The following is a 57,671-nucleotide window of genomic DNA, read 5'->3' as shown; positions in this document are numbered from 1 at the left end:
CTAATTTGAATTAATTGATTTTCTCGACCCTCAAACTGATAAAAGTGAAAATACCTGCCTTGGGATTTAAAGTCACCCGGCGCTAAGACACCTAATTGAATGTCTACAAAGTTAATTGATCTGGCGTTAGGTATTTTGCTTCCAGAAACAGGTGAACCACCAGAATTCCTGTTATTGTTTGTACCCTGATTGTTGGTTGGCTTGGGAGTCCTAGAACGTGTAGAATTCGCAGGACGATAATTCGGCTGTGGTGCTGGTTGAGTATTGGTTGGTTTAGGTGTATTCGGTGTAGAAGGACGGTAAGTAGGCTGTGGTGCTGGACGAGTAGTCGGAGGAGAAGGACGGTAAGTAGGCTGTGGTGCTGGTTGAGTACTCGCAGGAGAAGGACGAGAGGTTGGCTGCGGTGCTGGCTGAGTACTCCCAGGAGAAGGACGGTAAGTAGGCTGTGGTGTGGGAGTTGATGCTGGAGTTGGAGTCGGTGTTGGGGAACCAGTACCAGAAGGTTGTGGCGTGGGTGTAGATGCTGGAGTTGGAGTCGGTGTTGGGGAACCAGTGCCAGAAGGTTGTGGCCTGGGAGTTGATGCTGGAGTTGGAGATGATGTGGGTGTGGGGGGAATGGGAGACTCTACTGGTGGATTAGTTTGAGCAGGTGGAGACGGTTGCGTAACAGGAATTTGCTCAATTGCTTGTTTTACTGCTTCTGGCTCTCTCTCATCTGGTGTTTTGGCAATTTTGAATTCTCGCGATTGTTTTGGAATTTCTAAGGCATTGATAGGCAGAGGATAATTTGTAATTAACAAACTGCTACTAAGAGAAATAATTAAAGCCAAATCAAATTTATGCCAAAAAATTTTTTTGCTTTTTCTTTTGAACATATCACTCCTCAAATTTTCGATTCATAATATAGTTAAAAAAACTCAATCTTTTATTTTGAAGCCGCTAAATTTTTACTAAAGTTTATTTATATTTTGAGATTAATTTTAGAAATAATTTGAGTTTCGCATTACTTACTAATAAGTTATGACTTTAAATAAATACCTCCTGTTTTTACTACTTTAGATAGTTGTTTTTATAAAATTTGAAATACGTAAACTCTACATCAGAGCTTGTATTGTTTTTGCATAGTCTTTATCATACCAAAGTGGTATTTAGGAAATTTTTAACAGACTTGTGCCAATGTTCAGTTAAAAATTTCGTTTACGTGCTTCTTTCGCAGTATACAATTTGGGTACACAAGCGCACTTATCGCAGCGGCTGTTCTGCTAGTAACCATGATGATAGAAAAATGTCTATACTTTAATTTTAGATTGCTTAGTTACCAGTAGATTTCTTTCTAAGTCAGAAAGTTTATTTTGGTAACTTAATAGCAAAATGATACGACATGAATTAATATATACTCAAGCTGCAAATTTATTTTTAGTATGATTTGCTGCCTGAATCCCGAGTGCCAACATCCTTTAAATCCTGATGGTAGCCAATATTGTCAGAATTGTAAAACACCACTAGTACCTCTGCTGAGAGGTCACTATCGTGTTATCGAAAGATTGTCTGTAGAAGGTGGATTTAGTATCACCTATCTAGCGGAGGATATCGACAAACTAAATGAAAAATGTGTTGTTAAGCAATTAGCGCCAAAAGTCAAAGATACGGGGGCGCTAAAAAAAGCGGTTCAGCTTTTTGAACAAGAAGCCAAACGATTGCAAGAGTTAGGAGAACACCCACAAATTCCTCATCTGCTAGCTTACTTTGAGCAAGATAACTACTTATATTTAGTACAGCAATATATTGATGGACAAAATTTACTCAAAGAATTGCAGCAGCGAGGTAGATTTAGCGAAAGAGAAATTCGAGAACTTTTATTAGATTTACTGCCAGTTCTTAAATTTATCCATGATCGCGGAGTAGTTCACCGAGATATCAAGCCTCAAAACATTATTCGTCGTAAATCTTTGCATCCTTCTTTAGAAAGAGATTCAAAGGGAGAGCTAGTGTTAATTGATTTTGGAGCCTCGAAGCTGCTGACAACAACAGTGCAGCCAAAAATGGGAACAACTATCGGTTCACACGGCTATACTCCCATTGAACAAATGCAGGATGGAGAAGCTTATCCAGCGAGTGATTTATTTAGTTTGGGGGCTACTTGTTTTTACCTGCTAACTGGAACTTCTCCATCCAAATTGTGGATGCAACAAGGTTATGGTTGGGTATCATCTTGGTGGCAATATTTCAGTACTCCTAGTAGAGGTGGACTTGCCCTTTCTATGGAGTTGGGTAGGGTTTTAGATAAGCTGCTAAAGATAGAGATTCAAGAACGCTATCAATTAGCCGATGATGTGATTAAAGATTTATCACGTCAACCACCGCTATTACCAGAACTTGATGAAACCATACTGTCAGGTTCGCCAGAAAATAGAGGCGGATTTTTTGCAAAATCAAGTAAGAAACTGAAAAATCGCCTGTTAGTTAATGCTGTGATTGTCATATTGGCATTAGCAGGGGTTTGGTATTTTCAGTCTCGCCAACAGGCAACTCAGTCTTCTGATTTTGTTCCACCTCAAGATATTATTGTCCAAAACTCTGACGAACCTAGCACTTTAAAAGGACATGCTAGTGATGTTAATTCTGTGGCTTTTGACTCGGATGGGCAAAAGCTGGCTAGTGGTAGTGATGACAAAACTATTAAAATATGGGATTTAGCAACCCAAAAAGAAATTCAAACCTTGAAAGGACATTCCGGCTGGATTTGGGGTGTGGTATTTAGTCCAGATGGGCAAACTCTTGCTAGTGCGAGTGCAGATCAAACAGTCAAATTGTGGGATCTGGCAACTGGCAGGGAAATTCGCACTTTTAAGGGACATCAAGCTGGGGTTACTTCTGTAGCCTTTAGTCCAGATGGGCAAACTCTTGCTACTGCTGGCTTAGACAAGACAATCAAACTGTGGAATGTGGGAAGTGGAAAAGAAATTTGCACTCTTGTTGGACATTCTAGGGCGATCGCTTCTGTAGCTTTTAGTCCCGATGGGCAAACTGTTGCCAGTGGCAGTTGGGACAAGACAATTAAACTATGGAATGTCAATACTGCTAAGAATATCCGCACCTTGAAAGGACACTCTGATTTGATTATTTCTGTAGCTTTTAGTCCCGATGGTACTAGCCTAGCTAGTGGCAGTAAAGACAAAACTATTAAACTGTGGGACTTGGCAACAGGAAAAGCAACTCTGACTTTAAAAGAGCATACTGATAAAGTCAATTCCGTTGCCTTTGTACCTAACACTGCTAAAAATAAGTCTTTAGATACAGTCAGACTTGTAAGTGGTAGTAGTGACAATACGATTAAACTGTGGGATCTAAAAACAGGAAAAGAAATTCGTACCCTCAAAAGAGATTCTGGTTATATCTATTCTGTTGCTATCAGTCCAGATGGGCAGAATGTTGTTAGTGGCGGTAGTGCGGACAATATTATTAAGATTTGGCGAGTGCAGAATTGAGTTTGGGGATTGGGGATTGGAAAGGGACAAGGGAGATGGGGGAGTGTGGGGAGACAAGGGAGAAAACAAACAACTAACCACTAACTACTAAAGAACAACCAACAACCAACAACTAACAACTAACAACTAACAACTAACAACTAATTCCAGTCTTAAATTTTGTCTGGATCAATTCCTAATTCCCGCAACTTTTGCGCTAAATGTTCTGCACGTTGTCGTTCTTGTTGTGCTAATTCCTCTGGTGTGGGTAATTTTCGTCCCTCTTGGTCATACCAGTATAACCACTCTCGTGTGCGTCCTTGATAGGTTCCCTGTTCTCGCCCAATTGCCAAACCAATTTCTGGCATCCAGACACGCGCACCTGGTTGTAATACATAATTTCCCTCAACTAAGCGATAAACTTCTAGAGGTTCTCGCTTGCGTCGATAGCGGCGAGTTGGTACGTAAATCGCGTAATATAAAATTCCTAATTGCGCATAATCAAGCTTTTTCTGTTCGTACTCGCCACCGTAGGTTTTGGAAACAACCTCTAATGCAAAAACTGGGACAATACCATCCTCTTCCCACAGCACATAACTTAAACGCCCATCTTCGTCAACAAACCTTTCTACCCCCAAGCTGAGAAACCCATCTGGTACTAAGGGCGATTGACTGGGGGCATAGTAGATAGCCATATCTACACCGAAAAACCAATCAGTGCGCTGACTCCATGCTAAAGCCAAAATTGCTGCTAATAAGTTTGGAATCAGATTTTGTAGTTCGTTATCCACTGGGGTGTCATCAGAATCGGGAAGTTCTGCCGAGGATGGCAGACAGTCTAAGGGATTGTACTGGAGCATGACAGCCCTCGTCTAGCTTGCTAGGTCTATTTTAGGTTAGTCGAATGAGTGTTGAGGGCGATCGCTCAAATCTTGCACCTGCCCTATTTCCCGCCAGAGAATAAATTTTCTGGCTAATAGCCCAAGTCTACTTAAAGTAGACTGAATAAATCAGCCCTTCAACCTACTTGGAGTGGGTTTTAACTATTAGCCCCAAATTTATTTGAGGGCGGGATGTTGGGCTAATGAAATCTATCGAACTCACATTAATTGAGTAAAACTTGCACTTCTTCTCCTGAAGGAATCAATGTTTGCCCCACAGCCATCACAGCTAAAGCGTTAGTTTGGGCGAGATTAATTAAATTACCAGAACTTTGACTGCCACCAGCAAGCTGAAATTCGTAAATTCCGTTTTGTAAATGTAATTTGCCCCAAAAATAAGTTTCCCACTTACCATTAGATCGCAATTCCTGATGATTTAATGCTTTAATAAACTTTGGTTGCCAACCATCTACCAACCCAGAAACTTTTTTGATAGTTGGTTGTACGAATCGCCAAAATGTCACCAATGCTGATGCTGGATTTCCTGGTAAACCAAAGTAAATTACTTGATCTCTAAATGTTGCAACTGTGAGGGGTTTACCGGGTTTCATTGCCACTGCTTGAATCTGAATTTTCCCCTCTAAAGACTTGATAATTTGCTCAACATAGTCATAATCTCCCACAGAAACACCACCAGAAGAAATCACTATGTCGGCGTTGGATACTGCATAGGCGATCGCTTTTTCTAAGGCAGCTGGTTCATCTGGGACTATGCCTAACATTAATGGTTCTGCCCCACTCTGCCTAACTAAAGCTGCTAAAGCATACTGGTTAGAATCGACGATTTGTCCTGGTTGCAGGGGGTTTTCTGGGGGGACGAGTTCATTTCCTGTAGAAAAAATTGCTACTCGTGGACGGCGATAAACACTGACTTGTGTACACTGGGCAGTCGCTAAAACAGCAATTTCTGACCCATGTAACATAATGCCTGGTGGTAATAATTGTGTCCCGGCTTCATAGCAAGCTGCACGTTGTCTAACAAATTCTTGTGGTTTTTGAGGTGCTGTCAGGATTAATACACGCTTTTCCTGTCGCTGCGTATTTTCCTGCATGACCACAGTATCCGCACCTGCTGGCATGACTGCACCAGTAAAAATCCGCGCTGCCTGCCCTGGCCGAATTGTAGATTGGGGTTGATACCCGGCTGGAATTTCTTCAACAATTTCTAAAATTACAGGCTGTTGTTGAGTCGCCTGCTGTACATCAGCGTAACGTACTGCGTAACCATCCATCGCGGAATTATCCCAATAGGGAAAGTCCAACTGACTCGCAACCGCAGAAGCAAGAATGCGACTATCTGCTGCTAACAAATCGACAATTTCCATATCCTGCTGGTTATCCAGAGGTGATACTAAATTGAAAATAGTTGCTTCTGCTTCACTAACTGAAAGCATTAGAGATAGCTCCAACTAAAAAGAGTACACCAACTTCAGACTAAAACCAAACGAAATAATCTATCCGTGTACATCTGTGTGCATCTGTGGTCGATTTCTTATACATAAATTTTGCCGTGATATGAAATTACGACTCAAGCATTAATAGAAGTAGGATTAGTTCGGCTGTGAATTATGAAAAGTCGTCCATTGGTTTACGACCTAACGTAAAAAATATAGTTATATCGTTCCAGATTCCTTTTCCTGTAACTAGTGCCTCTAGTTGTGCATCATACTCAGTTTTAGCTTGTGCTTCATCGTAATGATGACTTCTAAGGCTATATAAATCAGCAGTTTTGTGCTTGTATTCGTTTAGCATTAACCATTCACATCTATTTCTGGCCAAAGTCTTTCCAACTGGCGTCGCCAAGCAGCTAGAGTTTCTTCTCTTGCTTGCGAAGTTTGGTTTTCATCTCCCATTAATCCTTCGGCGTAGAAACGTTCCAGGTTTTGCATCGTCGATTCTAGGGACTGACCTTGGAGTTTCGCTGCTATAATCACCTGGCGGATGCGACTTTCTACTAGCCGATTAAAGGCATCATCTAAACCAGCAGCATGTAAAGTAATGAGTCTGGCGATCGCATCTCGAAAATCTTCTACAACCAAGCTGTTGCAGCCATGTTGAAATACTCCCCAAACTACACCTTGCTGTAAGGCATAACGTACTTGCTGAGTATCATCAAAATTTGCTTCTAAAAACTGTTCTAAAAAAGGTTGGGCTTGTTGTGCTGGTACTATCGGTATCAAAAGTCGCAACCAACTTTCATCATCTGAAAGTAGTACCAGTAGACGAAAGGTAGAAGTTTCTACTTGCCAAGAACCGGGTGCGATCGCCTTGACATCTGCTTCACCAAATAATTCTGCTAGCGTACTTGCAATTTCTGAAGGCGTCATAGTGTTTTTTTTGATCCACCCTCTAGCCTAGCGCAGCTTTGGTATTAGTTGGTTGTTGGGTGTTGGTTGTTGATTGTTGGTTGTTGATTGTTGATTGTTGGTTGTTGATGGTTGGTTGTTGGGTGTTGATTGTTGATTGTTGGGTGTTGATGGTTGATTGTTGGGTGTTGATGGTTGATTGTTGGGTGTTGATGGTTGGTTGTTGGTTGTTCAAATAACTAACAACTAACCACTAACAACTAACAACTAACCACTAACTAATCTTTTTTATAAATCAAAAAATAAATTTTCTTGTCATAGTACAATCTAGGAGACTGACCACCATCAAATAAGATACCTTCTTGAATATTCCCTAAGCAGTTATTGTTAGCAATTCCCGTTAATACATCATCGAACATATTTGGTAAAAGCTCTTGATTTAAATCCGATACTTCTATATCTGAATTTGCTTTTAAGTCATTTACTAAAAGAATTACATATCCTTGGTTGGTAATAGCTGCTATTGAACGATTTGTGGCTTGCTTACAAGCAAATTCACCTAAATCTTTACAAATATCTTTAAAGCGACCGTTACGATAAAATCTGCCATTTCCACCTACAATATTATAGTTGAGAATATTATTACTTCTTCTACCTGCTTGGATGGTAGCTAATCTTTGTTGTGGTTTTCCTCCTGAAATTCCAAAAGAAGAACGCTTATTTTTAAATTCTCCTGAATATTCTACACCTCTGGAAATATTTAAACCTTGTGGTTTATTATTAATATCTATATAATCGGCGTTGATTGCTGCTAGTGGTTCTAGCCCATTTAATTTAGAATTATTATCGCTAATTAATTCATGAAACATTTTTGGGACATATTCTTTACGTAGTTTACCTCTGGCATCTTTCGCATAAAGTTGGTGAGCTAAACCAACATTGACCTTAAAATCTAATACTGCTGATTTAGGATTAAAGATAATCACATGATTAATTCCTCTTTTATCTTCCTTACCTCGATTATTGGCTTTCAAAAAAGTAATACTAAAATTTTTATCCTTGCCAGGGCATTTTGTAACTACTTTGGTATCAGCTTGAGATTCAAGTTGTTTGCAACCAGATAAACTAACAACAGTAATTGTCAAGATAGAAATTAAGAATAAATATTTGGTGTACATAAAAAAATTGTTGTGAGCGTGAATTCTCTCAAAAAATAACTCAAAATTTGAACGAACACTGTCTTGGAAAGCTCGATCGGAGGAAACCTCCGCACCCTAACGGGAAGCCGCAAAACGTCTACAGACTTTCCGCAGATGCACACAGATAAACACCAATAGATCATGAGATTGCTGCTAAGTTAATCCCCAATCCCTGTTAAGACTTCCCTATTTTCAAGATAGATTTCAGTTAATTGAAAATTTATTGTTTTAATTGTGTTTATGAATAAACCTGTGATCTGGGTACACGGAGACTGCTTGAGTCCGCATAACCCCGCTTTGCAAGAATATCCAGATGCACCTGCTATCTGGGTTTGGGATGATGCATTACTAGAGGAATGGCAACTTAGCCTCAAACGCATCGCTTTTATCTACGAATGTTTGCTAGAGTTACCTGTAATTATCCGGCGTGGCGATGTAGCAGAAGAAATTTTAGCTTTTGCGAAAGAAAATAATGCTACCAAAGTAGCGACAGCAGAAAGTCCTAGTCCCCGATTTGAAAGTATTTGTCAGCAAATAGAACGTTCTATAGATTTGGAAATTTTTGAATTAGAACCATTTTTTGATTATGACGGTTATATAGACCTGAAGCGCTTTTCTCGTTACTGGAAAGTGGCAGAAAAATATGTTTTTGATTAAGCTAACTGCAAAGGCAATCCATCTTGAAATGTTAGTAATTCACCTGGTTTGATGATTGTCCAGACTTCGTTGTCGGTAAGGGGTGTGGTAGCAATAACGGCGACGCGATCGCTTGGTTTTGTCAATTCGCTAAAATCTACTGTTAAGTCTTGATCAATCAGGTGGGCAGCAGCAAAGGGCGCTTGCCTGATGATGTAGCAAAGTTTGGTGGAACAGTGACTAAAAAAGTATTCTCCGTCTGACAATAAGTAATTAAAAATACCTAATTCAGAAATTTTATCAGTAATTTCTCTAAGAACAGGATATAGTTTTTCCAAAGAAGGTCTACCTTCAGGAAAACTTTGACGTATCGTTTCTAAAATCAAGCAAAAAGCTTTCTCACTGTCAGTATTGCCCACAGGTTGATAATATTGCATAGCAGTAGGATGAAATTCTGGTAGATCACCGTTGTGGGCAAATACCCAATACCTTCCCCACAATTCCCGACGAAAGGGATGGCAGTTTTCTAGGGCAATTTCACCTTGGGTAGCTTTGCGGATATGGGCTATCACATGGGTGGAATGAATTGGATAGTATCGCACTAACTCTGCAATGGGAGAACTAATCGAGGGTTTAGCATCGATAAACATTCGGCATCCCTTACCCTCAAAAAAAGCAATACCCCAACCATCACGGTGATCATCTGTTTTTCCCCCCCGTGCCGCAAAGCCTTCAAAAGAAAAGCAAATATCCGTCGGGGTATTGCAATTCATTCCTAGCAGTTGACACATGGCGTATTTCTGGGCTAAAGAGTAATGGTTATGGGTTTAACCTTTTTTATATCATTGACTGTCCGCCCAGAGAGTACTCAAAATTGCGATCGCAATAAAGTTATTAGTTATTGTCTAACTGAAAGTGAGCTAAAAATATCTTTTCCTTCCCAGTGTGCCTACTGTGTATATACAATTTGAATTTACCCCCCTTAATCCCCCTAAGATTCGGGGAGAAAACGGAAATTCAGCTCCCTCCCCTTTGCAAGGGGAGGGTTAGGGTGGGGTAAAACCCTGATTAATTAGCTATTTCCGACTTGTGTGTACACCTTAGCCCAGGTGCGGGGGGTGTTAGGGCGGGGTTCAACCTTAAAGTTGCTTCACCTCAGAAACTAGCTTTGACACCATGTCTTTGGCACTACCAAAAAGCATCGTGGTTTTATCTTTGTAGAACAACTCATTATCTACGCCAGCAAAACCTGCACTCATTCCACGCTTAATTACAATCGTGTGCTTTGCCCTATCTACTTCCAAAATTGGCATTCCGTAAATTGGACTGTTGCTATCACTGCGTGCGGCTGGATTGACTACATCATTTGCCCCAATTACCAGCGCTACATCTGTTTGTTCAAACTGGGGATTGATATCATCCATATCGTGCAGTTGTTCATAGGGAACGTTTGCTTCTGCTAGCAATACGTTCATGTGTCCGGGCATTCTGCCAGCTACGGGGTGGATGGCATACTTAACATCAACACCCATGCGTTCCAGTTGATCTGCCAATTCACGTACACTATGCTGTGCTTGCGCTACTGCCATTCCGTAACCGGGAACAATCACTACAGAACGAGCATAACCCAGCATCATTGCGCCTTCTTCTGGATCGATGCTGCGGACAGTTTGATCGGTTGTACCACCACTAGCAGTACCCGCGACTGCACCGCCACTGCTGCCAAAAGCATCAAACAGTACGCTGATCAAAGAACGGTTCATCGCTTTACACATAATTTCGGTGAGGATGATACCAGATGCTCCCACCAATGCACCAGCGATGATTAGCATGTTGTTCATCACCACAAAACCAGCAGCCGCCGCAGCTAAACCAGAAAATGAGTTTAATAGCGAAATTACTACTGGCATATCGCCGCCGCCAATGGGGATGACAAACATCACACCCAAGACTAGAGAAACTGCGACAATTCCCAAAAATACTGGTAGGTTATGTGGTTCCATAAGTAAAAAACCACTACCTACTACATAGGAACCCAACAACAAGGCGTTGAATGGTTGCTGCAAGGGAAATGTAATTGGGGAACCGCTGATAATTCCTTGTAATTTGGCAAATGCCAGCATACTACCTGTAAAGGTGACACCACCAATTAACACATCCAACAACATGGAAATGTTGGCATCTAAGGGTACTGTTTCAGCGTGTTGCAACAACCGCCAAAACTCAGCAACGGCAACCAAAGCAGAAGCAGCACCACCTAAACCGTTGAGTAAACCCACCATTTGGGGCATTTCCGTCATCTGGACTTTATAGGCAGCGATCGCACCTAGTACCGATCCAATTGCCAATCCCAACAAAATCATCTCGTAGTTCAACACATGCTGATCCAACAGTGTTGCCACAATTGCCAACAGCATTCCCACAGCCGCAATCACATTGCCTTGTCGTGCTGTGGCGGGTGAACCCAGTTTTTTCAATCCCAGAATAAATAAAGATGCAGCGACCAAATATGTCAACTGAATGCCAGTCGGAAGAAAATCAGTCATAAGATAAGCACAGTAATTTGTTGATTGTTGATAGTTGATTGTTGGAGGTTGATTGTTGGTGGTTGATTGTTGATAGTTGATTGTTGGTGGTGAGTCCAGCCCCCCAAAAAGGCGGTTCCCGTCACGATGGGGGACTGGCGAACCCGAAGGATTGATTGTTGATAGTAGATTGTTGGTTGTTAACTATTCCAAAGAACAAACACCAAACATCAAACAACAGGTGCTAACTTGCCTTCTTTTTAAACATCTGCAACATCCGATCTGTGACTAGGAAACCACCCACCACGTTGATGGTTGCTAGTACCACGGCGATCAAACCGAGAATAACTGAGATATTCCACTCTTTCGCACCGGAAGCTACAATTGCCCCTAATACGGCGATGCCAGAAATCGCGTTTGAGCCTGACATCAAGGGCGTATGCAAAGTAGGCGGTACTTTGTTGATCACTTCAAATCCGGTAAACGATGCCAAAACAAATACGAACAAAGCCGCAATTAATGCTTCTGTCATGTTGACAAATCCTTATGTATTGGGGAGAGGAGGATGATGGGGAGGTGGGGATAGGGGTGATGGGGTGATGGGGAGATGGGGTGATGGGGTGATGGGGAGGTGGGGGAGTGTAGGTAGACAAAGAAGAAAGACTACTTCCTTGTCCTCCTTGTCTCCCTGATCCCTGATCCCCGATTCCTTTTAACTCACTGCTGAAGTTACGGTTTGTAACGCCTCTTTTATTCGTGTGGAGCGAATTTCACCGGCGTGGGTAATGCAGGCTGCATCTATAATGTCGTCGGCAAAGTTAACATCTACAGTTTTGTCTTTAATCAGCAGTTGCATTAAAGATGTCAAGTTCTTGGCATATAACTGGCTAGCATGGACTGGGAGGGATGATGGTAGATTAATCGGCCCAATAATGGTAACGCCGTGGGCAACAATATCTCTACCGGGATCAGTACAAGCGCAGTTACCACCTTGTTCGGCGGCGATGTCTACAATTACTGAACCTGGTTTCATTTGCTTTACCATGTCTTCTGTGACAAGAAGAGGTGCTTTTTTACCAGGAACTTGAGCTGTGGTAATGACGACATCAGCATTTTTGATGTGTTCGGTGACTACTTCTTGAGTGCGCTTTTTGCTGGCTTCGGAAATTTCTTTGGCGTAACCACCGGCGGCGGTTGTTTCTTCATCCAATTTGATTTCTACAAATTTCGCTCCTAGACTTTGTACTTCTTCTTTGACGGCGGGGCGAATATCAAAAGCTTCTACCACTGCTCCCAGACGTCTGGCGGTGGCGATCGCTTGTAAACCTGCAACGCCAGCACCCATGATAAATATTTTGGCGGGGGCGATCGTACCAGCAGCAGTTGTCAGCATGGGGAAATATTTTGGCAGTGAGGCAGCGGCGATGAGTACGGCTTTGTAACCTGCGATCGATGCTTGTGATGATAAAGCATCCATGCTTTGCGCCCTAGTGGTACGGGGAATCATTTCCATACTCAAGGCTGTGACTTTGCGTGCTGCCAGTTTCTGGGCTATGACTGGATTCCCCAAAGGATTGAGGAAGCTAATCAGTACAGATCCTTCTTTGAGTAAGTCTATTTCTGAGCGTCCGTCTTCTCGCTCTTGTGGAGGGCTAACTTTGAGGAGAATGTCTGCTTCTGACCATAATCTATCACTATCGGCAATGATTGTGGCTCCAGCGGCTTCGTAGGCAGCATCATTAAAAAATGCTCGTTCACCCGCACCAGCTTCTACCCAAATCTCTAAACCTTGTTTAACCAACCGCGCTACGATGTCGGGAACTAATGCCACACGACGTTCACACACTTCGATTTCTTTAGCAACTGCTATTCTCATGTAATCTCCTTGAGATTAAATACTTAATTTCTGGTGCAAGTTGTGAAATTTTTCCCATGAGTATTTCGACGCACTCCTGGTCTACGGGTGGGGCTATCAGCTATTGGCTTTTCCTGTTAGTTATTCCTACGCTTTCCCACTCTACCTACCTAGACAAACCCTAATTGTGCCGCTCATGGATGTTGCAATACATATACTTGCATTTATAGGTTATTTATTGCACATCCTATGCTGATCCCCGGAATTTACATCTATGTCTTCAAATTCTTTTAGGTATTGCAAAATATTGTTGTGTCTTGTTTACATAGTGCAATATCGATTAATTTCTCACCAACTAATTCCCCTAATTATTAGAATTTTTGCTGCTGTGAGTAATGCTTACTGCCACCAATCTAGCTTAAGTTTGCTAGCGATCGCCTGTTCAAGTCGCTTAATTTTTATAACAAAATTCTTAATTTTAGATAAACTTGTACATATTTAGAAATACAACTCAATTTCTAGGGCGTTTTATATCTGGTAAAAATATCAATAAGTTAGTAAGCATGAGAACTTTCTACCCCTCCACTGTTCGCTAGCTCATAAGTAGGCTTGATGTCAAATAAAATACCAAATTTTCAGTAAAAAATTACATACACCTAGACAGTATGGCACTTTTGTTGAGGTTTTGACGTCTAGATTGAATAAAGTCAGTAGTAAAGTTTAGTTACGAACCTTTACTTCCAGTTACTGAAACAACACATTTATTTCTGCCACAGGAGCTTGACTATGCGACGTTTATTTTCTGCCTTAGCGGTGACTGGCTTTTTACTGACAAGCCTCCCAGCCGTTAGCTGGGCGCAGAGTTTGCCAGGGTTTACGCTGTTCAGTGGTGTTAAAAGTGAAAATCAACTGCCTTTCCGATTGGATTTTGGTGGACAAACCAATGCTTGGGATAGATATCGTTTAAGAATTCCTGCCAAAAAAATGAAAGTCGCTGCTTCTGAATTTGTTGTCAGCTACCCCAACTATTACAAAGGAAAATTCGATCCTAAAAAGATTGAGGTACGGGTAAGAGACAAAAAAGTAGCACTGACAGAAGCGAAATGGGATAGAGAAAATGGTGTAATTATGATTTATCCCCAAGAGCCTGTGCCAGCAGGTAGTAATGTGGAAATTGTGCTTTCTAATGTCAAGAATCCAGCTTTCGGAGGCATTTATTATTTCAACTGCTACACTGTCAGCCCTGGTGATGCAGCTGCGTTGCGTAGTTACATGGGAACTTGGATTCTTAGTGTTAGTTAGTAGTGTAGAGACGTGCCATGGCACGTCTGTACATTGGTTAGTGGTGTTGGTAGGATTGCACAAGTGTGCGTCTGTACATTTAGTTAATGACAAATAACTAATGACTTCTTTTGGCTAAAAAGTGATATAATTATAGATTGTGGCTTTTTATAAAAAATTGCTGAAGAGGACAAAAATATGCGGAGAACTCTAGAGGGAACAAACCGAAAGAGGAAGAGAACATCTGGTTTCCGTGCCAGGATGCAAACACCAGATGGTAGAAATGTGATTCGAGCCAGAAGAAAAAAAGGACGTTATCGCCTAAGCGTATAGGGTAAGGAAACTTAGACAGCAGTTGTGGCTTTGCCCAAAGCAAATCGGCTAAAATCCCGAAAAGATTTTCAGGCAGTTTTCCGGGAAGGTACTCGCCGTCATGGTTCTTATTTCACTTTGAGAGCCTTACGGCCATCATCTATGAAAAAACCTTCTCTTGATACTGCCCACGATAATGTACAATCAACAAACTCGGTACTTTTTCCAATCAAAATTGGTATTTCGATTAGCACTAAAGTCAGTAAACGGGCAGTAGTTCGTAACCGCCTCAAGCGGCAAGTATCAGCAGCTTTGCATCAATTGTTGCCTAACTTGTCTCCAGGATGGCGGCTAGTGGTAGTTGTAAAACCAGCGGCGGCAGAATCTAAGTGCGTAACCCAACAATTTCTGCAAGAATTAGAGCAGTTGTTGGCACAAGCTGAGGTATTAAATGGGCATTCGTGAAGAAGTTTATTTTGAAGGCGGCCCCCACATTGGGGATTTAATAATAAACATACTAATTGGCTTAACGATTGTGGGTATACCACTAACGGTAGGAGCAATTGTTAGGGCATTGTGGCTGCGTTTTCGGATTACTGATCGCCGAGTTTCTGTGACAGGGGGTTGGATGGGACGCGATCGCAGTGACGTTATTTACTCAGAAATTGTCAAAATCGTCAAAGTTCCCCGTGGTATTGGCTTATGGGGAGATATGGTGTTGACTCTCAGAGATGGTAGTCGCCTGGAACTGCGGGCTGTTCCTAAGTTCCGCGAAGTCTATGATTACATCACTGAACGAGTCACTGCCAAAAATCCCAATTTTAATGCTGCTGCGAAGAAGTGATGGGGTGATGGGGTGATGGGGTGATGGGGTGAAAGTATCTCCCCAACTCCCTACCTCCCCACCTCCCCATCTTCAATAAATGTGCGGCTATCCGTAGTTGAATTACAGTCGCAGACAGATCCTGATTTCGATAAATTATATTCAGTCAGCCGATTTTTAAATTCTGGTTGGTAGTTGCTGGTTAGTTGTTGTAGAGACGTGCCATGGCACGTCTGTACATTGGTTAGTGGTTGGTTGTCAATAATTCTTCCAAACAACAACCAACAAACAACAAACAACAAACAACAACCAACAAAAAACCAACCTAAAATCGCTAGTTAATTTACATTACCTCAGGTTGAATTCAGAATAATGGATTTTGGTATCGGGTTTTTTTCCAACAACGTCATGTTGCCAATCATAGACTTGTTCTATAGCATTGTGCCAAGTTATGGTTTGGCGATTGTTGCTTTGACGTTGATTATTCGTTTTGCACTATACCCTCTAAGTGCTGGCTCAATTCGCAATATGCGACGGATGCGAATCGTCCAACCTTTGATGCAAAAACGAATGCAAGAAATCAAAGAACGCTATAAGGACGATCCGCAAAAGCAGCAAGAAGAAATGCTCAACGTCCAGAAGGAATTTGGTAATCCTTTAGCTGGATGTTTGCCATTACTGTTGCAAATGCCAGTGTTATTAGCGCTATTTGCGACATTGCGAGGTTCACCTTTTGCCAGTGTTAACTACACAGTTAACTTACAAATCTTTCCCGCCGAACAAATCGAACGAATTCAACCCCAAGCTTTTCTCACTGCCCCCCAAAACATCTATGTTGCGGATGGGGAACATGTTAAGGTAACTGCGATTTTACCGGGAGGTAACAAATTAGCAGTAGGAGAACATACCAAGATTCAATATCAGACTGTTGACGGTAAGCCATTTCAAGAAGTATTGGCAGAACACCCAGATAGTAAGTTAGTTCCCCAATGGAAAATTACAAAAGGGGAAGACAGGATCAAAATTGATGCTGAAGGTAATATTGAAGCCCTCCAGCCAGGAGACGTTACTATAACTGGAACAATTCCAGGATTAGCAGCAGACAAAGGATTTTTGTTTATTGATGCCTTGGGCAGAGTCGGGGCAATTGATCCTGATGGCACTATTCATTGGGATATTGTCACAATGGTAGTGTTGTTTGGCGTTACCCTTTACGTCAGCCAAGTTCTTTCTGGGCAAAATTCCAGTGGTGGCAACCCACAACAGGATACAGTCAACAAAATCACTCCCGTAATCTTTTCCGGGATGTTTTTGTTCTTCCCCTTACCGGCTGGGGTGTTGATGTATATGGTGATTGGTAATATTTTCCAAACTCTACAAACTTACATCCTTTCTCGTGAACCTCTACCAGAGGAATTACAAAAAATTGTAGACACCCAAGAGAAGCAGGCGGAAGCACAACAAAAAACATTGCCGTTTGAGCCAAAAAGTTCTAAGAAAGTTGAACCAAAGAGTTCTAATGAACCAAAGAGTTCTAATGAGCCAAAAAGTTCTAAGAAAGTTGAACCAAAGAGTTCTAAGAAAAAGGCTACAGGTTGATGATGACCGATTCTCGGATGGCAAGAGGGCAGCAGTGGTTAAAAACATTGCTGCAACTTACTGGGATAAATACTGAAATTAAAGGCGATTTAGAAGTAGCTGCGATCGCTGAGGGTGATTCTCAAGAACCAGATAATTACTGGTTGACTATTGATCATACAAATTTGACACCAGAACAAATGCAGGTTTTGATTGGGCCTGATGGTGTAGTGCTAGATGCTATTCAGTATCTGGCAAATTCTACTCTCAACTTAAATCAACCTCATGAGGAGCAAGCCTCATACACGGTGGAATTAAACGGCTATCGTGTCAGGAGACAAGCAGAAATTCGAGCGATCGCTGAAGCTGCTGCTGAACAAGTCCGGGCTACCGCAACAGAAGTGGAAATAAAATCCCTCAGTTCGGCTGAACGTCGCCTAGTCCATACCTTTTTAAAAGAGTTTAGTGATTTAGAAACCTTCAGCCGGGGTAAAGAACCCCATCGTAATTTAGTTGTACGCCTGGCATTGCCTGAATAGTGAAATTGTTGGTAGTTAGTTCATTGTTGGTGGTTGGGTGTTGATTGTTGATTGTTGATTGTTGGTTGTTGATTGTTGGTTGTTGTATGTTGGTTGTTGGTATTCACCACTAACCAATGTACAGACGTGCCATGGCACGTCTGGTACAACAACTAACCACTCCTAAACTTGCACATTTTATAAGCCTTATATAACAAAGCTTTTAGCCCTCCTTTGAAAAATGTGCTAGTTTCATTTGTTGCTAGCGGCAAAAAAACGCAGCTAGTCGGGCGCTCACAACTAACAACTAAGAACTAACAACTAACAACTAACAACTAACTACCCAAAAAAGTTAAAATAAAGAAATATTATCGGCAAAATAGCTGATATATAAAGATCATTTTTCGTGAGAATGTCTCACAAATCCTATGGACGCAATTTATATTCCGCAGCTAACCAAAGCACCGGAGCGGACAGAGGAGATTCAGGTTAAAGAGTTTCTGTCTGGTTTGGATACCTTAACACCAGTTCGCGGCCGTGTTCGTGTACAACATTGCGGTAATTATTTAGAAGTATCTGGTCAAGCAGAAACTATCATTACTTGTACCTGCAACCGCTGCTTGCAAAATTACAATCATCGCCTTGTAGTTGATACCTCCGAAATAATTTGGTTAGACGAAACCGTAGAGCAAGAAGTTTCTTTGCCTCTAGAACGGGAAATAGCTGTGGAAGATTTAGTAGAAACTTTGTCACCCCACGGATATTTTGACCCTGGTGAATGGCTATATGAACAAGTCTGCTTAGAAATTCCTCAGCGCCAACTTTGTGATACCAATTGTCCAGGGATTCAACCAAGTCATGATCCAGCCTCTACTCGGACTGTAGATCGTCGCTGGGCTTCTTTAGAAGCTTTGAAAAAGCAACTTCCATCTTAGTCATTTGTCATTGGTCATTTGGCTATTTCTTCGTTCCCAGTCTCCGGCTGGGAATAGTTTTTGGAAGGCTATATTCCACTTTCAGGTGGAATAGAGCCACTTGTTGCAGAAGTCGGGAAAAGGTAAATTGACTACATAAGTTATAAGGGGTTGCGAAGGGCCAGATCCCCGACTTTTCTAAAAAGTCGGGGATCTAGCAGCCCATTAACATCAATGTGGTGGACTAGTAAGTACTGAATTGCTGACTCTCGCTTTTGATGTATTCACTTCTCCAGAGAAAAAATATAAAACAGTTGTGAAGAGCAGTACAAACCTTAAAAATGAAATAAAGGACTACGTAAAATAACAACTCGTCAATAACATCTAAATATTATGAGCTTCCGTGAAGAGTTCAAACTGCTGCTGCGCGCCCGCTATCCCCTGATCTACATTCCCACTTACGAGGAAGAACGCTTAGAAGCCGCGATACGGGAAGAAGCAGCAAATCAGGGAAATCGCCCAGTGTATACTTGGGATTTTGTGGATGGCTATCAGGGAAACCCTAACGATGAAGGCTTTGGGCGACGTAACCCTTTGCAAGCTTTAGAATTTGTCGAAAAAATTCCCGCTACAGCACCAGGAGTATTTATACTGCGCGACTATCATCGCTTTTTAGATGATGTGGCCATTGCTCGCAAACTCCGTAATTTAGCTAAACTCCTCAAGTCTCAACCAAAAAATATTGTCCTGTTGTCACCGAGAATAGCGATTCCTGATGATTTAACGGAAGTGTTGACAGTTGTAGAGTTTCCTTTACCCAATGCTGCCGAAATTCGCTCAGAAGTAGAACGGTTGTTAATTGCTACTGGTCATTCTCCTTCCAGTAGATTTCTAGATGATTTGGTGCGCTCTTGTCAAGGGCTATCAATGGAAAGGATACGCCGGGTGTTAGCAAGAGCGATCGCGACTCATGGTGAATTACAACCAGAAGATGTGGATTTGGTGCTAGAAGAAAAACGCCAAACTATCCGCCAAACCCAGATTCTCGATTTTATCCCTGCTACCGAGCAAATCTCAGACATCGGCGGATTGGACAACCTCAAAGATTGGTTACTCCGTCGGGGAGGCGCATTTACCGAACGGGCGAGACAGTACGGATTACCGCACCCACGCGGTTTACTGTTAGTGGGTATCCAAGGAACTGGTAAATCATTAACTGCCAAAGCGATCGCTCATCATTGGCACTTACCCCTACTGCGATTAGACGTAGGACGATTATTTGCGGGTTTGGTAGGCGAATCAGAATCCCGCACACGTCAAATGATCCAAGTAGCCGAAGCCCTCGCCCCTTGTGTATTGTGGATAGACGAGATAGACAAAGCCTTTTCGGGACTTGGTAGCAAAGGAGATGCGGGAACAACAAGTCGTGTTTTTGGTACATTTATTACCTGGTTAGCCGAGAAAACCTCACCCGTGTTTGTGGTTTCTACCGCTAACGACATCCAAGCTTTACCACCAGAAATGCTACGAAAAGGACGTTTTGATGAAATTTTCTTCGTCGGTTTACCTACCCAGGAAGAAAGAAAAGCTATTTTCAATGTGCATTTATCCAGACTACGCGCCCATAACATAAAAAGTTATGATATCGACAGGTTAGCGTATGAAACACCCGATTTTTCCGGTGCAGAAATAGAGCAAACTTTAATCGAAGCTATGCACATCGGTTTTAGCCAAAATCGCGACTTCACCACTGATGACATTTTAGAAGCTGCCAGTCAAATCATACCCTTAGCCCGCACTGCCACCGAACAAATTCAACAACTACAAGAATGGGCAGCAGCCGGGAGGGCGCGTTTAGCATCGAAACACAGTCCTTTAAGCGATCGCATCCAACGCCAGCTAAAATAGCGAATTATGTTGATTGTTGGTTGTTGATTGTTGGTTATTGGTTATTGTATGGACGTGCATGGCGCGTCTATACATTAATTTTGATGATTGGTAATTCCAAACAACAAACAACAAACAACTAACACCAAACACCAAACACCAAACAACAAAAAAGTTTTAAATTATGGTGACTCAAATATTCAAGTATATATTCGGGTTTATATTAGCAATGGCAATTTTAATCGGCGGTGGGGTTGCTATGGCACTGTATTTCATGAACCGAGTTTCTGCACCCCCACCGAAACCAATTTATGCCAATGACAACTCTGTGGTAAAAGCACAAGCACCAAAATCTCAAACACCAAAAACCAATCAAGTATCTTTAGAAGAAAATTCACCAACTCCCGATTCTCAAGCAACTCCCCAAGAAACCCCCAAGCCCGAGGAATCACCAGAACCACTGCCACCAGGAGCATATAAAGCACGTGTAACCTGGAAGCAGGGTTTACGCTTGCGAAAAGAACCAACAGCGGATTCCGAACGCACTGGAGGAGTTGCTTTTAATCAAAAAGTGATAGTTTTAGAGGAAAGTAGTGACAAAGATTGGCAAAAAATTCGTTTGGAAAATGGTGAGCAAGAAGGTTGGGTAAAATCGGGCAATGTCCAAAAGATTGACGAACAAGATGATACTCAAACAACTGAAGAAACAGAACAATAATAGGGAGTAATAGCACTTTTTTGGAAGTCAAAAATTCTTTTTTATAGTATTTTGATATGTTGTAAACCCAAAATTTGAATATCAGTTATTAGTTATCAATTATTGATCACTGTCAGGACTTACGCAAAATATCGACAAAAAGCTTAAGTTCTGAACTGCCAAGACGCCTTAGACGCGATAGCGGCTTCCGTAAGGTAGGACGCCAAGGATTTATAGAGGGTGCATAAGTCCTAACTGTTAACTATGAAAGTGGGTTTTAGCTATTAGCCTGCACTTCAGTCGCGGGCTATATTATAGCGAAATTAGATTATTTTGATTTTATTTGTAAGCAAAAGTAAAGCTTAGTTGCGATATTTACCAAAAGGTCAATACTAAAAAAACTAAATGTTATTTTGAGGGAGATTATAGTGCCTTGAATTAAAACTATTCACTCTCAAAGATTAAATATGTATAATCGCAATTTCCAATCTAATTTGGTTACTGCTGCTGTTACCGCTGCCTTAGGTGCTGGTGTAGTTACATCTTTTGCTGTTAGTCAAGGACAAAACCCTTTCCATGCTTTGGCAATTACTGGTTTAGCAGTACTGATTGCATTAGTTTGGGATTACTCTCACAAGCAATAATTTTCCGGTAAACATACAGAATTTATAGAGACGCTCCATTACCATCAGTCAAAAGTTATTAGTGAAAACAGACAAACCTGATAACTGATAACTGATAACTGTTGAAGCGTCTCTATTTGTAGAATTTCATCGCCGTTTAGGATTGGTGCGCCGGAGTTCACGTTTTTCTTGTTCTTGAAGACGGCGATCGCGCCAATCTGCCAGCGTCAGATAACCAACTCCTCCAGTGACTACTACTAGTAGCACCAGAGCAACCAAAGCCAAAATATTTAGGAGTGGACTTTCCACGATACCTCTACAATCCGTTACGACCCCAAACTACCATTGCAATTGACCAAGTGAAAACAACCAGCAGTGAAACCCATCCTAGTGTCAAAATCTCCATAGTTGTACTTCTTAAGCTCATTTACAAAACTACTCCAATATTTATGATACTGGGAATTGGTTAGTGGTTGGTGGTTATTGGTTGATGATTGATTGTTGGTTGTTGGTGGTTGGTGGTTGGTGGTTATTGGTTGATTGTTGGTTGTTAGTGGTTGGTTGTTAGTGGTTGGTGGTTATTGGTTGATGGTTGTTGTACCAGACGTGCCATGGCACGTCTCTACAGTGGTTAGTGGTGAGTCAGCGTGCAGAACAGGGGGTTCCCTCCCCCATGAGCGACTGACGAACCCGTAGACACGTAGACGCGTAGACAAAGAAGCGGTGAGGGGGTCGCAGTCTTGGACGCCACGTGACGCCACCTGCTACAACTGTTGGAACCCCCAAGGGCGCAGTGGCTCCTTTATGCCGGGAGAAGAGTCCACCACAGTGGCTGGGCTTTGGGTCACGTAGACGCGCTCATGGGCTTAAGGTAAGGGTATGCGAACCCCCGTAGACGGGCGAAGCCCGGCTTCAAGGTAGAGTACCCAGAGGGCTTAAGGCAGGTAGCGGCTTAAGGCAGGGTAGTGGCTTAAGGTAAGGGTAGGGTTAGTTGTTTTAATACTCCTCACCCTCCCCCTCTCTCTCCACGCCCCACCTGTGCATGAATACTTCGGATAATCTGATGGTAGAACGCCTGGAATCCTTAAAAGCAGGAATTTTGGCAGCTTTGTGTGTACTCTCAGCTTTTGGGATTAGTTCATTGATTAACAGCCTTGTTTTAGCAAAGTACTTTCCTGAACTTTGCAGCCTGGGAGTTGAACTCCTCAATTTACAGTTCTTGGTGAGTGGCGCAATAGCAAGTTTTTCAGGTTTGTTGTTTGGCGTTACTTATCGATATATCATCCGTCAAGACCAAAACCCGCAACTCAAAGATGGAGGAGTGTTAGCTTTCGGTTTGGCACGAGGATTAGCTCAGATAGATGTTGGATTTGCTTGTAGTGGTGATGTATTACCGTTTGTTGTTATGACTTTCGAGGGTGTATTGTGGTTTAAAATCGCAGCGATCGCTCTTGATGCAGCTATACAACGAGGTTGGGTTAAACCTTTTGGGTCAAAGCCGTAAATTAAATCAAAGTTAAATATCAATCTCATAAATTCCGCAGCGAGGTTAAGCGCGCAAAAAGAACTGGTTAAGTTTCTCAGTTAAGGAGTGTCAAAAAATGTCGCATAAACCTTTCCACAGAGACATCTAAAACGATAAACTGACATTCTACGAACAGTTGTTTGTTGGTGTTTATTTGTTGTTTGTTAGTGGTTTCCAAACAACCAAAACCCAACAACCAACACCCAACAATATTTAACAAGCCCTGAAAACTCGTGACCTTGAGCCTGTCTGCAACTACATCTCATCGCCAACCCTGGCCCGGACTTATAGAGCAGTATCGCGACTACTTGCCTGTCAGCGAAACAACACCAGTTGTCACCCTGCTAGAAGGAAACACACCTCTGATACCAGTTCCTGCGATCGCACAACGCATTGGCAGACAAGTACGTGTTTTTGTTAAATATGACGGTCTTAACCCCACTGGTAGCTTCAAAGACCGAGGTATGACAATGGCAATTTCCAAAGCCAAAGAAGCAGGGGCCAAGGCAGTAATTTGTGCGAGTACAGGCAACACCTCAGCAGCAGCCGCCGCCTATGCTCGGCGTGGGGGAATGCGTGCTTTTGTATTGATTCCCGATGGTTATGTAGCACTGGGAAAATTGGCGCAGGCACTGTTGTATGGTGCCGAGGTACTGGCAATTAAAGGTAACTTTGACCGTGCCTTAGAAATTGTCCGGGAAATGGCGCAAAGCTATCCAGTCACATTGGTGAATTCAGTTAACCCCTACCGTCTAGAAGGTCAAAAAACCGCAGCATTTGAAATAGTTGATGTTCTAGGTAATACTCCCGATTGGCTGTGCATTCCCGTAGGAAATGCGGGAAATATCACAGCATATTGGATGGGATTTTGTCAATACCATCAAATTGGGAAGTGCGATCGCCTGCCTCGGATGATGGGTTTCCAAGCCGCCGGTGCAGCACCCCTGGTGAAGGGGGAACCAATACCCCATCCAGAAACACTCGCCACAGCTATTAGAATTGGCAACCCCGCCAGTTGGGAAAAAGCAGTAGCCGTCAAATCAGCCAGTATGGGAAATTTTCACTCTGTTACAGATGACGAAATCCTTGAAGCCTATCGCCTATTGGCATCAGAAGAAGGAATTTTCTGCGAACCAGCCAGTGCTGCTTCTGTAGCAGGTTTGTTGCAAGTCAAAGACCAAGTTCCCACAGGTGCAACAGTAGTTTGTGTCCTCACTGGCAATGGTTTAAAAGACCCGGATACAGCCATTAAACACAGCAACAGCCAATTTAAACAAGGCATTGAGTCGGAAGTTCACGCTGTAGCTGCGGCAATGGGATTTTGAAGTCCTGTGCCAAGTCCAGAGTCTAATTCATGCCAAGTTGCGGTCAAGCGTAATAGTTTGGGCAATGGGGTGATGGAGTGATAAGGAGCAATTCTCTCCCCATTGCCCCTAATCCCCACTCCCTTGGGGGAGTGGGGGCCGGTGAGTTCCCCATTGCCCCCCAACCCCACAAAGTGGGGACCCCTAGCCCCCATCTCCCCATTGCCCCTAATCCGCAACGCCAGGTGCTTTATGCCGGGAAACCCGTCCACCGCACTGGCTCCTCCCTGTCGGTCGTGGGGACCGGTGAGTTCCCCATCTCCCCAACTGTTTATCGGTGGTCGATTTTTCATTCTCACTTCCTACTCAGTGTCTGCCACTACAACCACAGACTTGCGGCACAATATATTTAACTTAAAAAGTGGGGAGTGAGCTTAGATGGCTATTAATCTACAGCAAGCATTAGAAGTTGGCAAATATATCGTCACCCAACGTTTGAAGGGACGTAAGCGTTACCCCCTAGTTTTAATGTTGGAACCGCTGTTTCGTTGCAACCTTGCCTGTCCTGGTTGCGGCAAAATTCAGCATCCCACAGATATACTCAAGCGTAACCTAACTCCACAGGAGTGTTTTGCAGCAGCAGAAGAATGCGGTGCGCCTATAGTCTCTATTCCCGGTGGGGAACCACTGCTGCATCCTCAGATTGACGAGATTGTGCGGGGATTGATTGAGCGTAAAAAGTTTGTTTACTTGTGTACTAATGGCTTGTTATTAGAAAAGAGCTTAGATAAATTTCAACCTTCACCTTATTTGACATTCAGTGTACATCTTGATGGAATGCGAGATTGGCATGATCATTGTGTAAATCGCAAAGGTGTCTTTGACACTGCGGTACAAGCCATACGTGCTGCGAAAGCCAAAGGATTTCGTGTCACAACTAACACTACTGTTTTTGAGGGTGTCGATTCTAAACAAATGCAGGAGTTTTTTGATTTTCTGAGTAGCCTCAACGTAGATGGGATGATGATTTCCCCTGGTTATAGTTACGAGTGGGCAAGCGATCAAGAACATTTTCTCAAACGAGAACAAACACGCGCTTTATTTAGAGAAATCTTAGCTCCTTACAAAGCAGGTCAGAAAAACTGGAACTTTAACCATAACCCACTATTTTTAGATTTTCTCACTGGTGAGAAAGACTATGAATGCTCACCTTGGGGTAGTCCAAGTTACAGTGTTCTGGGTTGGCAAAAACCTTGTTACTTATTAAATGAAGGACATTACGCCACCTTTGATGAACTGATGGAAAAGACCGAGTGGCACAAATATGGACGTGCAAGTGGTAATCCTAAATGTGCAGATTGTATGGTTCACTGCGGTTATGAACCCACCGCTGCTACCGATGCGATGCAACCACAAAATTTAGTTCGTTCTATTGGTAGTATTTTTGGTTAGCGTTCTTTGACATCCTCTCCACCTTGGCAAAGCCCGTAGCTTGCTTCTCGTAAAGCGAGTAGGTGGGGAGTCCTTATAGTGATTCTTGGGTTTTCTCTTTGCACGAGTCGGCTTATCTTTTCAATAATATTTTTAGAAATAACTGATAATCTGATGTAGTTAAAACTACTTGTTATCAAAATTTTCTATTTATAAAATTTAATCTAATCGTGAAAAAAATATTAATTATATCGGCAAATCCTAAGAATACATCTAAGCTCCGCTTGGATGAAGAGGTGCGGGAAATTGAAGCAGGATTGCAACGCTCTAAAGGACGTGATCAGTTTGAAATTATCTGCAAATGGGCGGTGCGTACTGACGATTTGCGTCGTGCTTTATTAGATTATGAACCACAAATAGTGCATTTTTCTGGACATGGGGCTGGCGCTCAAGGCTTGGCATTGGAAAATAATTCTGGGGAGATGCAACTCGTAAGTACAGAATCTTTAGCCAGGCTATTTAGATTTTTTCAAGATAAAGTCGAGTGTGTATTCTTTAAGGCCTGTTATTCTGAAACTCAAGCCCAAGCAATTCACCAACACATTAATTATGTGATTGGCATGAACCAAAAAATAGGGGATAGGGCAGCGATCGAATTTGCTGTTGGGTTTTATGATGCTTTGGGTGCTGGTAGAACTTACGATGAAGCATACGAGTTAGGTTGTGCTTCTATTGATCTAGAAGGTATTCCAGAGTCTTCAACCCCAGTATTAAAAAGCCCAGGTAATATTTACAAAGCTGGAAAATCTCATGCATCCAATCTTTCACCAGAACAAGGACGAGGTGAAATAGAAGATGGGGGCGATCGCAATGTTATTCGTCTACCGAAAAAACCAGAACAGGTAACGCCTAACTCCACAACATCTGCTTTTCCCCTCGAAGAACCGGATGGACAAGTGCCTCTAAATTCTGCCTTTTATGTCGAACGTCCACCAATTGAAACCGACTGTTACGAAGCAATTCTCAGGACAGGTGCTTTGATTCGCGTCAAAGCACCAAGGCAAATGGGTAAAAGTTCCCTGATGAAGCGAATTCTGCACCATGCCGAACAACAAGGTTATCAGACTGTATGCATCAACTTCCAAGAAGCAGATGCTGAATTTCTCAATAGTTCGGAGAAATTTTTACAGTGGTTTTCTGCTAGCATCACCTACGGGTTAAATTTACCAGATAAGTTAACTGATCATTGGAAGGGCATTTTAGGTAGTAAAAATAAATGTACTAATTATTTCCAACGATATTTATTAGCCGAAATTGCTAATCCTGTAGCTTTGGGTTTGGATGAAGTCGATGAAGTTTTTAAGCATCCCGAAATCGCCCAAGAGTTTTTTGGATTGCTGCGTTCTTGGCACGAACGCGCAAAAAATGAGCCTCTCTGGCAAAAGCTGCGGCTGGTAATTGTACATTCTAAAGAAGTTTACATTCCTCTCAACATCAACCAGTCGCCTTTTAATGTGGGTTTGCCGATTGAATTGCCAGAACTTACGCAAGCACAAGTGCAAGATTTAATACAGAGGTATAGTATAACTTGGAGTAATGCAGATGTCAATCAGCTCATGCAACTGATGGGCGGTCATCCTTACTTAGTACGGGTAGCACTGTATCAAATCGCGCGTCGGCGTATGACTTTAGAAAAACTACAACAAATCGCACCTACAGAAGAAGGCCCCTATGGTGATCACCTACGTCGCCACTTGTTGAATATAGAAAATGATGCCAAATTGTTGGCAGCAATTAGACAAGTGATCACAGCAAATTCACCAGTAGACGTGGGAACAACTGAAGCATTTCAACTGCGTAGTATGGGGTTAGTCAAACTGCAAGGAAATGATGTCATGCCATTGTGTGATTTGTATCGGAAATATTTTTGCGATCGCTTGGGAATTAATTAGAAGGCACAGAGAAGTTTGATCGGAGGTTTCCTCCGTACTCTTACGAGAAGTCGCTTACGCGCCTACAAAGCAGCGTCCCGGAGGGAACCTCAAAGCTTCAAAGAGGCAGAAGGAAAAGTAGGAGAAAAATAGAAAATAGTAGGTTGAGTTTCGTTCCTAACCTATGCCTAGCCCCCCACTGGCTTTTGCCCCACAATAAGGGAATAAAAAATCGACCACCGTGCAAGGCGATAAACACAGATAAACATGATAAACACAGATAAACATAGATGGGTAATGGGTAATTGGTAATGGGTAATTGGGCTGATTTTCTTTCGTGTCCTCCTTGTCCCCTTATTTCCCCTTCCCTTGTCCTCCAAGTTGTCCCCTTTGTCCCCCTTCCGATCCCCAATCTCCGATCCCCACATGACCCAATACCACTATCAAGTCGGGGGTAGTCTCCCCCAAGATGCCCCAACCTACGTTACCCGTCAAGCTGACAAAGACTTGTATGCAGGTTTAAAAGCTGGTGAATTTTGTTACGTCCTCAACTCCCGGCAAATGGGTAAATCTAGCTTGCGGGTACAAGTGATGCAGCGCTTGCAGTTAGAGGGCATAGCCTGTGCTGTGATTGATATTACCTCGATTGGCACGGCAGATATTACACCAGAGCAGTGGTACGCTGGGGTAATTGATACTTTAATTGGTAGTTTTAATCTTTACACTACTTTTGATTTAGAAGCCTGGTGGACAGAAAATAATTTAATTTCACCAGTTCAGAAGTTAAGCAAGTTTTTGGACACGATCTTACTAGAAGCAATTACTACAAATATAGTTATTTTTATCGATGAAATTGACAGTATTCTGAGTTTGCCATTTAACACCGATGATTTTTTTGCCGTCATTCGGGATTGTTATAATCGCCGGGCAGATAAACCAGTTTACAACCGTTTGACCTTTGCAATTTTGGGCGTGTCTACTCCTTCAAGCCTCAGCTAGTTATGATGGTACAGGTAAATTGTGGAATTTGAATCTTGATGACTTGTTAGCACGGGGTTGTACTTTGGTACATGATTATTTGAATAATCCCAACGTTAATTCAGAAGATAAGGAGCTGTGTAATGGTATTGATACTGCTCGCAAGTATATAAAAGCTGACACAGTGATACGATGACGTGGGGATGCAGAGAGATTTTGATGAGGATTAACTTAACCTGTAAATTTTACAAGATGAGTTTGTTTAAAGTTGCAACTCGAGACATTAACATATAGACCTCTTGCAAAAGTCGCTTTTGCAAGAGTCGGGTAAAGGGGAAAGGTTAAAGGTTAAAGGGTTTTTATTTTCCTTGACCCCAACCCCAATAACCTTTTCCCCAACTAATGCCACGAAGTCTAAGTAAGTCGATGCATTAGCATTGTAGGAAGTTGCGTTTAGATCACACGGCGATGCAAATACTAAAAAACACAAAAGTGGGTAAAGTTTATTATTGCTTGCGATCGCATAACGCATAACTAAATATAGAAAACAAGTTTTACTTTATGCTTGCCATGTGAGAATCACAAAGACCAGATCCCCGACTTTTTAGAAAAGTCGGGGATCTATGTACGATCGCTATTCACATCCATAAAAAAGCGATCGCATCCTTGCAAATAAAATCTACACTGTTACCGGGTCAATATATGAGTTGCACCTTTAACTTTCATGCTAGCAATAAGGTAAGCATCATCATTTGCAATAGCAATATTACTCACAAGAAGGTATTTGCTTGATAAAGGTTACAATTCGTTCCACTTCTTGGAACCCTACTTTTCTATGAAACTCGTAACTTGCTTTATTTTCTAGTAAAGCATCTGAAGCAAGTTCTCCACAACCATGTTCCAGTGCCCACTTTTGGGCATACTGGATTAAAGATTTACCCACACCTTGTTTTCGATATTCATCTTTCACATAAATCCCTTCCACATATGCAACAGGACTCTGAGTAGCGCCTGGAACATACTCATAGCGAAGAGAAAGATTCATAAATCCAATCGCTGTTCCATGATCAGTTCTGATGAGAAATCCAGCTTCACGAGGAGATTGGAGAATATTTGTCAGACTTGCCTGCATTTGTTCGACTGATTCAGTTGACCACAATTGTAAAGCTAGATCTAGCCACTCATTAAAGTCATTCTGGGTAACTTTGACAATTTTCACGTCTGTTCCACAAAAATCTCAGTCCATCTTCAGTCTACCTTCGTTGGTGAATTTTTCTTAGGCTTTCAGGCCGCGATCGCCCCCACCAAGGTGCAAGAAAATTTAGTCACAAGTTAAACTTTTAATGTTATTTTTTTAACCGAAAGCACAATGCAAACCCAAGATATCCAAGGTAGCCCCAAAGCCATTTTGCTAAAGTTAGTTTTTTTTAAAACGAACACCGATGCACACGGATGTAGACGCGCTCATAGGCTTCCCGTAGGGTACACAGATAAATTCTTTTTTGACTAATACGAAAAGCGCTGTATCAGGAAAACTCTGCGTTTAGCCATCAGTAGCGATCGCAAATCACATCACAATTCCAAAATTTTTATTAAATTCATCGCCCCGAAGCCCCAAAATTAAAAGGATGAGCTTATAGCCCACCCTCTTGTAAAAAAATGTAAAAATTTATATAGAAACAGAGAAGGAACCATGAATTTAAAATAGACGTCGTAACAACAAGTGCCTTCAGTTTGAATGCTCTTCTACACAAAACTAGCCGAACTGAAACTAAATTGTTGCATGTAAACGTCTGGGCGTACCTAAAGATATAACGCGTGGGTCTGCTTCTAATCTGTGTAAATCTGTTTCTGTAACTGTTGCTGTGAATAGCTTAGGCGATATTTGAGCGCGGAGGTTGACAAAATTTGGTATATAACCATCCTCAGCCACCTTTACAGTGACTGCGATTGGCTCGTCGGGACTCTCATTTTGCCGCGCCCAGTCCACTGTATTTAGTTCTATTTTTTTAAGTTTGTCGCCTGAACATTTAATCAAGCGTAAGTGATTTTTATTCATTTGATTACAACCAAATCATCCATTATAACATTACAGGAAAATTTAGTTAAAATATGCCTGGAATCATAATATCATAACCGAGTAAACTTGTCTTGTACAGCTGACACAGCTGCATTCAGGTTGATCGCTCCATAGCCATAACGTTCCGGTTGGCTGTGTATGGGAAAATTCTTTTGGGTACTAGCCGCTAAAAGCTCACGAATCTCCTCAATAGTGAGTGACTGGTTGTGGGCAAGGGCTTCGGCAAATATTAAGGCGATTGCCCCAGTCACAACAGGAGCAGCCATACTAGTACCAGACATACGTATAACTTGAGTCGCTGTCCGTGAGGCAGCAGCCCAGATGTGATGGCCAGGAGCAATCAAATCTGGTTTTTGCCGTCCATCGCGTGTGGGGCCGGAACTGGAAAAGAATGATAGGGGCTTATTGGTTTTAGTGTTATCGTAGGAACCAACCACGATGCTTTTATATCCACAGGCAATAGTGTTGAGGGTGTGGGTATTATCGTGGGGAGGAACAAAACAAGTTTGGCTGTGATCTTCACGCTCAATCCAAGCATGAAATTTCCCATTGATGACATGAACACCGTGGAGGCGTAGCGTCCAAATCCCACCTGGTAAATCAGGTTCCATAAACACGCAAATAACGTTATCTCCGTTATTGGGGTCAGAGTGGCGGTTAGTAAAAAATATGATGGTGTTGTCTTCACTGTCTACCACTTCTCCGTTTTCTCCCAAATCCACCCGACCCAAACTACTACCATCGGGAGCAATAATTTCTAGTTGGAAGCGATCGCTCCCGTCGTACCATATTTCTATTTCTTTTTGTTTGGGATTTTTGTGGGGAATTTGCCACTGGAGATCAAAGTGCTGATTGGGCAACACAATTCCAGATGCATGAATGCCTGTATCGTAGCTATTACCAGCAGCAATTACTATAGCTCGGTTTGGCTTTTCGGAAACTAAAGCGTCAATACCCTGTTCAACTAAAGTTGAACCGTCATGAGGTCCACCATACAACCCCAAACTAATGTTAATTACACAAGGGCGATCGCCAGCAATATCAAAGATATATCTCATTGCTTCCAACAGCGCCACCGTATCGCCAAAACAACTTTCTACGGCTTGTTCACCATTTTCAATCAGGGGAGTATATTCATTTTGAGATAGTTGAACAAACACGATATCTGCGGCGGGGGCGACACCCGACAAACCACTCCCTTGTCCGTTACCAACGGCAATATCCATGACATGAGTGCCGTGCGCCCTTTCTTCTAGTTCGTATCCCAAAGCAGCATAAGGATCACTTGCCCCAAGTGCTTGATTGATCTCATCCCGCTTGTATTGTTGACCATATCCATAGGGACTTTTAGGATTAGAATGACCATCCTGGTTCCAAAAAGCTAACAATCTTGTAGAACCATCAGGATTACGAAAATTTTTGTGAGCAAAGTCACAACCGACATCAATAATACCAACTATAACACCACTACCCTGTTCTTCTGGAGAATTTTGAGAACAAAGGTCTTGTATGGCGGCAGTCGCTGGAGAATTAATATTTATAGTTGATTTTAGTGCTTGTGCTGGTTTCAAGCTGACTACGCAGTCGGACTGCTTTATATGCTCAATTCGAGAAACTGGAATTCTACCTGTGACAATTCGCTCACCATTGGGCGTACTACCCAAGTTAGCACCCGGATAGACTTCGTTCATAGATAGCCATTCCTTCAGGTTATTTACCTTAGCAATAACTGCAACTTCTTCTTTTTCAGTGGATGTAGTAGCAGCTATAGTTATTCCTCGGCTTTTGCGTTCAAGTAGTCTTTGTAGCCGAGGGTCGATGTCAGCAAATATATCTGTTGATTCAAATTGCAATTGCATGGAAGAAGATTTTTAGCTGAAAACAATATTTTGAGTCTGTAATTACATTTACAGGCTCTTTCCAATGTATTTCCGAAAAAATCAAATGGAATATACCTATTTTAGATTTTGGATTTTGGATTACTTAGATATAATCGAACTGCTCTAAATTAGAGAAGGGAGTATTAACTAAAAAACAGGCGGAGGGAGAAAAATCTTCTTCGTGGCAGAGTTTTTTGGGTGTTATTTTACGTTTAATTATGTCTACTTGAACTAAAAGTAGGGGATGGGGTAAAGGGGATAGGATTTTCAGTTAGTAACGCACCATTCATTTTGGTGCGTTGCGCTGCGCTCTAACGCACCCTACAAAATAAAGATTTACTAATGGGGATTAGGGCTGTGGCAAAAGTTATATTTTATAATATCGACCACCGATGAACACCGATGAACACCGATAGAAACAGATAGATTTTCCGTTGGTGGCAATAGTGGTAATTGGTGATTATTAGTCTTCTTACCTATTATTTATTATCAGCAAGAGTAGATTTAGATTAGACGTTAATTTTTTAAGTTAGGCAATTAGCACTTTTGTATTGGTAATGAAAAAACTATTTACACTTTTTAGTGAAGAACGTAACCAACTCCAGACAGAGATTGATGAGTCAACCAGTGTTGAACAAGTAGTGAAGCTGGTACAAAACAGAATTGATCATCTGGAAAGAATTTATATAAGTGAGCTAAATTTGGCTCAAGTACGTTTGGCTTCCTTTTTTTTAGATGCGCTGCGCCAATCAATTGCTACTCTCGCTGCGCCTCAAGTTTCTCAAATCACTCTCCCAGAAGCAAAGCCAATCACTAACCAAATTACAAAGTTGTCTCCGAACAGGTTAATTTTGAAACTGCTCAAGGCACTTATTTATATAGGTATTTTAGGTTGGTTGTTTTATTTAACTGAAACTACTCCTGGTGCGTGGATGGCTATTTTACTAGCTTCTGTGTTGATCGGACTAGAAGTGGTGTTGCAACTGGACAAAAACAAACAGGAAAATAATTCAAACTTGCCTGAGTTAAGAGAATTACCCCAACCAACCCTAAAAGTTGATAGCAAAATTCTTCTAGATAATTTGGGGGATGCTCTCAACACGATAGACTTGGCAGTCGCTAGAGTTGAAGAAGGGAATAAACCTTTTGACGATCGCGCTATAGAAGAACTGCCAGAACTATTAAATTTTCTGCAAAGACTAATAGGCGCGTCATTTCTTGATAGACCCCAAATGATGCTGGAGTTAGCAAAAATTTTACCCCAGATTTTACTGGATCAAGGAATTCGTACGCAAATTTACCAACCAAATAATCCCCAAAGCGATCGCGCCTTTTTTGATTTCGAGCCAAGTATTGACCCTGACACCAAAGATTACGTCACCATAACTCCTGCTTTATTGAAAGGCGATCGCTTGCTCAGACGTGGTCGGGTAATTGAACCAGCGTATTCCCAGGCTAGAGAATAAAAGGGAGGTGGGGATTAGGGGCAATGGGGGGCTAGGGATCCCCACTTTGTAGGGTTGGGGGGCAATGAGGAGATGGGGAGAGAGTTTGACGCTTTTCCTAATAATTAATAACGATGCAAATTGTAAGCGTAACAGCTGAAAAGATAGTAAGAATATGGAAATTTTAGAAACAATTGGTTTTGATTTGGGGCATGGTGAAACAGCTGTAACAAAAGCTATTGTGGAGAGCATCGAACCTCCCCAGATGCTGGAAATTAATAATAAGAAAAATCAAATTACGGCTCTTGGTTGGCATCCCCAACTTGGTTATCTTGTTGGAGAACAAGCCTTAATTCAAGCTGGTGTGACTCAGCTGCAAATCTCTTTTAAGCAAAAACCAAATCACGACCCAGATTACAGAAAAACAATCAGCACTTTTGTTGCAACCTATTACCGTCTTTTGCAAGAAAGTAAACAAATTGAAGGTGGAACAACTAGCTACTTTTACGTTGGTTGTCCCTCTGGATGGTCAGTGAGCGAACGGGAAGAATATCAAAAGCTACTGCAAACTGCTGGTATTCCCCACCTGAATGTCGTACCAGAATCACGGGCTGCTTTCATGCAAGCCAAGGAAGCCGGGAGGCTGGAGTATGAAAAGCTAAAATCATCGGTGCTAATTGTTGATATTGGTTCTTCAACTACTGATTTTACTCTAGTTAAAAGCTTACATGAAATTCCAGTAGATTTTGGTAGTAATGCTTTAGGAGCATCTTTAATTGATCGTGCTATTTTTGAACGTACTCTCGCTAAACACGATCAAAAAGCGTTACTCGAAAAAGTATTTAAGGAATATCCCCATCACCAAGCACGTTGTGAACTTGCTTGCCGCAAAGCCAAAGAAAATTATTTTTCTAACGAACAACTATACAGCGATTCTCAATCTTTTGCTCGTGGTTTTGAGTCGATTAACGAACAAATTTATTTTATTCCCCAAGTCAACAAATTGATCATGGAGGAAATTTTGAACCAACCCTTACCCGAACTCGGGCAAAAGAGTTGGATGCAAGCATTTCGCGCCGCCGTCAGTGAGGCAAAACAAAAGCTAGATCAACAAAATATCGTGCCGAAACTTTTACTTATGACTGGCGGCGCATCTCGGATGAAGTTTACACATCAAATTTGCCAGGAAATTTTTCCTGAACCAGAAACCCTCCTGCGTCCCGATCCGGAACCAGAACGGTGTATTGCGCTGGGTTTGGCGCGAGTCGGACGATGGGATTTGCGTGCAACTGCCTTCAAACAAGAAGTCAATAAACTATTTGAATCACAAAAGCTCAAAGATTTAATTGAGAGACAGATCCCGGAGTTAGTCGACTTATTAATTAAGCCACTGGCAGATAATTTGATTGAAAGCGCTGTGAGAACAGGTATCAAAGATTGGCAAAAGAACCAAATCCGGACTTTAGTTGATTTAGAAACATCTATGAAAGAACGAGCAGAACAGTGGCTCAAAAGCGATCGCGCTCAAAAAATTATTAATAATCAATGCATCAGTTGGTTTAATAATCAAATTCAACCAGACTTAGCCGCAGAAACCGATCCGATTTGTCGTCAGTTTCACATACCTAGAAGTAGTTTAAGGTTTGAGGAAGGCATCGATCCAACTTTTGTCAACCCAGAGTTACGCATTGGTGATGCTATCCTGGCTGACACAGTAGCATTTATTGTCAATGTGGTAATTGGCGGAGGTACTCTCGCCAGCATCATTACTCTCATCCTCACCGGACATTTTACCTGGCCAATTGCCTTAGTATATGGGGCTTCGGTGATGGCAGCAGGCATGGAACTAAACCGCCAGGGTGTCAAAGAAGCAATCAAGACAAATGTTGATGTCCCCAGTTGGCTACGTCCGAGTTTTTTAAATGATAAGAAAATCGACGATATATGTAAGCAAATCAAGCCTGAGTTAGAGAAAGTGCTGCAAGAACAACTAACAGCAAATCAAGAGGCTTTTGAGCAACTAATTGCCAAAGTTGAGCAAGGGTTGCAAAAAGCTCTTTCCGCAAAGGTTCAAGAGGCAATCATTCTCATTCAATAGGTGGTTAGGCAAAATTAGATAGAATTTACGCACAAGTCATGGAAAATAAAACCGCAGAGGCACAGAGGACACAGAGGAATAAGAGTTAGAGAGGATATTGCGTAAGTACCTCCTTCTGCCTTCTGCGGGGCCCCCACAAATTCGCGATTCGGAGAACGAATTTGTGGGGAACCCCTTGTGCCCTCTGCCTTCTGCCTTATTTTCAAGCCAGCGTTACTGCTGATCCAACCGCAGCACTGCCATAAAAGCTTCTTGGGGAACATCAACTGTACCTACAGCTTTCATCCGCTTTTTACCCTTGGCTTGCTTCTGTAACAGTTTTTTCTTCCGACTGATGTCACCACCGTAACACTTAGCAAGTACGTCCTTTCGTAAGGCGGGAATGTGTTCACTGGCGATAATCTTGCTACCAATAGCGGCTTGAATTGGCACTTTGAATTGATGGCGAGGAATGAGTTCTTTTAACTTCTCAGCCATTGAACGTCCAACACCATAAGCTTTATCGCGGTGGACAATCATCGCCAAAGAATCAACTGGTTCGCCGTTAATCATGATATCTAGCTTCACCAAAGGATTCTCGCGGTAGCCGATCAGGTGATATTCCATACTGGCATAACCACGCGATCGCGATTTCATCTGATCAAAAAAGTCAGTGACGACTTCTGCCAAGGGTAATTCGTAAGTCAGTGTGGTACGTCCTTGGGTGAGATACTTCATATCTTTAAACACACCACGTCGGTTTTGTGATAATTCCATCAAAGTACCGACATAAGTCTCTGGTGTAATCATTTCTACCTGAACGTAGGGTTCTTCTATTTTTTCCCGTTCGTTGGGAGGGGGCAAGTGACTAGGGTTATCGATGTAGAGTACTTCACCTTTGTTGGTGGTTACTCGGTAAACTACTGAAGGAGCAGTAATAATTAAATCTAAGTTGTATTCTCGTTCCAAGCGTTCTTGCACAATTTCCATGTGCAGCAATCCCAAGAAACCACAACGGAAACCAAAACCCATGGCGCTAGAGGTTTCTGGTTCATAATGCAGGGCCGCATCATTAAGTTTGAGCTTTTCTAATGCTTCCCGCAAGTCCTCAAATTGATCTGCATCAATGGGGAACATGCCACAGAACACCATTGGATTAGCTTCTTTATAACCAGATAGGGGTTCAGCAGCTTTGGCATTAGCCAGGGTGATAGTGTCGCCGACGCGGGCATCAGCCACAGCTTTAATGGCTGCTGCCAAGTAACCTACTTCTCCAGCGTGTAAGTCTGTAACTTGCTTTTGGTTGGGAGAAAGTACACCTAACTCGTCAATTTCGTATTCCTTGCCAGACGCCATTAAGTAGATGCGATCGCCTTTCTTCAAAGTCCCATCCATCACCCGGAAATATACAATCACACCCCGGTAGCTGTCATAGTAGCTATCAAAAATCAATGCTCTTAGAGGTTCATTGACTGTATTTCGTGGTGGTGGAATACGTTCTACAATTGCTTCTAAAATTTCATCAACCCCAATTCCCTCTTTAGCAGAAGCCAGAATTGCACCACTGCAATCTAAGCCAATAATTTCTTCAATTTCTCCAATGACTCTATCTGGTTCTGCTCCCGGTAAGTCAATTTTATTCAACACCGGAATAATTTCCAGGTTGTGTTCTAGTGCTAAATAAACATTGGCGAGAGTTTGTGCTTCTACACCTTGGGAAGCATCTACTACCAACAATGCACCTTCACAAGCTGCCAAACTGCGAGATACTTCATACGAAAAATCCACATGACCAGGAGTATCAATTAGGTTTAGTACGTACTGTTGACCATCTTTTGCTGTGTAGTTCATCCGGGCTGCTTGCAGCTTAATAGTAATGCCGCGCTCCCGTTCCAGATCCATATTGTCGAGGAACTGTTCTTTCATGAGGCGATCGTCCACCGTGCCAGTGACTTGCAGCAAGCGGTCAGCAAGAGTAGATTTGCCGTGGTCAATGTGAGCAATAATACAAAAATTCCGAATACGAGCTGCGGGAACGTCAGTCATAATACTTTTTTGCTTTAGCAGCAACCAAGGTTAAACAGAAATATACTTAACGTATTTTAATGGTTTCTTAGCTCAGACGGTGTAATTAGAGGGGAAAGGTTAAGGGGGAGGTGGGGAGTGTGGGGAGGTGGGGAGGTGGGGAGGTGGGGAGTGTGGGGAGTGTGGGGAGTGTGAGGAGTAGTAGATCATTAACTAACCACTAACCACTAACCACTAACCACTAACCACTAACCACTAACCACTAACCACTAACCACTAACCTTTAACCACCAACAAAGAACAACCAACAAACAACCAACAACTAACAACCAACCACTAACTCTTGACTCTTGACTCTTGACCATTGACAAAATATAAAGGTCTATCTATGGCATCTGGTATTGAGCGGTTGGGAGCGTACAATAAACATCTAGAACTGCAAAATGCACACGAAAGCAGCTGATTGCAGGTCACAATTGCCTAGAGCTGACAACAAGCTTATCACAAAGCCTTTGATAAACGAATTGAGAGTTAGCAACTATGAATATGAAAGATAAAATTACCGACGCGGAAGAATCTCCAACCGATAAGGTAGAAATTGCAATTCGTCTAGACTCTGAACTGGTGGAGCAAATTCGCCATTTAACCAATGACCCCAGTAAAGTAATTGAAGTGGCGATTCGTCAGTGGTTACGAGGTGAAGTTCCCAGAGATGATGAACTCACACGCACTCCTAGACGTATGCCAGTACCACCACGAGGCGAATGGAATGATTAGTAACTGCATAAGATAAAAAATTAAGTTTCAGGGAGAGTGAGGAAGTGTAGATTTTCTAGGGCTGTCAGCCAAAAATTTACTTATCAAAAGTGCTAAAGCTGTAAAAAAATTATGCCAAGCTATAAACAGCTTCAGCCAAAAATATTTTTTGGGTTGCCATTTGTCTTATCCAACTCGAGTCATGAGTATTGCTGCTAATTCCCAACAGCCAAATTTTGTGTCTGAACATCTGGAAACTTTTACCAGTAACACTAATGGCTCATCCGCCAATTTGGGAGCCGAGTTGGTGTATACGCAAGATGGGATAGGGCGATATCTTTCCTTTCATTGGCAACACTGCCAAAGGTTCGGTATTGATCCTCAGCAAGTTGTTGATGCCAATGTCGATGCGGTTTTTGCCCCAGTAGATAAGGTTACTTACCTAGAAAGGTTGCAGCGGATACTTACAACTTTAGTGCCAGAAAAGTGTCAATACTGGTTTCGCTATCAAGAGCAGTTGATAGAGTTGGAGTTAATTATTAGTCCAATTTTGCCGACATTGGGTAATCCTGCGATCGCTGTTTTGGTGATCGGAAGGCTACTACAAGCCACAATCAGCGAAACAGAAATGGAAGCGATCGCAAAACCAGCCACAGAATTGGAATTAGCGTTACGTTCACAGCAACATCAACAATTGGTAACACAAATTACCAGAAATATCCGCCGTACTCTAGACTTGGATGTAATTTGGCAACAGACTGTTGACAGTTTAGGAGAACTGCTACAACTAAAGCGTTCGATTATCTGTCCATACCAACCGTCAAATAACAAGCTCAAGGTTATAGCAGAGTATCGTCAGCCAGCATTAAGTTCTGTATTGGGTTTAGAAGTGGATATTGCTGCTGAACCGGCATTTGCTAGAGCTTTGACTACCTTAGAACCAATTTTAGAAGAAAACCCTAAACATCCGCTATTTGGGCAAGAAACAATGTTGGTAGTAGCAACCTGCTATCAAGATCAGCCCAACGGATTAATTGCTGTGACTCTGTGCGATAAATGTTATGGTGTAACAGCCACAGAACTTGAACTAGCAAAAGAAGTGGCAGACCAGTTAGGGACTGCGATCGCTCATGCGACTTTGTATAGAGAACTAGAAGCCGCACGCCAACAAGCAGAAGAAGCATCCCGCCTCAAAAGTGAGTTTCTCGCTAACGTGTCCCACGAAATTAGAACGCCGCTTAACGGGATGATCGGCTTTTTAAAATTAATTTTAGACGGGATGGCTGACGATCCAGAGGAACAAAAGCAGTTTATTTTGGAAGCCCATAAATCATCATTACATCTGCTGGATGTCATCAGTGACATCTTAGACTTTGCCAAAATCGAAGCAGACAAAATGGAACTGGAACTAGTGCCAGTCAGTATTGCAGAACTCTTCAGTGATGTAGGCAACTTTATGCGCTTGCAAGCCGAACAAAAAAATCTGAGCTTCCAAATGCATTTGCCAGATACATCGGATGATATTCTTGTCTATGGTGACTACCAACGCCTCAAGCAAGTAATGCTGAATTTAGTCGGCAACGCCATTAAATTTACCCATGAAGGTGGTGTGACTGTCAACGCCGATGTAGTGCGCAAAACAGTAATATTTCAAGACCGAGAATTTCCCGGTATGGTAAAAGTGCGTGTGGCAGATACTGGTATTGGCGTTTCTCTAGATCAACAAGACAAACTGTTTCAACTATTTTCACAAGTAGATGGTTCCCGCACTCGTCAATATGGGGGCACAGGTTTAGGACTTGTCATCTCTCAAAAACTTGTAGAGGCTATGGGTGGAGAAGTACATTTTTATAGTTTGGGTGAAGGGCTTGGCTCTACAGTAACTTTCAATGTACCACTGTATCAGCAACCAGTCATGGTTTCACCGAGTGAAGTTAATACACAAGAATAGTCATTTGTCACTGGTCATGAGTCATTAGTAAAGAAGTTTTCACAAATGACAAATGACAATTGACAATTGACTAATCACACTAGATTAAACTGAGAAAAGTGAAGTCAAATGTGGTGGTATGACAACTCCAGACACAGCCCGCGAGTTATTCCAAACTGCTTACGAAAGCCGTTACACTTGGGACAAAAACTTTCCTGGTTACAGTGCAGATGTACAAGTGGTGCAGGGTGCGGAGGTTTACACAGGTCAAGTTCGCATTAACCACGACATGAGTATAGAAGTTACAGGAGTCAGTGATCAGCAAGTTGCAGAAGGTATTTACACTCAATTACAGGATATGGTCACTCACCGCCAACGTACTTCTTTTGAGGAGTCGCATGGCAATCACGAGTTTGTTCTTGGTGAAACAGACAACACCGATGCAGTGGAAATTTTGGTCAAAGCTGACTCAATGGATTCTAATTACAAAATCCGGGACAAGCAAGTTTGTCAGGTAAATCGAACAATGGGTCGTATGGCTTTTGTAATAGATACTTATAAAAGTTTGGATACAGGTGAAGGCTATATTCCCATTTCCTATCAGGCTACTTTCCGCAACACCCAAACCAACAAAGTCACCAGCATTCTGAAGTTTGCAGATACCTATGAGAAAATAGGCAACTACTACATCATGACTAAGCAAGTTGTACAAGAGTATATAGATGACAAAAATACTACTAATACTGAGTTCAATTACTCAAATATTGTTCTTGGTTAGTAGTTGGTTGTTGTTTGTTGGTCGTTAGTGGGTAGTCCCCACACTCCCCATTGCCCCCCAACCCCACAAAGTGGGGACCCCTAGCCCCCCATCTCCCCATTGCCCCTAATCCCCACTCCCTTGGGGGAGTGGGGGCCGGTGAGTTCCCCATCTCCCCACCTCTCACCTCCCACCTCCCCACCCTTCTTGTACTAGGATGTAGTTAACAAATATAGAAATAAATATTTCTGCTCAAAAGAGGTCTGAAAAAAATGGAACTGACAGCTGACAACGTAGAAACTGTTTTGGATGAGATGCGCCCTTATCTGATGTCTGATGGTGGTAACGTGGAACTTGTAGAACTCGATGGCCCCATTGTCAAACTGCGGTTACAAGGCGCTTGCGGTTCTTGCCCAAGTTCCACAATGACTTTGAGAATGGGTATTGAACGTCGTCTCAAGGAAATGATTCCTGAAATTGCAGAAGTTGAGCAAGTAATTTAGGAATGGGGAAAGAGGATAGGGCAACGGGGATCGGGGACAAACCAGACAAGAAGGACAAGGGAACTCTTAGCAGGGAGCAGGAGGACGCGGAGAATAACTAATGCCTAATTCCCAATTCCCGATCTCCGATCCCTGATCCCCGATTCCTGATCCCCGATCCCCGTTGCCCCTAATCCCCACCAGGGGCCCCGAGTTCCCCAATCCCAAAATAAGCCTATGTCTCATCCCCTCTACATCGCTTTTATCTGGCATCAACATCAGCCGCTGTACAAATCTCGCAGCGGCGTTTCGCTTTCTTTGTCCCAGCATTATCGCTTGCCTTGGGTACGTCTACACGGTACTAAGGATTATCTGGATTTAGTACTACTTTTAGAGAAGTATCCAAAGTTACACCAAGCCGTGAATTTAGTACCATCGCTGATCTTACAGTTAGAAGATTATATAGCTGGTACAGCTTTTGATCCTTACTTAGAAGTTAGTCTCACGCCTTCAGAACAACTCACTCAGCAACAGCAAGAATTTATTATCCAACACTTTTTTGATGCCAATCATCATACGATGATTGATCCTCATCCCCGCTACAGTGAGTTATATAGCCAAAAGCAAGAGAGAGGACAAGCTTGGTGTTTGGAAAATTGGCAAGCACAAGATTATAGCGATTTATTGGCTTGGCACAACTTGGCTTGGATTGATCCTTTGTTTTGGGATGATCCAGAAATTGCTGCGTGGTTAAAACAAGGTCGAAATTTTACTTTAAGCGATCGCCAGCGTATTTATTCCAAACAACGAGACATTATTGGCCGCATTATCCCGCAACACCGGAAAATGCAAGAAACAGGGCAAATTGAGGTACTAACTTCGCCCTACACTCACCCGATTTTGCCCTTACTTGCTGATACTGATTCCGGCAGAGTAGCTGTACCAAATATGACCTTGCCTCAGTATCGATTTCAGTGGTCAGAAGATATTCCCCGACATTTACAAAAAGCCTGGAATTTATATATAGATAGATTTGGGAAAGAACCCCGTGGTTTATGGCCCTCGGAACAGTCAGTTAGTCCAGAAATATTATCGTATATTATCAAACAAGGATTTAAGTGGATTTGCTCAGATGAAGCAGTGTTGGGATGGACGCTGCGGCACTTTTTCCACCGTGACGGGGCGGGAAATGTGCAACAACCAGAGTTATTGTATCGACCATACCGTTTAGAAACCCCTGCCGGTGATTTAGCGATCGTCTTCCGTGACCATAGATTATCAGATTTAATTGGTTTTACCTATGGTTCCATGCCACCGAAACAAGCAGCAGCCGATTTGGTAGGACACCTGCAAGCGATCGCTAAAATGCAAAGAGAACACCAAAGCGAACAACCTTGGTTAGTCACCATCGCTTTGGACGGCGAAAATTGTTGGGAATTTTATTCTCAAGATGGCAAACCCTTTTTAGAAGCTTTGTATGCAACCTTAGAAAGGGAACCACATCTCAAACTCGTCACCGTCTCAGAATTCCTTGAACAGTACCCACCAACAGCAACTATACCTGGAAAACAACTACATAGTGGTTCCTGGGTAGATGGTAGTTTTACTACTTGGATTGGCGATCCTGCCAAAAATCGTGCTTGGGATTACTTGACACAGGCACGTGCCACCTTAGCAAATCATCCAGAAGCAACCGAAGAAAACAACCCAGCAGTTTGGGAAGCATTGTACGCAGCAGAAGGTTCTGACTGGTTTTGGTGGTTTGGTGAAGGGCATTCTTCCAACCAAGATGCGATTTTCGATCAATTATTTCGCGAACATCTGTGTGGTATTTACAAAGCTTTAAATGAACCCATACCTCCCTACTTACGTCAGCCTGTAGAAGTTCATGCTGCACGCACAGATCATCGTCCAGAAAGCTTTATTCATCCCAATATAGACGGTAAAGGAGATGAACAAGACTGGGATAAAGCTGGACGTATCGAAATAGGTGGCGCACGGGGAACAATGCACAACAGCAGCGTCATCCAACGTCTGTGGTATGGGGTGGATCACTTGAATTTTTATCTGAGGCTGGACTTTAAAGCAGGTAGTCAGCCAGGACAGGATTTGCCACCAGAGTTAAATTTGCTGTGGTTTTATCCTGACAAGACCATGCACAATAGCCCTATTCCCTTAGCGGAAGTGCCAGATATTGCACCAGTCAATTACCAGTTTCATCATCATTTAGAAATCAATTTGCTGACGCAATCGATTCAATTTCGGGAAGCAGGAGAACATTATCAATGGCATCCTCGTACCAGTCGCGCGCAAGTTGCATTAGACCGTTGTTTAGAGATTGCAGTCCCGTGGGCTGATTTACAAGTTCCACCAGACTATACTCTGCGCTTAATTCTAGCGTTTGCAGATGAAGGGCGTTTTTGCAATTATCTACCGGAGAATGGCTTGATTTCGATTGAAGTGCCTTAATATTTGTTCGTTGTTGGTGGTTGATCGTTAATTGAAGAGGAGGTTTGCACATCGATACACACAGATAACAAAGATAGTCAACCCTGGCACGAACCATCCGTGTTCATCTGTGTTCATCTGTGTACCCTTCGGGAAGCCGCTTGCGCGTCTACGATAATTATTATTCCTGGCACTGCGCCACAATCTTGTTGAAAACTCGACCACCGTACAAGGCGATGCACACCGATAAAAAGACAGCCAGCCCAGGCAAAAACCATCCGTGTTCATCTGTGTTCATCTGTGTACCCTTCGGGAAGCCGCTTGCGCGTCTACGATGATTATTATTCCTGGCACTGCGCCACAATCTTGTTGAAAACTCGACCACCGTACAAGGCGATGCACACAGATGGATCATGAGTTTGCTGCTAAGTTAATCTTTACGTCCGCCAAAATAATTTTAATTTAGTACACAAACTCACAAAAATAGCAATTATGAGAGTATACACAACTCCTTTGAGAAATCCTGTGAAAGGAGTATGAGTATGAGGTAAAATAAAAGTTTCAAGATTAGTTAATTTCAAAATAGGCCAAAGAAGATTGCCAAAAGCAACATAACCAATCATGGGATTCTGACCGTTATCGATAAGTAGCTGCAAACATTGACGTTGATTAAAAATATCTATAATTACAGTCAAAATAATTAATAAAAAGAATGCGATCGCAGTAGTCACAAAAAAATAACTAAATGTAGCAGGGTCTTTTTTAATGCCGTTTTCAAAAGGTTCAAATAGTAAACCAAGTATCAACCAATAAACTGCCCACCGATAAAAAGATTTAATTAATCTTTCTTGTTGGCTTGTTAAATTAACAAATAAAAACCAACTAATTAAACACAGTACTACACATACTAAACTTGTTTGCCATAACCATCTAGCTTGCAAACCAATTAGTAAAGTTATACAAATAGCTAGCATCAACAAAAGAATGCCATAAAAACGTAAACCCTGCCATCTTGATTGATTTCTTACTTCTTGTTGCTTGGATAAATAAATCCCTAACGAATCTACAATTAAATCACCAGCAATCGTTCCAGGAATCACAATCAATAAATACTTCAAATAATCAAACCGAAAAATCCAAGAAATAGGCGATGCTTGCCAAAGCACTGCAATCCAACTTCCTTTAACAGTTGCAGATAGTCGTAAAGCAATTAAAAAACCTAATAATCCCAAACGTAACAGCCAATTATTCTTGGTAAATAACCAAGCTAATGAGCCAAAAATAGCCATATTTGTCAGAACAATCAGAATAATATCACTTCTAAAAACAGAAAACCCATTTCCCTCTGGATAGTTAATCACACAAACAAGAATACCAGCGGCTACCCAAGCAATAGGGGTAATCAAAATAGCATATTGTCTGATTTTCTGATTTTTAGACCACCTCACGAACATCAAGAAAAGTATCAAAAAACCCAGTAAAGCTATCCACCAAGTTTGTGTAGTTGGAGTTTTATTAATTGCCAAAGGTCTAATATGTTGCAAGAAGATTGCAAATATTCCTAGTAATAATCCTCGTCTGAGAATATAAAAAATAATTTGTATTTTTGTTAATCCTTTAGCCAAACGATTTAATAGAGCTAAAGGAATAGCGGCTCCCATAGAAAATAAGAAAATGGGAAATACAATATCTACCCAAGTTAATCCTGGCAGATTAGGATTAAAAATATGGTTTGGTGGCGGCTCCTGAGCATGGTACATCCAAGCTGGTAAAATTTCATAGCTGATAGTACCTGATAAAATCATTGCCAAAATCGCAAATCCACGTAGTGCATCCAATGCATAGTAACGTTTTAAACTAGAATTACTAATACTATTATTTGGCTGCATATAAATTTAAATATGAGATTAGACAAATTTATTCTTCAGTTTTTATTTTTTCTTGGTTAACTTTCTGATCGAAAATTGATTTCTCATCGAACGTCGTATCAAATTTTTCTATTAAAGTTTTGACTGATTCTTGCCGACTAACTGATAAACGAGGTATTTCATATTGATTTTTTAAAAAATTTCTATTCAAAATCTTATTATTGTATAAATAACCTGACAAATAATATTTAGATACGTATTTTTGGACTCGCTCATTATAAGCACCATATGGATAGGCAAAATGAGAGGCTACTTTTTGCTGCGGATCTAAATCATGTGTACATTTTCTTAATTCATTTTGGGATTCTAATAATTCTTTAATTAAGTTTTTATTACTTAGTCTTGTTAAGTTCTTATGATTTAAACCATGAGATTGAATATCATAAAAACCTTGTTGTAAGCCTTCTCTTAATTCCTGACAACTTAAGTTAGTGGAATTAACACTACCTTTCTTATATAAAGTACCTGGATTTATAAATAGAACTACTTTTATTTTCTTGCCATACTTTTTTTCTAATCTTTTTAATATAGGTAGTAAATTTGTGTATACTGTTCTATAGCCATCATCAAAAGAAATCATAATAGGCTTTTTCTTCACAAAAAAATCGGAATGTCTATGATTTTGATTTGATAAAATTTCATATAAATCGTGTGAACTTAAAAACCAATAATCGTTAATCAGCAAGTATTCTAGAAATTTTTCTAAATCTTTTTGGGGATAATGCATCTTACCTTGTTCAAGCTGGATAACAGAATTTTTATTGTTAATTACACCATGAAACCCCAAAATAGGAATGACAGTAGCATTATCCTGAAAAATTAAAAGAAATAAGATAATAATAAAACTTACAGCCAAACTCAGAGGTAAATTTTTACTTTTTGGAGGTTTCACAACTGGATGAGTTTTGCTGTAAGTCATTTTAGAGTGTTCAGGAATTAGCCAAATATACAGACAACATTAAGGACTTGGAAATGAGGATTTGCTGCAAGATTTGTCAAAAGTGACAAATGAACCTTATTTTTTTGTAAAAAAACAAATTATCATAGTCTATTGACTTCCATACTGAATTATATTTTGGTTTATTCTATACCAGCAAAAAATACCAAGTCTATACTACTCGAATTATTTTCTTTCAATACGGGTAGTGATAGAGCGTAATCGTATACAGATCAAGTGAGTCGTAATCAAAGTTAATAGTATGTCCTTATTACAATCTCCTCTAGCCAGCAATAATAAACAATCACGTACCGTTGGACGGGGCGTACAGTCTATATTTTTGATTGTGTTTACCCTGTTGATGACAAACGGTATTGTAGCGAGGTTGGTATATTTGCAAATTGTTCAAGGCCCCACTCTCCGAGAAAGGGCTGAGTCTAATCGAATTCGGCTTTTACACAAACAACCAGAACGGGGTAATATTTTTGACCGCAATGGCAAACTTTTAGCTACTACTCGCTATCCTCATTCTGTATATTTGTGGCCGATGGCTCATAAGAAAAAGGATTCCTGGTCGAGAGTAGGACCACGTTTATCTCAAATTCTGAATATTCCCTTAGATGAGATAGAAAAGAAACTCGAAGAAGCTAAGAGAGAACCAAACTATTCTGGACTAGTGCGGATCAAACGCGATTTAAGTTTAGATGAAATCACTGCCTTAAAAGAGTATGAAACCGAACTAGATGGCGTGGAAATACATACGGATGCAGTTCGTTACTATCCACACGGTAAAGAATTTGCACATGTGTTAGGTTATACGCGCGAATTAACTCCCGAACAGTTGCAACAAAAAAGACACGAAGGCTACCGTCTTAGAGATGTGATTGGTCAGATGGGGGTCGAGAAGGCCTATGAAGACTTACTCCGGGGTGAATGGGGTGGTCAGCAATTGGAAGTAGATGGTAGCGGACGTCCATTACGGATTTTGGGACAAAAACAGGCAAAAGCTGGTGAGGATCTACGATTAACCCTAGATGCGGATTTGCAAATAGCAGCAGCAAAAGCTTTAGGCGATCGCAATGGAACTATCATCGCCATGAACCCCCACAACGGCGCCATCTTAGCAATGGTGTCTCACCCCACCTTTGACCCTAATGTTTTCTCCAAGCCAAAACCTTCTCAAAAAGAATTGGAAGAAATTTTGTTGGGTGCAAATCATCCCTTACTCAATCGTGCTTTGAGAGCCTATCCCCCAGCAAGTACATTTAAAATTGTCACTACTACCGCCGGGTTAGAGTCGGGTGAATTTTCTCCTGACACAATACTACCAACTTATGGTTATCTAAATTTTGGCGGTACTCGTTTTAATGAGTGGAACCATGCTGGATTTGGGACAGTGGGATTTGCACGAGCGATCGCGATGAGTAGCGATACCTTTTTTTATCAAGTTGGTGCTAGAGTTGGTGGCCCGACTTTAATTGAATGGACGCGCAAGTATGGGTTTGGTAAAAAAACTGGTTTTGAATTTACCTCAGAGGAATCCAAAGGTTTTGTTCCCGATGAAGCATGGAAACGGAAAACCTGGAAAATGCCTTGGACTGTGGGTGACTCTGTGAATATGTCAATTGGTCAAGGAGCGCTACTTGCCACTCCTTTACAAGTTGGTGTGATGTTTGCTGTACCTGCTAATGGTGGTTACAGAGTTCAACCCCATTTACTCGAAGACAACAAGCAAGCCAAATCTTGGCGTGAGTCAGTCAATATGAAACCCTCTACAGTCCAAGTTCTGCGGGATGGACTGCGGAAGGTAGTCAGTGAAGGTACAGGTAAAGCGCTAAATGTGCCGACTCTTCCTCCTGTAGCTGGTAAAACTGGAACCGCCGAAGCTTGGTTACGTCATGGTGTTAAAGCCAATCATGCATGGTTTGGTGGTTATGCTCCCGCTGATAAACCAGAAATTTTGGTTGTGGCATTTGCAGAACATTCTGGTGGTGGTGGCGGTAGTGTTGCTGGACCAATGGCGTTACAAGTTATGGAAAGTTATTTTCACAAGAAATATCCAGGTAAATACAACAAGCCTGAGGGTAATAACTCAGAAAATTATCGTCCTTAGTACAATGGTTTGTGATTTCGTAGCGAATTCTCTGCGTCTGTGATGTGCTTATTCCGCAGTACGCGTGGGTTTAAGGTCGCTACGATTTCACTGAAAGCTGTAGTTTTTTGGTGTGTTAGGTGGTGACAAGAATTATGTTTTGAAAAACGAACACCGATGCACACCGATGAACACAGATGAATACAGATAGATTTTTCTTTTGTGGCTAGGTGGTGATTGCTAATAATGATTAATCGAAAGCTTTACTTTTTTGGTGTGTTAGGTGGTGACAAGGATTATGTTTTGAAAAACGAACACCGATGCACACCGATGAACACAGATGAATACAGATAGATTTTTCTTTTGTGGCTAGGTGGTGATTGCTAATAATGATTAATCATAATTAGTAGCAATATCCTTGTAACTCGCTAGAATTACCGTATAATATCTCATGCAGGAGGTGGACTATGGCAATATTAGAACTAGAAGACGGTAAAGTATACACTGACCTAAAAGATATTTCCCGGGAACTAGCATCCCTCAATATTCAACTTAATTATTGGCCTGTAGGAGAAGACTCCCAATTACACGAGTTACTGGCAAAAGATAGCCTCAATGAAGATGAAAAAGAACAAGTATTAGTAGCTTTGGATCGCTATTTTGAGCAGTTGCAACAAACAGCAGGCTATCAATCCCGTGATTTAATTGTTCTTCATCCAGAAACTCCTAACTTGGACGGATTGCTAACAAAGTTTGACAAGATTCATACTCATGCAGATGATGAAGTACGCTACGTGGTTGCTGGAGAAGGAATTTTTGGCTTTGTGCGTCCTGATGGCAGCCAGGTAGAATTAACAGTGCAACCACAAGAGTATATCAATGTGCCTGCTGGGACTGAACACTGGTTTTATCTCACACGAGAGCGAAGAGTGAAAGCAGTACGCTATTTTACCAATACAGAAGGCTGGGTTCCTGAGTATACAGGTACACCAATTCACAGGCGTCAGGCTGTTGCTTAAAAAATGAAACGTATCATTTTTTGCGACTTTGACGGTAGTATTACGGTATCAGAAACTTTTGTGGCTGTGCTGAAGCATTTTGCACCTCAGCTTTCTGCCCAACTGATACCAGAAATGTACGCACGGCGACTGACGTTACGCGCAGGAGTCAGGCAGATTTTGGAGTCCATTCCATCTGCTTGCTACCCGGAAATTTTAGAATTTACCCGCAAAGAACCAATTCGTCCAGGGTTTACAGAACTATTGGATTTCTTGGAAGTAAAGAAAGTGCCTTTGGTAGTAGTTTCTGGGGGATTGCGGGGTATGGTGGAAGTTGTGTTAGGCGAACTAGTGCCACGAATTCATGCCATCCACGCTGTTGATGTCGATACCAAAGGTGAGTATTTGCACCCTAATTCAGAGTTTGAAGGCGGGACAGAATTAGTTGCGAAAGTGCAAGTAATGGAAAAGTATCCAGCAGATGAGAAAATAGCTATTGGAGATTCGCTGACTGATTTAAATATGGCATTAGCAACACCGATAGTGTTTGCTCGCGATCGCCTAGCGTATTATCTCGAAGAAAATCAAAAACCTTACATTCCCTGGCAAGATTTTTTAGAAGTGCGCGATCATCTAGCACAATTGTGGAATTCTGTCTAGTATAATGAACAGCCCAACGCTAACCGATGCCCGTCTTGAGTTAATCACTGCTGCCCGTCACTTTTACCAACAGGGTTGGATGGTAGGAACAGCAGGTAATCTCTCAGCACGTTTATCTGATGGTAGCTTCTGGATTACAGCTAGTGGTAAGTCGAAAGGAGAATTGGCAATAGATGACTTTGTGCGGGTTTATCCTGATGGTAAGGTAGAACAACCCACAAAAGACTCCAAGCCTAGCGCTGAAACTGCCATTCACCAGGTTATTTATAACCTTTTTCCACAAGCCACAAGTTGCTATCATGTCCACTCAGTGGAAGCAAATCTAGTTTCACGATTTGTCAATGAGGATGCTTTACCTTTGCCACCACTAGAAATGCTCAAAGGACTTGGGGTATGGGAAGAAAACCCTGATTGCGTGATGCCTATATTTGCTAATCATTTAGAGGTTCAGCAGATTGCAACTGAGATCAAAACAAGATTTAGCAACACTCCCCCACAATTGCCAGCCCTACTCATCCGCGATCACGGTGTCACAGTTTGGGCTGCTTCCTCCACAGAAGCTCGTAACTACATTGAGTTAGTAGAATATATTTTCCGTTATATGGTTGCAGCGCAGCGAGTTTTTGGCAAAGAGATGGGGTGATGGGGAGGCGTGAGGAGTGTGAGGAGTGTGAGGAGTGTGAGGAGTGTCAGGGGTGGGAGAGACAAGGGAGACAAGGGAGACGACTTGGGGGACATGGGAGAACACTAACACTAACGCTAACAATCAACAACCAACAACCAACAAACAACCACTAACTATTGACGACCAATGACTAATACAATTCGTGTAATTGCCCGTATAAATGCTCAGCCAGAAAAAGTCGAAGATATCAAAGCAGTCTTATTAGAAATAATTGAACCTACTCGCCAGGAGAATGGCTGTATAAAATATGAATTGCTGCAAAATCAGTCTGATCCCACTGAATTTACCTTTGTAGAAGAATGGGCTTCTCATGACGCCTTAAATGCTCATCTGGCTTCAGCACATATTCAAACAGCTGCGGCTAAATTGCAAGACTTGGTAGCAAATGAAATAGATATCCGTCGCTACAGTCTGTTAACTTAACATTCTCCTGATTAGCGATCGCGTTTTGTTTGACTTCAAAACAACAGATGCTTTCTCCTGATCTAAATTCTCTACAATTCTCAACCAGATTTTTAAACACAGCAGATATATTGCAGCTGGCTGAATTTTGCATTATCTGCAATGATTTTTTCGAGCTTGTAGAAAAGCAAACCGCCTCAGAAAACACCGCCCGAGAAATTTTGCAGGCTCGTCCATCAGCAGTACCACCTGACAACAAAATAGTATTGGGATTCGAGACAGACAAGCAACTGGTTGCTGTCGTAGAGTTACTTCGAGATTATCCCCAGCAAAATACGTGGTTTGTCGGGCTACTATTGCTCCTACCGGAGTATCGCTGTAGCGGATACGGTACACAACTTTGGCAAGCAATAGAAAAGTGGATCGGGGAAGCAGGAGCAACCGAGGTAAAGTTAATAGTCCAAGAGCAAAATCCAAGGGCGCGTCTGTTTTGGGAACGCATGGGTTTCTCTTTTGAAGCCAGTGTAACTCAAGTGTTACTTAATGGAGAAAATCGTGTCGCACGCTTGAGGAAGACATTAACACTTGCTTTAGCAATAATCTTTTTGTCTTTTATGAGGTAATTGATTACAGATGCGATCGCCTCTGCATCTCCTTGTTTTGCGCGTTGTAAAAGACTTGTCTGGGTCATGGCTTTATAAACTAAGAAATTTAAAACAGTACACCCTACTACCATGATTCCCGCATCAAGTTCATTATTAACGCTATGTGAGCAATCTAGTCAATTCAATTATTTATGTCTAAGTACAGCATTTCATTAGTTCATAGCGAATGAGCTTTGTTAAGACTCTGCTACCTGGTGCGCTTACTCTGCACTCCTGTGCGTTTCAAAACACTAAAGACATTACAATAAAGCAGTACTTATTGTCGTAGTGTTTCAAAGATTATTTTTTCCCATAAAGACACGCGTTTTCTACCCCAAAAACAGCTTGTAGGCTGGATTCTTATTTTCATCCCAGTAACGATAGCCGAGAGTATCCAAAAAAGCCTGCCATTCTTCCATCTCATGGGGAGGAACCTGTATCCCTACCACAATCCTGCCGTAATCTGCCCCATTGTTGCGGTAGTGGAACATACTAATATTCCAGTTGGGACTCATAGAATCCACAAACTTCATTAATGCACCAGGACGTTCGGGAAACTCGAAACGATAAAGCAATTCATTGTGAGCGAGGGGAGAGTGTCCACCTACCATATGGCGCAGGTGTAATTTTGTCAACTCATCATCGGTTAAATCGATTGTTTTGAACCCGCAGCTTTCAAAGGTAGCAACCAGCTTGGCGCGATCGCCACGATTTTCGATTTGCACACCTACAAAAATATGAGCTTCTTTTTCATCGGCAATGCGATAGTTAAATTCAGTTAAGTTGCGTCTGCCTATACATTTGCAAAACTTACGCAGACTACCCGCTTCCTCCGGAATTGTCACTGCAAAGATCGCTTCACGGCGTTCACCCAGTTCTGCCCGTTCTGCCACAAAGCGGAGGCGATCAAAGTTCATATTTGCACCGCAGGCAACAGCAATTAATGTTTGTCCCTGGATTTGTTCTCGTTCTACATAAGCTTTAGCACCTGCGATCGCTAATGCCCCCGCAGGTTCTACAATATATCGTGTATCTTCAAATACATCTTTTATCGCGGCACAAGTGTCATCTGTATCAACTAAAATGATGTCATCCACATACTGCTGACACAGCCGAAAAGTTTCTTCCCCGACTTCCCGCACTGCTACACCGTCAGCAAATAAGCCAACTTGAGACAAACGTACTCGTTTTCCAGTTCGCAACGATTGATACATGGCATCTGCATCTACTGGTTCAACACCAATAATCTTGATCTCTGGACGCAACCGTTTCACATAAGCCGCAATTCCAGAAATCAATCCACCCCCGCCAATAGCCACAAAAATTGCATGAATCGGTTGCTGATATTGCCGTAAAATCTCCATCCCGATGGTTCCCTGTCCAGCAATGACATCGGGATCATCAAAGGGATGAATAAAAGTTAAGCCTTTTTCTGCCTCTAGTTGACGAGCGTAAGCATAGGCATCATCGTAGGTATCCCCGTGTAATACTACCTCACCACCACGCGCTCTCACTGCATCTATCTTTACCTGGGGTGTAGTTACAGGCATGACAATAATGGCTCGTGTTCCCAATTCCCGCGCACCAAGAGCAACCCCTTGGGCATGGTTTCCTGCGGATGCAGCAATTACACCCTGAGCGAGTAAATCCGGTGGCAGATTTGCCATCTTGTTATAAGCGCCACGCAGCTTAAAGGAAAATACTGGCTGCATATCTTCGCGTTTTAGCAGCAGCTTGTTATTTAGCCGTGCAGATAAATTAGGAGCGTGTTCTAATGGTGTTTCTTGGGCAACATCGTAAACGCGGGCAGTCAGAATTTGTACCAGGTAGTCACAGAGCATGGGCGTTAACAGGTTGATAGATGCCGGATAGAGGATAATTTTACGGCACTTTTGTACCTGTCAACTCAGTGAACAGTTATCAATTATCAGTGATCACAAATAAAGTACCCCTAACATGAATTAACAAAAGCCGATAAACATACCACAAGTACCATCCATTCACCAACGGAAAATCCATCTGTGTCATCTGTGTTAATCGGTGTGTATCGGTGGTCGATAAAAAAATGATTTTTCTACCACACGCAATAATTCACACCAGGCGTAATTAAATCGGTATACAGCAGGGAATAATGATACATCCACCTTCTGCACGCTGACTTTGCAGAGTCTGAGCAGATATTTTGCACGCTTTGAATCTTTGGGGAGCCATTTGTATAGCTGTGAGCAAATTGTGGTTAATCAGTAGACGCTTAACATAATCAGAACAAGACTCACCCCCATAGAGTAACCGATGGGGACATGAAAAACCCTTACGAGGAGACAGATGCTTTTGGTAAGTATTGAGTGATGCGATCGCAGCTTGGGTTACAACAGCCTCAATCGTACTGACTGACATAAAACATATAGTAATAGAAACTACCACTTCATCTTCTATCTAAGATCCGCTGCTATGACTCTATCAACAGGTTTAATTTGCGTAGTGGTACAAATCTGACACCGGGCCATTTCCACGCCAAATGTGAATAAAATCAAATATCGGTGAACTTCATTCACAATCAATAATATGAGTTTTTCTAGTCGCAACTCACAAGTAAAAACCATAGGGACGTACATTATACTAAGTGCGATCGCAATAGTGACCCTTTTCCCCTTATTTTGGCTTGTAAGTACTGCACTCAAATCTCAAACTGAAAATATCTTTCAGTCACCACCACAGTTATTGCCAAGTCAACCAACTTTCGAGAACTTTGTTAGCGTTTGGCAATCTAATCCTTTTGGACAATACTTATTCAACAGTACTTTGGTCGCTGTGCTAACTGTGGGATTCAATTTACTGTTTTGCGCTTTGGCTGCTTATCCTCTAGCTAAACTCTCATTTCCAGGCAGAGACTGGATTTTCATCGCAATTATTTCCACAATTATGATTCCATTTCAAATTGTGATGATCCCTCTGTATATTTTGACAGTCCAGTTGGGTTTAAGAAACACTTATTTAGGCATAATTTTTCCTAGCCTAGCTTCCGCCTTTGGTATTTTTCTGTTGCGACAAGCTTTTATGAGTGTGCCAAAAGAGATGGAAGAAGCAGCACGTATGGATGGCTGTTCAGAGTTAGGTATATGGTGGCATGTAATGTTACCAGCAGTTCGTCCCGCATTAGTCACTCTGGCAATTTTCGTTTTTATTGGTTCTTGGAGTGACTTTTTGTGGCCTTTGATTGTGATTCAAGATGAAAGCTTGTACACCCTACCTTTAGGTGTAGCGAAACTAGCGGGTACTTTTTCTCTTGATTGGCGGTTAGTGGCTGCTGGCTCAGTAATTTCTATTCTGCCAGTAATGATATTATTTCTATTTCTACAACGCTACATTGTACCGACAGAAACTGGTAGCGGTGTGAAGGGATGACTGTAGCGAATGCAAAGTTAAAAGCAGCATGATCGCGATCGCTTTGATTTTAGCGGCTTGCAGTCAAAGAATCCTTCAACAACGGCGATTGGAAGGATGCTCAGGTAAAGTTGTGGCAAGCAGAAAACAAATTCCTATGAGGACGAGTGCGATTAACAATGAAGTTTTGATCCCTGAAGTCGCTGCATCAAGGTTAATTGATCGCAGCAAGGGATAAATTGACGGTGGCAGTCTGTTGGCAAATACCACTTTGAGTTCTTCTCGAGAAAACGTCTGAAGCATCTGTTGTAATTCGGCAATGACTTCACTGCGCTGGACTGGTGGCAATGTTTTGCCGAGATTTTGTAAGATGCTATCAACAATGTTTTGAGAGGCAAAAAATACGAGCGATGTACCGAGAACCCCTCTCCCTAACGAACTGCCCAAATTCTGAATCGGATTGTAAATTCCAGAACATTCTGGTTTCTCATACATCGACGCAGCTGAGTAAGTGAGTCCGCTAATATAATATAGGACAAAAATAATCCTGAACCCACACCCATAACAAGCAATCCCGGCATCAGTTCCAGCGAGGTAACTCGGGGATGCAAGCTGCTGTAAAGTATGCCAATGCCAGCGGCAAGCAAACAAATCCCGCTACAGACGATATACTTAGGTGGAATACGGTTGCCTAAAACTAGATACTTCACAATCGCAACTAACACGATTACCATCGTTACGTTATAAGGTATGATTGTGAGCGCCGTTTTGAATGGATTCAGCGACAGTGCAACGGGCACAAACTGATAAAGATTGAATTGCACGCCCGTTACAATCATTGTGTGCAGCATCGCAGTGAGAACTCCCAGTACAAATCCTCGCTTACGCAATAGTCCGACTCGCAGTAAGGAAGCTGCACATCGGTTTGCCTGCCGTCGTTGCCAGAAACTAAAGAACCCTAAAGTGATCATCCCAACGGCAACCAATACGGGGACGATCGAGAGCGAAAACGGTGGGATCACCAAACCTGCAATGGAAAACATGCGCTTCGGTTCCCACCAACCAAATTCTCCTGCCAAGCTCATGCCTACAAAGATAGAGCCAAGCCCCAAAAACGAGAGTAAACCGCCTACCCAGTCGATCAGTTGTGTACAGCGAATAGTTAGATTTGGCAGCGATCGCCTCAACAGCAACACTAGGAGTAGGATACTCAGTGAAGGCGCAAATGCCCAACGCCAACCAAAAGTGGAGGCAAGGTAGCCCCCTAGCAGCGATCCAGATAAGCCACCCAGCGTTGAAGCCAAAATTAGCGCTAAGGTTGCCCACCTGA

General features: G+C 42.1%; 55 protein-coding genes and 2 pseudogenes (1 of these 57 running past the window's edge). 31 read left to right on the top strand and 26 right to left on the bottom strand.

Annotated elements, in window-relative coordinates; genetic code table 11:
* A protein-coding gene (locus UYI_RS0117625) for a PPC domain-containing protein (RefSeq protein ID WP_016867966.1) crosses the window boundary here: on the bottom strand, positions 1 to 875 show its 5' portion. 571 nt of this gene lie to the left of the window's left edge; the window shows 875 of its 1,446 coding nt (coding positions 1–875); the start codon lies at positions 873 to 875; the stop codon falls past the left edge of the window.
* A gap of 546 nt (positions 876 to 1,421) precedes the next feature.
* On the opposite strand from UYI_RS0117625, the gene UYI_RS0117620 reads away from it, so the two are divergent.
* Positions 1,422 to 3,488: a serine/threonine-protein kinase gene (locus UYI_RS0117620; protein ID WP_016867965.1), complete on the top strand. Its 2,067-nt coding sequence runs from the start codon at positions 1,422 to 1,424 to the stop codon at positions 3,486 to 3,488.
* A gap of 152 nt (positions 3,489 to 3,640) precedes the next feature.
* Here the strand turns inward: UYI_RS0117620 and UYI_RS0117615 are convergent, their stop codons facing one another.
* The 5 genes from UYI_RS0117615 to UYI_RS0117590 form a co-directional block, all read right to left on the bottom strand.
* Positions 3,641 to 4,327 (bottom strand): Uma2 family endonuclease, encoded by a 687-nt coding sequence (locus tag UYI_RS0117615; RefSeq protein WP_016867964.1) that lies wholly within the window; start codon positions 4,325 to 4,327, stop codon positions 3,641 to 3,643.
* Positions 4,328 to 4,572: 245 nt separating this feature from the next.
* Positions 4,573 to 5,802: a molybdopterin molybdotransferase MoeA gene (locus UYI_RS0117610; protein ID WP_016867963.1), complete on the bottom strand. Its 1,230-nt coding sequence runs from the start codon at positions 5,800 to 5,802 to the stop codon at positions 4,573 to 4,575.
* A gap of 357 nt (positions 5,803 to 6,159) precedes the next feature.
* The gene (locus UYI_RS0117600) at positions 6,160 to 6,735 is read right to left on the bottom strand and encodes a hypothetical protein (RefSeq protein WP_016867961.1); all 576 of its coding nucleotides are present in this window, start codon (positions 6,733 to 6,735) and stop codon (positions 6,160 to 6,162) included.
* Positions 6,736 to 6,757: 22 nt separating this feature from the next.
* Positions 6,758 to 6,949: a hypothetical protein gene (locus UYI_RS32850; RefSeq protein WP_016867960.1), complete on the bottom strand. Its 192-nt coding sequence runs from the start codon at positions 6,947 to 6,949 to the stop codon at positions 6,758 to 6,760.
* A 43-nt stretch (positions 6,950 to 6,992) separates the two neighbouring features.
* Positions 6,993 to 7,892, bottom strand: a complete 900-nt coding sequence (locus UYI_RS0117590; RefSeq protein WP_016867959.1) for a phosphodiester glycosidase family protein — start codon at positions 7,890 to 7,892, stop codon at positions 6,993 to 6,995.
* Positions 7,893 to 8,153: 261 nt separating this feature from the next.
* Between UYI_RS0117590 and UYI_RS0117585 the strand changes: the two genes are divergently transcribed.
* Complete coding sequence (locus UYI_RS0117585) at positions 8,154 to 8,570, top strand: hypothetical protein (protein WP_016867958.1); 417 nt, start codon at positions 8,154 to 8,156, stop codon at positions 8,568 to 8,570.
* Here the strand turns inward: UYI_RS0117585 and UYI_RS0117580 are convergent.
* From UYI_RS0117580 to UYI_RS0117560, 4 genes are all read right to left on the bottom strand, one after another.
* Positions 8,567 to 9,340, bottom strand: a complete 774-nt coding sequence (locus UYI_RS0117580) for a class II glutamine amidotransferase (protein WP_026086019.1) — start codon at positions 9,338 to 9,340, stop codon at positions 8,567 to 8,569. The two genes, UYI_RS0117585 and UYI_RS0117580, sit on opposite strands and share 4 nt — an antisense overlap.
* A 348-nt stretch (positions 9,341 to 9,688) precedes the next feature.
* On the bottom strand, positions 9,689 to 11,095 hold the full coding sequence (locus UYI_RS0117575) for an NAD(P)(+) transhydrogenase (Re/Si-specific) subunit beta (protein ID WP_016867956.1): 1,407 nt from the start codon (positions 11,093 to 11,095) through the stop codon (positions 9,689 to 9,691).
* 223 nt (positions 11,096 to 11,318) lie between these two features.
* On the bottom strand, positions 11,319 to 11,606 hold the full coding sequence (locus UYI_RS34980) for an NAD(P) transhydrogenase subunit alpha (protein ID WP_071588853.1): 288 nt from the start codon (positions 11,604 to 11,606) through the stop codon (positions 11,319 to 11,321).
* Positions 11,607 to 11,786: 180 nt separating this feature from the next.
* On the bottom strand, positions 11,787 to 12,950 hold the full coding sequence (locus tag UYI_RS0117560; protein WP_016867953.1) for a Re/Si-specific NAD(P)(+) transhydrogenase subunit alpha: 1,164 nt from the start codon (positions 12,948 to 12,950) through the stop codon (positions 11,787 to 11,789).
* 765 nt (positions 12,951 to 13,715) lie between these two features.
* Between UYI_RS0117560 and UYI_RS0117555 the strand changes: the two genes are divergently transcribed.
* The 6 genes from UYI_RS0117555 to UYI_RS0117535 all read left to right on the top strand — a co-directional run bounded on the left by UYI_RS0117555 (position 13,716) and on the right by UYI_RS0117535 (position 17,462).
* Positions 13,716 to 14,231 (top strand): DUF2808 domain-containing protein, encoded by a 516-nt coding sequence (locus UYI_RS0117555; protein WP_016867952.1) that lies wholly within the window; start codon positions 13,716 to 13,718, stop codon positions 14,229 to 14,231.
* Between the two features lie 177 nt (positions 14,232 to 14,408).
* On the top strand, positions 14,409 to 14,543 hold the full coding sequence (gene rpmH, locus UYI_RS34975; RefSeq protein WP_071588852.1) for a 50S ribosomal protein L34: 135 nt from the start codon (positions 14,409 to 14,411) through the stop codon (positions 14,541 to 14,543).
* Between the two features lie 24 nt (positions 14,544 to 14,567).
* Entirely contained in the window at positions 14,568 to 14,987 is a 420-nt protein-coding gene (rnpA, locus tag UYI_RS0117550; RefSeq protein ID WP_016867951.1) for a ribonuclease P protein component, read from the top strand.
* Positions 14,974 to 15,366, top strand: coding sequence for a PH domain-containing protein (locus UYI_RS0117545; protein WP_016867950.1), 393 nt, complete (start codon positions 14,974 to 14,976; stop codon positions 15,364 to 15,366). The genes rnpA and UYI_RS0117545 overlap by 14 nt, the downstream gene beginning before the upstream one ends.
* A 351-nt stretch (positions 15,367 to 15,717) precedes the next feature.
* The gene (gene yidC, locus UYI_RS0117540) at positions 15,718 to 16,944 is read left to right on the top strand and encodes a membrane protein insertase YidC (protein ID WP_016867949.1); all 1,227 of its coding nucleotides are present in this window, start codon (positions 15,718 to 15,720) and stop codon (positions 16,942 to 16,944) included.
* Complete coding sequence (locus tag UYI_RS0117535; RefSeq protein ID WP_016867948.1) at positions 16,944 to 17,462, top strand: Jag family protein; 519 nt, start codon at positions 16,944 to 16,946, stop codon at positions 17,460 to 17,462. The genes yidC and UYI_RS0117535 overlap by 1 nt, the downstream gene beginning before the upstream one ends.
* 15 nt (positions 17,463 to 17,477) lie before the next feature.
* On the opposite strand, the gene UYI_RS39755 is transcribed toward UYI_RS0117535, so the two are convergent.
* Positions 17,478 to 17,600 (bottom strand): hypothetical protein, encoded by a 123-nt coding sequence (locus tag UYI_RS39755; RefSeq protein ID WP_268742244.1) that lies wholly within the window; start codon positions 17,598 to 17,600, stop codon positions 17,478 to 17,480.
* Positions 17,601 to 17,869: 269 nt separating this feature from the next.
* Here UYI_RS39755 and UYI_RS0117530 point away from each other — a divergent pair, with 269 nt between their 5' ends.
* From UYI_RS0117530 to UYI_RS38060, 4 genes are all read left to right on the top strand, one after another.
* Positions 17,870 to 18,376 (top strand): YceD family protein, encoded by a 507-nt coding sequence (locus UYI_RS0117530; protein WP_016867947.1) that lies wholly within the window; start codon positions 17,870 to 17,872, stop codon positions 18,374 to 18,376.
* Positions 18,377 to 18,748: 372 nt separating this feature from the next.
* Positions 18,749 to 20,263, top strand: a complete 1,515-nt coding sequence (locus tag UYI_RS0117525; RefSeq protein WP_016867946.1) for an AAA family ATPase — start codon at positions 18,749 to 18,751, stop codon at positions 20,261 to 20,263.
* A gap of 163 nt (positions 20,264 to 20,426) precedes the next feature.
* Positions 20,427 to 20,960 (top strand): SH3 domain-containing protein, encoded by a 534-nt coding sequence (locus UYI_RS0117520; RefSeq protein WP_026086018.1) that lies wholly within the window; start codon positions 20,427 to 20,429, stop codon positions 20,958 to 20,960.
* Between the two features lie 446 nt (positions 20,961 to 21,406).
* Entirely contained in the window at positions 21,407 to 21,583 is a 177-nt protein-coding gene (locus UYI_RS38060) for a hypothetical protein (RefSeq protein WP_016867944.1), read from the top strand.
* A 126-nt stretch (positions 21,584 to 21,709) separates the two neighbouring features.
* On the opposite strand, the gene UYI_RS38055 is transcribed toward UYI_RS38060, so the two are convergent.
* From UYI_RS38055 to UYI_RS36905, 3 genes are all read right to left on the bottom strand, one after another.
* Positions 21,710 to 21,871 carry a hypothetical protein gene (locus UYI_RS38055; protein ID WP_016867943.1) on the bottom strand — a complete coding sequence of 54 codons (162 nt, stop codon included), beginning with the start codon at positions 21,869 to 21,871 and terminating at the stop codon, positions 21,710 to 21,712.
* A 7-nt stretch (positions 21,872 to 21,878) separates the two neighbouring features.
* Positions 21,879 to 21,968 carry a cytochrome b6-f complex subunit PetN gene (petN, locus tag UYI_RS34970; protein ID WP_012408302.1) on the bottom strand — a complete coding sequence of 30 codons (90 nt, stop codon included), beginning with the start codon at positions 21,966 to 21,968 and terminating at the stop codon, positions 21,879 to 21,881.
* A gap of 172 nt (positions 21,969 to 22,140) precedes the next feature.
* Positions 22,141 to 22,323, bottom strand: a complete 183-nt coding sequence (locus tag UYI_RS36905; protein WP_157226359.1) for a hypothetical protein — start codon at positions 22,321 to 22,323, stop codon at positions 22,141 to 22,143.
* Positions 22,324 to 22,604: 281 nt separating this feature from the next.
* On the opposite strand from UYI_RS36905, the gene UYI_RS0117500 reads away from it, so the two are divergent.
* Both UYI_RS0117500 and thrC read left to right on the top strand, forming a co-directional pair.
* A complete protein-coding gene (locus UYI_RS0117500; RefSeq protein ID WP_016867941.1) occupies positions 22,605 to 23,066 on the top strand; it encodes a hypothetical protein in 462 nt (153 codons plus the stop codon).
* Positions 23,067 to 23,320: 254 nt separating this feature from the next.
* Positions 23,321 to 24,412, top strand: coding sequence for a threonine synthase (gene thrC / locus UYI_RS0117495; protein WP_009454732.1), 1,092 nt, complete (start codon positions 23,321 to 23,323; stop codon positions 24,410 to 24,412).
* Here the strand turns inward: thrC and UYI_RS0117490 are convergent.
* On the bottom strand, positions 24,382 to 24,744 hold the full coding sequence (locus tag UYI_RS0117490; RefSeq protein ID WP_016867940.1) for a hypothetical protein: 363 nt from the start codon (positions 24,742 to 24,744) through the stop codon (positions 24,382 to 24,384). The genes thrC and UYI_RS0117490 overlap by 31 nt on opposite strands.
* 85 nt (positions 24,745 to 24,829) lie before the next feature.
* On the opposite strand from UYI_RS0117490, the gene hpnH reads away from it, so the two are divergent.
* The 3 genes and pseudogenes from hpnH to UYI_RS0117470 all read left to right on the top strand — a co-directional run.
* On the top strand, positions 24,830 to 25,843 hold the full coding sequence (gene hpnH, locus UYI_RS0117485) for an adenosyl-hopene transferase HpnH (RefSeq protein WP_016867939.1): 1,014 nt from the start codon (positions 24,830 to 24,832) through the stop codon (positions 25,841 to 25,843).
* Between the two features lie 209 nt (positions 25,844 to 26,052).
* Entirely contained in the window at positions 26,053 to 27,774 is a 1,722-nt protein-coding gene (locus UYI_RS0117480; protein ID WP_026086017.1) for an AAA-like domain-containing protein, read from the top strand.
* Positions 27,775 to 28,179: 405 nt separating this feature from the next.
* Positions 28,180 to 28,746, top strand: a pseudogene (locus tag UYI_RS0117470) (AAA-like domain-containing protein); the annotation flags it as partial.
* Positions 28,747 to 29,497: 751 nt separating this feature from the next.
* Here UYI_RS0117470 and aac(6') read toward each other — a convergent pair.
* The 3 genes from aac(6') to UYI_RS0117455 all read right to left on the bottom strand — a co-directional run bounded on the left by aac(6') (position 29,498) and on the right by UYI_RS0117455 (position 32,670).
* Positions 29,498 to 29,950 carry an aminoglycoside 6'-N-acetyltransferase gene (gene aac(6'), locus UYI_RS0117465; RefSeq protein WP_016867935.1) on the bottom strand — a complete coding sequence of 151 codons (453 nt, stop codon included), beginning with the start codon at positions 29,948 to 29,950 and terminating at the stop codon, positions 29,498 to 29,500.
* A 552-nt stretch (positions 29,951 to 30,502) separates the two neighbouring features.
* Positions 30,503 to 30,790, bottom strand: a complete 288-nt coding sequence (locus UYI_RS0117460; protein WP_016867934.1) for a hypothetical protein — start codon at positions 30,788 to 30,790, stop codon at positions 30,503 to 30,505.
* Positions 30,791 to 30,861: 71 nt separating this feature from the next.
* Entirely contained in the window at positions 30,862 to 32,670 is a 1,809-nt protein-coding gene (locus tag UYI_RS0117455) for a S8 family peptidase (protein WP_016867933.1), read from the bottom strand.
* Positions 32,671 to 33,248: 578 nt separating this feature from the next.
* On the opposite strand from UYI_RS0117455, the gene UYI_RS0117450 reads away from it, so the two are divergent.
* On the top strand, positions 33,249 to 34,157 hold the full coding sequence (locus tag UYI_RS0117450; protein WP_016867932.1) for a hypothetical protein: 909 nt from the start codon (positions 33,249 to 33,251) through the stop codon (positions 34,155 to 34,157).
* A 154-nt stretch (positions 34,158 to 34,311) separates the two neighbouring features.
* Complete coding sequence (locus tag UYI_RS0117445; RefSeq protein WP_016867931.1) at positions 34,312 to 36,234, top strand: Hsp70 family protein; 1,923 nt, start codon at positions 34,312 to 34,314, stop codon at positions 36,232 to 36,234.
* Positions 36,235 to 36,447: 213 nt separating this feature from the next.
* Here UYI_RS0117445 and lepA read toward each other — a convergent pair whose 3' ends face one another.
* Positions 36,448 to 38,259, bottom strand: a complete 1,812-nt coding sequence (gene lepA, locus UYI_RS0117440) for a translation elongation factor 4 (protein WP_016867930.1) — start codon at positions 38,257 to 38,259, stop codon at positions 36,448 to 36,450.
* 519 nt (positions 38,260 to 38,778) lie between these two features.
* On the opposite strand from lepA, the gene UYI_RS0117435 reads away from it, so the two are divergent.
* The 3 genes from UYI_RS0117435 (at position 38,779) to UYI_RS0117425 (ending at position 41,702) form a co-directional block, all read left to right on the top strand.
* Positions 38,779 to 39,015, top strand: coding sequence for a hypothetical protein (locus UYI_RS0117435; protein ID WP_035138736.1), 237 nt, complete (start codon positions 38,779 to 38,781; stop codon positions 39,013 to 39,015).
* Between the two features lie 181 nt (positions 39,016 to 39,196).
* On the top strand, positions 39,197 to 40,945 hold the full coding sequence (locus UYI_RS0117430; protein WP_016867928.1) for an ATP-binding protein: 1,749 nt from the start codon (positions 39,197 to 39,199) through the stop codon (positions 40,943 to 40,945).
* 118 nt (positions 40,946 to 41,063) lie between these two features.
* On the top strand, positions 41,064 to 41,702 hold the full coding sequence (locus tag UYI_RS0117425; protein WP_016867927.1) for a DUF3386 domain-containing protein: 639 nt from the start codon (positions 41,064 to 41,066) through the stop codon (positions 41,700 to 41,702).
* Here UYI_RS0117425 and UYI_RS39040 read toward each other — a convergent pair.
* Positions 41,674 to 41,853 carry a hypothetical protein gene (locus UYI_RS39040; RefSeq protein WP_235147966.1) on the bottom strand — a complete coding sequence of 60 codons (180 nt, stop codon included), beginning with the start codon at positions 41,851 to 41,853 and terminating at the stop codon, positions 41,674 to 41,676. The genes UYI_RS0117425 and UYI_RS39040 overlap by 29 nt on opposite strands.
* Before the next feature lie 100 nt (positions 41,854 to 41,953).
* Between UYI_RS39040 and UYI_RS0117415 the strand changes: the two genes are divergently transcribed.
* Complete coding sequence (locus UYI_RS0117415; RefSeq protein WP_009457148.1) at positions 41,954 to 42,184, top strand: NifU family protein; 231 nt, start codon at positions 41,954 to 41,956, stop codon at positions 42,182 to 42,184.
* A gap of 216 nt (positions 42,185 to 42,400) precedes the next feature.
* A complete protein-coding gene (locus UYI_RS0117405; RefSeq protein WP_016867925.1) occupies positions 42,401 to 44,632 on the top strand; it encodes a glycoside hydrolase in 2,232 nt (743 codons plus the stop codon).
* Positions 44,633 to 45,048: 416 nt separating this feature from the next.
* Here UYI_RS0117405 and UYI_RS0117400 read toward each other — a convergent pair whose 3' ends face one another.
* Together UYI_RS0117400 and UYI_RS0117395 are read right to left on the bottom strand one after the other, a co-directional pair.
* A complete protein-coding gene (locus UYI_RS0117400) occupies positions 45,049 to 46,500 on the bottom strand; it encodes a DUF5009 domain-containing protein (RefSeq protein WP_016867924.1) in 1,452 nt (483 codons plus the stop codon).
* Positions 46,501 to 46,528: 28 nt separating this feature from the next.
* Complete coding sequence (locus tag UYI_RS0117395; RefSeq protein ID WP_016867923.1) at positions 46,529 to 47,458, bottom strand: polysaccharide deacetylase family protein; 930 nt, start codon at positions 47,456 to 47,458, stop codon at positions 46,529 to 46,531.
* 280 nt (positions 47,459 to 47,738) lie between these two features.
* Here UYI_RS0117395 and mrdA point away from each other — a divergent pair, with 280 nt between their 5' ends.
* The 6 genes from mrdA to UYI_RS0117360 all read left to right on the top strand — a co-directional run bounded on the left by mrdA (position 47,739) and on the right by UYI_RS0117360 (position 52,936).
* Complete coding sequence (gene mrdA / locus UYI_RS0117390) at positions 47,739 to 49,589, top strand: penicillin-binding protein 2 (RefSeq protein ID WP_016867922.1); 1,851 nt, start codon at positions 47,739 to 47,741, stop codon at positions 49,587 to 49,589.
* 446 nt (positions 49,590 to 50,035) lie between these two features.
* Positions 50,036 to 50,587, top strand: coding sequence for a 1,2-dihydroxy-3-keto-5-methylthiopentene dioxygenase (locus UYI_RS0117385; RefSeq protein WP_016867921.1), 552 nt, complete (start codon positions 50,036 to 50,038; stop codon positions 50,585 to 50,587).
* A 3-nt stretch (positions 50,588 to 50,590) separates the two neighbouring features.
* Positions 50,591 to 51,226 (top strand): HAD-IB family phosphatase, encoded by a 636-nt coding sequence (locus tag UYI_RS0117380; protein ID WP_016867920.1) that lies wholly within the window; start codon positions 50,591 to 50,593, stop codon positions 51,224 to 51,226.
* Between the two features lie 4 nt (positions 51,227 to 51,230).
* On the top strand, positions 51,231 to 51,869 hold the full coding sequence (gene mtnB / locus UYI_RS0117375; protein ID WP_016867919.1) for a methylthioribulose 1-phosphate dehydratase: 639 nt from the start codon (positions 51,231 to 51,233) through the stop codon (positions 51,867 to 51,869).
* A gap of 168 nt (positions 51,870 to 52,037) precedes the next feature.
* Positions 52,038 to 52,334 (top strand): putative quinol monooxygenase, encoded by a 297-nt coding sequence (locus tag UYI_RS0117365; RefSeq protein ID WP_016867917.1) that lies wholly within the window; start codon positions 52,038 to 52,040, stop codon positions 52,332 to 52,334.
* A 47-nt stretch (positions 52,335 to 52,381) separates the two neighbouring features.
* The gene (locus tag UYI_RS0117360; RefSeq protein ID WP_016867916.1) at positions 52,382 to 52,936 is read left to right on the top strand and encodes a GNAT family N-acetyltransferase; all 555 of its coding nucleotides are present in this window, start codon (positions 52,382 to 52,384) and stop codon (positions 52,934 to 52,936) included.
* Positions 52,937 to 53,286: 350 nt separating this feature from the next.
* Here UYI_RS0117360 and ilvA read toward each other — a convergent pair whose 3' ends face one another.
* Together ilvA and yidD are read right to left on the bottom strand one after the other, a co-directional pair.
* Positions 53,287 to 54,798, bottom strand: a complete 1,512-nt coding sequence (gene ilvA, locus UYI_RS0117355; RefSeq protein WP_016867915.1) for a threonine ammonia-lyase, biosynthetic — start codon at positions 54,796 to 54,798, stop codon at positions 53,287 to 53,289.
* Positions 54,799 to 55,063: 265 nt separating this feature from the next.
* Positions 55,064 to 55,354 carry a membrane protein insertion efficiency factor YidD gene (yidD, locus tag UYI_RS0117350; RefSeq protein WP_016867914.1) on the bottom strand — a complete coding sequence of 97 codons (291 nt, stop codon included), beginning with the start codon at positions 55,352 to 55,354 and terminating at the stop codon, positions 55,064 to 55,066.
* Between the two features lie 168 nt (positions 55,355 to 55,522).
* Between yidD and UYI_RS0117345 the strand changes: the two genes are divergently transcribed.
* Complete coding sequence (locus UYI_RS0117345; RefSeq protein WP_026086013.1) at positions 55,523 to 56,362, top strand: carbohydrate ABC transporter permease; 840 nt, start codon at positions 55,523 to 55,525, stop codon at positions 56,360 to 56,362.
* A gap of 75 nt (positions 56,363 to 56,437) precedes the next feature.
* Here UYI_RS0117345 and UYI_RS38335 read toward each other — a convergent pair whose 3' ends face one another.
* Both UYI_RS38335 and UYI_RS32845 read right to left on the bottom strand, forming a co-directional pair.
* Positions 56,438 to 56,788: a hypothetical protein gene (locus UYI_RS38335; RefSeq protein ID WP_016867912.1), complete on the bottom strand. Its 351-nt coding sequence runs from the start codon at positions 56,786 to 56,788 to the stop codon at positions 56,438 to 56,440.
* Positions 56,773 to 57,671: pseudogene (locus UYI_RS32845) on the bottom strand (hypothetical protein); the annotation flags it as partial. The pseudogene UYI_RS32845 and the gene UYI_RS38335, both read right to left, overlap by 16 nt.

Source organism: Fischerella muscicola PCC 7414, assembly GCF_000317205.1.
GTDB classification, from domain to species: Bacteria; Cyanobacteriota; Cyanobacteriia; order Cyanobacteriales; family Nostocaceae; genus Fischerella; species Fischerella muscicola.
The sequence above is the reverse complement of the archived record's forward strand: the minus strand, read 5'-3'. Positions and strand labels throughout refer to the sequence as shown.

Bases quoted from the DNA above. Each gene is read 5' to 3' on its own strand.
- UYI_RS0117620 (WP_016867965.1), top strand. From the start codon at position 1,422: ATGATTTGCTGCCTGAATCCCGAGTGCCAACATCCTTTAAATCCTGAT.
- UYI_RS0117615 (WP_016867964.1), bottom strand. From the start codon at position 4,327: ATGCTCCAGTACAATCCCTTAGACTGTCTGCCATCCTCGGCAGAACTT.
- UYI_RS0117610 (WP_016867963.1), bottom strand. From the start codon at position 5,802: ATGCTTTCAGTTAGTGAAGCAGAAGCAACTATTTTCAATTTAGTATCA.
- UYI_RS0117600 (WP_016867961.1), bottom strand. From the start codon at position 6,735: ATGACGCCTTCAGAAATTGCAAGTACGCTAGCAGAATTATTTGGTGAA.
- UYI_RS0117590 (WP_016867959.1), bottom strand. From the start codon at position 7,892: ATGTACACCAAATATTTATTCTTAATTTCTATCTTGACAATTACTGTT.
- UYI_RS0117585 (WP_016867958.1), top strand. From the start codon at position 8,154: ATGAATAAACCTGTGATCTGGGTACACGGAGACTGCTTGAGTCCGCAT.
- UYI_RS0117580 (WP_026086019.1), bottom strand. From the start codon at position 9,340: ATGTGTCAACTGCTAGGAATGAATTGCAATACCCCGACGGATATTTGC.
- UYI_RS0117575 (WP_016867956.1), bottom strand. From the start codon at position 11,095: ATGACTGATTTTCTTCCGACTGGCATTCAGTTGACATATTTGGTCGCT.
- UYI_RS34980 (WP_071588853.1), bottom strand. From the start codon at position 11,606: ATGACAGAAGCATTAATTGCGGCTTTGTTCGTATTTGTTTTGGCATCG.
- UYI_RS0117560 (WP_016867953.1), bottom strand. From the start codon at position 12,950: ATGAGAATAGCAGTTGCTAAAGAAATCGAAGTGTGTGAACGTCGTGTG.
- UYI_RS0117555 (WP_016867952.1), top strand. From the start codon at position 13,716: ATGCGACGTTTATTTTCTGCCTTAGCGGTGACTGGCTTTTTACTGACA.
- rpmH (WP_071588852.1), top strand. From the start codon at position 14,409: ATGCGGAGAACTCTAGAGGGAACAAACCGAAAGAGGAAGAGAACATCT.
- UYI_RS0117545 (WP_016867950.1), top strand. From the start codon at position 14,974: ATGGGCATTCGTGAAGAAGTTTATTTTGAAGGCGGCCCCCACATTGGG.
- yidC (WP_016867949.1), top strand. From the start codon at position 15,718: ATGGATTTTGGTATCGGGTTTTTTTCCAACAACGTCATGTTGCCAATC.
- UYI_RS0117535 (WP_016867948.1), top strand. From the start codon at position 16,944: ATGATGACCGATTCTCGGATGGCAAGAGGGCAGCAGTGGTTAAAAACA.
- UYI_RS0117530 (WP_016867947.1), top strand. From the start codon at position 17,870: ATGGACGCAATTTATATTCCGCAGCTAACCAAAGCACCGGAGCGGACA.
- UYI_RS0117525 (WP_016867946.1), top strand. From the start codon at position 18,749: ATGAGCTTCCGTGAAGAGTTCAAACTGCTGCTGCGCGCCCGCTATCCC.
- UYI_RS0117520 (WP_026086018.1), top strand. From the start codon at position 20,427: ATGGTGACTCAAATATTCAAGTATATATTCGGGTTTATATTAGCAATG.
- UYI_RS38060 (WP_016867944.1), top strand. From the start codon at position 21,407: ATGTATAATCGCAATTTCCAATCTAATTTGGTTACTGCTGCTGTTACC.
- petN (WP_012408302.1), bottom strand. From the start codon at position 21,968: ATGGAGATTTTGACACTAGGATGGGTTTCACTGCTGGTTGTTTTCACT.
- UYI_RS0117500 (WP_016867941.1), top strand. From the start codon at position 22,605: ATGAATACTTCGGATAATCTGATGGTAGAACGCCTGGAATCCTTAAAA.
- UYI_RS0117490 (WP_016867940.1), bottom strand. From the start codon at position 24,744: ATGAAAAATCGACCACCGATAAACAGTTGGGGAGATGGGGAACTCACC.
- hpnH (WP_016867939.1), top strand. From the start codon at position 24,830: ATGGCTATTAATCTACAGCAAGCATTAGAAGTTGGCAAATATATCGTC.
- UYI_RS0117460 (WP_016867934.1), bottom strand. From the start codon at position 30,790: ATGAATAAAAATCACTTACGCTTGATTAAATGTTCAGGCGACAAACTT.
- UYI_RS0117455 (WP_016867933.1), bottom strand. From the start codon at position 32,670: ATGCAATTGCAATTTGAATCAACAGATATATTTGCTGACATCGACCCT.
- UYI_RS0117450 (WP_016867932.1), top strand. From the start codon at position 33,249: ATGAAAAAACTATTTACACTTTTTAGTGAAGAACGTAACCAACTCCAG.
- UYI_RS0117445 (WP_016867931.1), top strand. From the start codon at position 34,312: ATGGAAATTTTAGAAACAATTGGTTTTGATTTGGGGCATGGTGAAACA.
- lepA (WP_016867930.1), bottom strand. From the start codon at position 38,259: ATGACTGACGTTCCCGCAGCTCGTATTCGGAATTTTTGTATTATTGCT.
- UYI_RS0117435 (WP_035138736.1), top strand. From the start codon at position 38,779: ATGAATATGAAAGATAAAATTACCGACGCGGAAGAATCTCCAACCGAT.
- UYI_RS0117430 (WP_016867928.1), top strand. From the start codon at position 39,197: ATGAGTATTGCTGCTAATTCCCAACAGCCAAATTTTGTGTCTGAACAT.
- UYI_RS0117425 (WP_016867927.1), top strand. From the start codon at position 41,064: ATGACAACTCCAGACACAGCCCGCGAGTTATTCCAAACTGCTTACGAA.
- UYI_RS39040 (WP_235147966.1), bottom strand. From the start codon at position 41,853: ATGGGGAACTCACCGGCCCCCACTCCCCCAAGGGAGTGGGGATTAGGG.
- UYI_RS0117415 (WP_009457148.1), top strand. From the start codon at position 41,954: ATGGAACTGACAGCTGACAACGTAGAAACTGTTTTGGATGAGATGCGC.
- UYI_RS0117405 (WP_016867925.1), top strand. From the start codon at position 42,401: ATGTCTCATCCCCTCTACATCGCTTTTATCTGGCATCAACATCAGCCG.
- UYI_RS0117400 (WP_016867924.1), bottom strand. From the start codon at position 46,500: ATGCAGCCAAATAATAGTATTAGTAATTCTAGTTTAAAACGTTACTAT.
- UYI_RS0117395 (WP_016867923.1), bottom strand. From the start codon at position 47,458: ATGACTTACAGCAAAACTCATCCAGTTGTGAAACCTCCAAAAAGTAAA.
- mrdA (WP_016867922.1), top strand. From the start codon at position 47,739: ATGTCCTTATTACAATCTCCTCTAGCCAGCAATAATAAACAATCACGT.
- UYI_RS0117385 (WP_016867921.1), top strand. From the start codon at position 50,036: ATGGCAATATTAGAACTAGAAGACGGTAAAGTATACACTGACCTAAAA.
- UYI_RS0117380 (WP_016867920.1), top strand. From the start codon at position 50,591: ATGAAACGTATCATTTTTTGCGACTTTGACGGTAGTATTACGGTATCA.
- mtnB (WP_016867919.1), top strand. From the start codon at position 51,231: ATGAACAGCCCAACGCTAACCGATGCCCGTCTTGAGTTAATCACTGCT.
- UYI_RS0117365 (WP_016867917.1), top strand. From the start codon at position 52,038: ATGACTAATACAATTCGTGTAATTGCCCGTATAAATGCTCAGCCAGAA.
- UYI_RS0117360 (WP_016867916.1), top strand. From the start codon at position 52,382: ATGCTTTCTCCTGATCTAAATTCTCTACAATTCTCAACCAGATTTTTA.
- ilvA (WP_016867915.1), bottom strand. From the start codon at position 54,798: ATGCTCTGTGACTACCTGGTACAAATTCTGACTGCCCGCGTTTACGAT.
- yidD (WP_016867914.1), bottom strand. From the start codon at position 55,354: ATGTCAGTCAGTACGATTGAGGCTGTTGTAACCCAAGCTGCGATCGCA.
- UYI_RS0117345 (WP_026086013.1), top strand. From the start codon at position 55,523: ATGAGTTTTTCTAGTCGCAACTCACAAGTAAAAACCATAGGGACGTAC.